This window comes from Marivivens donghaensis (assembly GCF_011806565.1).
GTDB classification, from domain to species: Bacteria; Pseudomonadota; Alphaproteobacteria; order Rhodobacterales; family Rhodobacteraceae; genus Marivivens; species Marivivens donghaensis_A.
On sequence record NZ_JAATOP010000001.1, the window covers coordinates 500,938 to 558,608 of the forward strand.

Annotated in this window: 45 protein-coding genes, 2 tRNA genes and 1 pseudogene (1 of these 48 running past the window's edge); 29 read left to right on the top strand and 19 right to left on the bottom strand. The window is 60.4% G+C overall.

The window, feature by feature from the left end:
• The first annotated feature begins 149 nt into the window (after positions 1 to 149).
• From HCZ30_RS02495 to HCZ30_RS02510, 4 genes are all read left to right on the top strand, one after another.
• A complete protein-coding gene (locus HCZ30_RS02495) occupies positions 150 to 1,478 on the top strand; it encodes a hypothetical protein (RefSeq protein WP_167636179.1) in 1,329 nt (442 codons plus the stop codon).
• A gap of 112 nt (positions 1,479 to 1,590) precedes the next feature.
• Positions 1,591 to 3,519, top strand: a complete 1,929-nt coding sequence (locus HCZ30_RS02500) for a DNA methyltransferase (protein ID WP_167636180.1) — start codon at positions 1,591 to 1,593, stop codon at positions 3,517 to 3,519.
• Positions 3,516 to 6,140 carry a DEAD/DEAH box helicase family protein gene (locus tag HCZ30_RS02505; protein WP_167636181.1) on the top strand — a complete coding sequence of 875 codons (2,625 nt, stop codon included), beginning with the start codon at positions 3,516 to 3,518 and terminating at the stop codon, positions 6,138 to 6,140. Before HCZ30_RS02500 ends, HCZ30_RS02505 begins: the two co-directional genes overlap by 4 nt.
• 110 nt (positions 6,141 to 6,250) lie before the next feature.
• A complete protein-coding gene (locus tag HCZ30_RS02510) occupies positions 6,251 to 7,123 on the top strand; it encodes a hypothetical protein (RefSeq protein ID WP_167636182.1) in 873 nt (290 codons plus the stop codon).
• Positions 7,124 to 7,234: 111 nt separating this feature from the next.
• Here the strand turns inward: HCZ30_RS02510 and HCZ30_RS02515 are convergent, their stop codons facing one another.
• Both HCZ30_RS02515 and HCZ30_RS02520 read right to left on the bottom strand, forming a co-directional pair.
• The gene (locus HCZ30_RS02515) at positions 7,235 to 8,638 is read right to left on the bottom strand and encodes a site-specific integrase (RefSeq protein WP_246212537.1); all 1,404 of its coding nucleotides are present in this window, start codon (positions 8,636 to 8,638) and stop codon (positions 7,235 to 7,237) included.
• 256 nt (positions 8,639 to 8,894) lie between these two features.
• Positions 8,895 to 8,968, bottom strand: a tRNA-Cys gene (locus HCZ30_RS02520).
• Between the two features lie 149 nt (positions 8,969 to 9,117).
• Between HCZ30_RS02520 and HCZ30_RS02525 the strand changes: the two genes are divergently transcribed.
• The 3 genes from HCZ30_RS02525 (at position 9,118) to HCZ30_RS02535 (ending at position 12,287) form a co-directional block, all read left to right on the top strand.
• Positions 9,118 to 9,771, top strand: a complete 654-nt coding sequence (locus HCZ30_RS02525; protein WP_167636184.1) for a methyltransferase domain-containing protein — start codon at positions 9,118 to 9,120, stop codon at positions 9,769 to 9,771.
• Between the two features lie 47 nt (positions 9,772 to 9,818).
• Positions 9,819 to 11,180, top strand: coding sequence for a TolC family outer membrane protein (locus HCZ30_RS02530; RefSeq protein WP_246212539.1), 1,362 nt, complete (start codon positions 9,819 to 9,821; stop codon positions 11,178 to 11,180).
• A 96-nt stretch (positions 11,181 to 11,276) separates the two neighbouring features.
• On the top strand, positions 11,277 to 12,287 hold the full coding sequence (locus HCZ30_RS02535; protein WP_167635707.1) for a hypothetical protein: 1,011 nt from the start codon (positions 11,277 to 11,279) through the stop codon (positions 12,285 to 12,287).
• On the opposite strand, the gene HCZ30_RS02540 is transcribed toward HCZ30_RS02535, so the two are convergent.
• Entirely contained in the window at positions 12,288 to 13,736 is a 1,449-nt protein-coding gene (locus HCZ30_RS02540) for a cobyric acid synthase (protein WP_167636185.1), read from the bottom strand.
• Positions 13,737 to 13,904: 168 nt separating this feature from the next.
• Between HCZ30_RS02540 and modA the strand changes: the two genes are divergently transcribed.
• Genes modA through modC form a run of 3 tightly spaced genes read left to right on the top strand, consistent with a single transcriptional unit; the run spans position 13,905 to position 16,407 of the window.
• The gene (gene modA / locus HCZ30_RS02545) at positions 13,905 to 14,642 is read left to right on the top strand and encodes a molybdate ABC transporter substrate-binding protein (RefSeq protein ID WP_167636186.1); all 738 of its coding nucleotides are present in this window, start codon (positions 13,905 to 13,907) and stop codon (positions 14,640 to 14,642) included.
• On the top strand, positions 14,639 to 15,334 hold the full coding sequence (gene modB / locus HCZ30_RS02550) for a molybdate ABC transporter permease subunit (RefSeq protein ID WP_167636187.1): 696 nt from the start codon (positions 14,639 to 14,641) through the stop codon (positions 15,332 to 15,334). The genes modA and modB overlap by 4 nt, the downstream gene beginning before the upstream one ends.
• A complete protein-coding gene (gene modC, locus HCZ30_RS02555) occupies positions 15,331 to 16,407 on the top strand; it encodes a molybdenum ABC transporter ATP-binding protein (RefSeq protein ID WP_167636188.1) in 1,077 nt (358 codons plus the stop codon). The genes modB and modC overlap by 4 nt, the downstream gene beginning before the upstream one ends.
• A gap of 61 nt (positions 16,408 to 16,468) precedes the next feature.
• Here the strand turns inward: modC and HCZ30_RS02560 are convergent, their stop codons facing one another.
• On the bottom strand, positions 16,469 to 16,789 hold the full coding sequence (locus tag HCZ30_RS02560) for a DUF6280 family protein (protein WP_167636189.1): 321 nt from the start codon (positions 16,787 to 16,789) through the stop codon (positions 16,469 to 16,471).
• Between the two features lie 223 nt (positions 16,790 to 17,012).
• Here HCZ30_RS02560 and efp point away from each other — a divergent pair, with 223 nt between their 5' ends.
• Complete coding sequence (gene efp, locus HCZ30_RS02565; protein ID WP_167636190.1) at positions 17,013 to 17,576, top strand: elongation factor P; 564 nt, start codon at positions 17,013 to 17,015, stop codon at positions 17,574 to 17,576.
• A gap of 132 nt (positions 17,577 to 17,708) precedes the next feature.
• Positions 17,709 to 18,821 carry a pyridoxal phosphate-dependent aminotransferase gene (locus tag HCZ30_RS02570; RefSeq protein ID WP_167636191.1) on the top strand — a complete coding sequence of 371 codons (1,113 nt, stop codon included), beginning with the start codon at positions 17,709 to 17,711 and terminating at the stop codon, positions 18,819 to 18,821.
• Here the strand turns inward: HCZ30_RS02570 and HCZ30_RS02575 are convergent.
• Positions 18,818 to 19,996 carry a pyridoxal-phosphate-dependent aminotransferase family protein gene (locus HCZ30_RS02575; protein WP_167636192.1) on the bottom strand — a complete coding sequence of 393 codons (1,179 nt, stop codon included), beginning with the start codon at positions 19,994 to 19,996 and terminating at the stop codon, positions 18,818 to 18,820. The two genes, HCZ30_RS02570 and HCZ30_RS02575, sit on opposite strands and share 4 nt — an antisense overlap.
• Positions 19,997 to 20,103: 107 nt before the next feature.
• On the opposite strand from HCZ30_RS02575, the gene HCZ30_RS02580 reads away from it, so the two are divergent.
• The gene (locus HCZ30_RS02580; RefSeq protein ID WP_167636193.1) at positions 20,104 to 21,867 is read left to right on the top strand and encodes an ABC transporter ATP-binding protein; all 1,764 of its coding nucleotides are present in this window, start codon (positions 20,104 to 20,106) and stop codon (positions 21,865 to 21,867) included.
• Positions 21,868 to 21,901: 34 nt separating this feature from the next.
• Entirely contained in the window at positions 21,902 to 22,627 is a 726-nt protein-coding gene (locus tag HCZ30_RS02585; protein ID WP_167636194.1) for a YgfZ/GcvT domain-containing protein, read from the top strand.
• A 108-nt stretch (positions 22,628 to 22,735) separates the two neighbouring features.
• Here HCZ30_RS02585 and HCZ30_RS02590 read toward each other — a convergent pair whose 3' ends face one another.
• Complete coding sequence (locus HCZ30_RS02590; RefSeq protein ID WP_167636195.1) at positions 22,736 to 25,837, bottom strand: valine--tRNA ligase; 3,102 nt, start codon at positions 25,835 to 25,837, stop codon at positions 22,736 to 22,738.
• 62 nt (positions 25,838 to 25,899) lie between these two features.
• Positions 25,900 to 26,340: an Lrp/AsnC family transcriptional regulator gene (locus HCZ30_RS02595; RefSeq protein WP_167636196.1), complete on the bottom strand. Its 441-nt coding sequence runs from the start codon at positions 26,338 to 26,340 to the stop codon at positions 25,900 to 25,902.
• A gap of 110 nt (positions 26,341 to 26,450) precedes the next feature.
• Here HCZ30_RS02595 and HCZ30_RS02600 point away from each other — a divergent pair, with 110 nt between their 5' ends.
• The 3 genes from HCZ30_RS02600 (at position 26,451) to HCZ30_RS02610 (ending at position 30,962) form a co-directional block, all read left to right on the top strand.
• Positions 26,451 to 27,578, top strand: a complete 1,128-nt coding sequence (locus tag HCZ30_RS02600) for a type III PLP-dependent enzyme (RefSeq protein ID WP_167636197.1) — start codon at positions 26,451 to 26,453, stop codon at positions 27,576 to 27,578.
• Positions 27,579 to 27,640: 62 nt separating this feature from the next.
• On the top strand, positions 27,641 to 29,911 hold the full coding sequence (locus tag HCZ30_RS02605; RefSeq protein ID WP_167636198.1) for a xanthine dehydrogenase family protein molybdopterin-binding subunit: 2,271 nt from the start codon (positions 27,641 to 27,643) through the stop codon (positions 29,909 to 29,911).
• Entirely contained in the window at positions 29,898 to 30,962 is a 1,065-nt protein-coding gene (locus HCZ30_RS02610) for a DUF2235 domain-containing protein (protein ID WP_167636199.1), read from the top strand. Before HCZ30_RS02605 ends, HCZ30_RS02610 begins: the two co-directional genes overlap by 14 nt.
• On the opposite strand, the gene metF is transcribed toward HCZ30_RS02610, so the two are convergent.
• A complete protein-coding gene (gene metF, locus HCZ30_RS02615; RefSeq protein WP_167636200.1) occupies positions 30,959 to 31,825 on the bottom strand; it encodes a methylenetetrahydrofolate reductase [NAD(P)H] in 867 nt (288 codons plus the stop codon). The genes HCZ30_RS02610 and metF overlap by 4 nt on opposite strands.
• Positions 31,826 to 31,919: 94 nt before the next feature.
• On the opposite strand from metF, the gene HCZ30_RS02620 reads away from it, so the two are divergent.
• Complete coding sequence (locus tag HCZ30_RS02620) at positions 31,920 to 32,825, top strand: LysR family transcriptional regulator (RefSeq protein WP_167636201.1); 906 nt, start codon at positions 31,920 to 31,922, stop codon at positions 32,823 to 32,825.
• Here the strand turns inward: HCZ30_RS02620 and HCZ30_RS02625 are convergent.
• Positions 32,779 to 34,758 (bottom strand): putative bifunctional diguanylate cyclase/phosphodiesterase, encoded by a 1,980-nt coding sequence (locus HCZ30_RS02625; RefSeq protein ID WP_167636202.1) that lies wholly within the window; start codon positions 34,756 to 34,758, stop codon positions 32,779 to 32,781. The genes HCZ30_RS02620 and HCZ30_RS02625 overlap by 47 nt on opposite strands.
• Positions 34,759 to 34,908: 150 nt before the next feature.
• On the opposite strand from HCZ30_RS02625, the gene HCZ30_RS02630 reads away from it, so the two are divergent.
• The 6 genes from HCZ30_RS02630 (at position 34,909) to HCZ30_RS02655 (ending at position 39,058) form a co-directional block, all read left to right on the top strand.
• Positions 34,909 to 35,706 (top strand): inositol monophosphatase family protein, encoded by a 798-nt coding sequence (locus HCZ30_RS02630; RefSeq protein ID WP_167636203.1) that lies wholly within the window; start codon positions 34,909 to 34,911, stop codon positions 35,704 to 35,706.
• A gap of 224 nt (positions 35,707 to 35,930) precedes the next feature.
• A complete protein-coding gene (locus tag HCZ30_RS02635; RefSeq protein WP_167636204.1) occupies positions 35,931 to 36,422 on the top strand; it encodes an Lrp/AsnC ligand binding domain-containing protein in 492 nt (163 codons plus the stop codon).
• A gap of 65 nt (positions 36,423 to 36,487) precedes the next feature.
• Positions 36,488 to 36,571 (top strand) — tRNA-Leu (locus HCZ30_RS02640).
• Positions 36,572 to 36,639: 68 nt separating this feature from the next.
• Positions 36,640 to 37,338, top strand: a complete 699-nt coding sequence (locus HCZ30_RS02645; protein ID WP_167636205.1) for a 5-oxoprolinase subunit B family protein — start codon at positions 36,640 to 36,642, stop codon at positions 37,336 to 37,338.
• A complete protein-coding gene (locus HCZ30_RS02650; protein WP_167636206.1) occupies positions 37,335 to 38,321 on the top strand; it encodes a biotin-dependent carboxyltransferase family protein in 987 nt (328 codons plus the stop codon). Before HCZ30_RS02645 ends, HCZ30_RS02650 begins: the two co-directional genes overlap by 4 nt.
• Positions 38,312 to 39,058: a LamB/YcsF family protein gene (locus HCZ30_RS02655; protein ID WP_167636207.1), complete on the top strand. Its 747-nt coding sequence runs from the start codon at positions 38,312 to 38,314 to the stop codon at positions 39,056 to 39,058. The genes HCZ30_RS02650 and HCZ30_RS02655 overlap by 10 nt, the downstream gene beginning before the upstream one ends.
• Positions 39,059 to 39,060: 2 nt before the next feature.
• Here HCZ30_RS02655 and HCZ30_RS02660 read toward each other — a convergent pair whose 3' ends face one another.
• From HCZ30_RS02660 to HCZ30_RS02675, 4 genes and pseudogenes are all read right to left on the bottom strand, one after another.
• A complete protein-coding gene (locus tag HCZ30_RS02660) occupies positions 39,061 to 39,399 on the bottom strand; it encodes a hypothetical protein (RefSeq protein WP_167636208.1) in 339 nt (112 codons plus the stop codon).
• A gap of 111 nt (positions 39,400 to 39,510) precedes the next feature.
• Positions 39,511 to 40,269, bottom strand: a pseudogene (locus tag HCZ30_RS16585) (SDR family NAD(P)-dependent oxidoreductase).
• 42 nt (positions 40,270 to 40,311) lie between these two features.
• Positions 40,312 to 41,862, bottom strand: coding sequence for an FGGY-family carbohydrate kinase (locus HCZ30_RS02670; protein ID WP_167636209.1), 1,551 nt, complete (start codon positions 41,860 to 41,862; stop codon positions 40,312 to 40,314).
• A 202-nt stretch (positions 41,863 to 42,064) separates the two neighbouring features.
• Positions 42,065 to 43,438 (bottom strand): M20/M25/M40 family metallo-hydrolase, encoded by a 1,374-nt coding sequence (locus tag HCZ30_RS02675; RefSeq protein WP_167636210.1) that lies wholly within the window; start codon positions 43,436 to 43,438, stop codon positions 42,065 to 42,067.
• Positions 43,439 to 43,623: 185 nt separating this feature from the next.
• Here HCZ30_RS02675 and hemA point away from each other — a divergent pair, with 185 nt between their 5' ends.
• The 3 genes from hemA to ispG all read left to right on the top strand — a co-directional run bounded on the left by hemA (position 43,624) and on the right by ispG (position 47,371).
• Entirely contained in the window at positions 43,624 to 44,847 is a 1,224-nt protein-coding gene (gene hemA, locus HCZ30_RS02680) for a 5-aminolevulinate synthase (protein ID WP_167636211.1), read from the top strand.
• Between the two features lie 120 nt (positions 44,848 to 44,967).
• Positions 44,968 to 46,179: a helix-turn-helix domain-containing protein gene (locus HCZ30_RS02685; protein ID WP_167636212.1), complete on the top strand. Its 1,212-nt coding sequence runs from the start codon at positions 44,968 to 44,970 to the stop codon at positions 46,177 to 46,179.
• A 73-nt stretch (positions 46,180 to 46,252) separates the two neighbouring features.
• A complete protein-coding gene (gene ispG / locus HCZ30_RS02690; protein WP_167636213.1) occupies positions 46,253 to 47,371 on the top strand; it encodes a flavodoxin-dependent (E)-4-hydroxy-3-methylbut-2-enyl-diphosphate synthase in 1,119 nt (372 codons plus the stop codon).
• Positions 47,372 to 47,420: 49 nt separating this feature from the next.
• Here the strand turns inward: ispG and HCZ30_RS02695 are convergent, their stop codons facing one another.
• The 3 genes from HCZ30_RS02695 to HCZ30_RS02705 all read right to left on the bottom strand — a co-directional run bounded on the left by HCZ30_RS02695 (position 47,421) and on the right by HCZ30_RS02705 (position 51,870).
• Positions 47,421 to 49,169: a SulP family inorganic anion transporter gene (locus tag HCZ30_RS02695; RefSeq protein ID WP_167636214.1), complete on the bottom strand. Its 1,749-nt coding sequence runs from the start codon at positions 49,167 to 49,169 to the stop codon at positions 47,421 to 47,423.
• Positions 49,170 to 49,263: 94 nt separating this feature from the next.
• Positions 49,264 to 50,940, bottom strand: coding sequence for a bifunctional protein tyrosine phosphatase family protein/NAD(P)/FAD-dependent oxidoreductase (locus HCZ30_RS02700; protein ID WP_167636215.1), 1,677 nt, complete (start codon positions 50,938 to 50,940; stop codon positions 49,264 to 49,266).
• 45 nt (positions 50,941 to 50,985) lie between these two features.
• Positions 50,986 to 51,870: an MBL fold metallo-hydrolase gene (locus HCZ30_RS02705; protein WP_167636216.1), complete on the bottom strand. Its 885-nt coding sequence runs from the start codon at positions 51,868 to 51,870 to the stop codon at positions 50,986 to 50,988.
• Positions 51,871 to 52,255: 385 nt separating this feature from the next.
• Between HCZ30_RS02705 and HCZ30_RS02710 the strand changes: the two genes are divergently transcribed.
• Both HCZ30_RS02710 and HCZ30_RS02715 read left to right on the top strand, forming a co-directional pair.
• Positions 52,256 to 52,468: a hypothetical protein gene (locus HCZ30_RS02710; protein ID WP_167636217.1), complete on the top strand. Its 213-nt coding sequence runs from the start codon at positions 52,256 to 52,258 to the stop codon at positions 52,466 to 52,468.
• Between the two features lie 148 nt (positions 52,469 to 52,616).
• Positions 52,617 to 52,910: a hypothetical protein gene (locus HCZ30_RS02715; RefSeq protein WP_167636218.1), complete on the top strand. Its 294-nt coding sequence runs from the start codon at positions 52,617 to 52,619 to the stop codon at positions 52,908 to 52,910.
• Here the strand turns inward: HCZ30_RS02715 and HCZ30_RS02720 are convergent.
• The 3 genes in view from HCZ30_RS02720 to glgA are tightly spaced (at most 13 nt apart) and all read right to left on the bottom strand, a layout consistent with a single transcriptional unit that may run on beyond the window.
• Positions 52,903 to 54,534: an alpha-D-glucose phosphate-specific phosphoglucomutase gene (locus HCZ30_RS02720; RefSeq protein WP_167636219.1), complete on the bottom strand. Its 1,632-nt coding sequence runs from the start codon at positions 54,532 to 54,534 to the stop codon at positions 52,903 to 52,905. The two genes, HCZ30_RS02715 and HCZ30_RS02720, sit on opposite strands and share 8 nt — an antisense overlap.
• A 13-nt stretch (positions 54,535 to 54,547) precedes the next feature.
• Positions 54,548 to 56,632, bottom strand: a complete 2,085-nt coding sequence (gene glgX, locus HCZ30_RS02725) for a glycogen debranching protein GlgX (RefSeq protein WP_167636220.1) — start codon at positions 56,630 to 56,632, stop codon at positions 54,548 to 54,550.
• A protein-coding gene (gene glgA / locus HCZ30_RS02730; RefSeq protein ID WP_167636221.1) for a glycogen synthase GlgA crosses the window boundary here: on the bottom strand, positions 56,629 to 57,671 show its 3' portion. 388 nt of this gene lie beyond the right edge of the window; only the last 1,043 of its 1,431 coding nucleotides appear in the window; the start codon falls outside the window, past its right edge — the gene reads right to left on this strand; its stop codon occupies positions 56,629 to 56,631. The genes glgX and glgA overlap by 4 nt, the downstream gene beginning before the upstream one ends.

Consider the following 57,671-nt stretch of genomic DNA (forward strand, 5'->3'; position numbering starts at 1 on the left):
CGGATGCCGACACCCGGCAGTTATCTTGCCTATGCGAAGGCCGACTTACGAGGCGGGGCGTATCCCTACCATCGCGGGTGGGGTATGGGGGAAGTCCGCGCGGCTCAGTATATGGATAGGGCCGCGAAAAAATGTTTTGAGATTTTATGATGACCGATGAACCCAAGTCCGTACTTGCTTTAAAGGCAGCGGCTTTAGCGGCTGAGTTGCCCAACCAACTCGCAGATCATTCATGGGCCTTTGAACCATATCTTGCGCTATCAAATCCCGATGCACAAAACCTTATCGACTTGCTTATGGATGACGTGTGCGCAGCGTGGACCGCATCATTTGCGCGAAAACCAAGCATCGACAGGCAACAGGCGTTTATCGACTGTGGCGGTGTCATTCTCGTAAACCTGATGCGGGCGAAGTGCAACAAGCGGCCGACTACAATCGGAATGCGACGTGGCAAGGGCGCTCTAGATCGTGAAAAGCGATACCGCCCAGACCACATGAAAGCCAAGCTATTCATCACTGTGCAAGACCGGCTTATCAACGCGGGCTATGTCGAAAAGGCGAAAAGTGGTTTCAATCTTCCCGGCTACAGTCAGACAAGCCGGTTTGCCTTGACGGAAAAGGGCGCGTTGGAACTCGAAACACATGAATGGGACGTCAACGACTTCAAAGTGCACCGGGGCAGAGAAACCATCCGCTTGAAGGACGCCGATGATCGACTTTGCGGATACGATGACACGCCTGAGATAATGGCTATCCGGGCGCATATTGACGAGATCAACGCAAAGCTGGAAGCAACCGACATAGACACTGCGCGACCGCTCAGCATCCATGACAAAGGGCCGGACTATGAAGGTCGCAAGGCGAGCTTGCACCGGGTATTCAACCGGGGCAACTTCGACCATGGGGGGCGGTTCTATGGCGGGTGGTGGCAGGTCATCAAGAAACACGCGCGGCCCAAAATCACCATAGACGGGCGGCACACCATCGAAGCAGACTTCCGGGGCTTCAACCCGGCGGTGCTGTTGGCAGAGGCGGGCCAGCCCATACCGGATGATCCTTATTCTCCAATAGTGGGGTCGAATGCGGACAAGGAGTTGCGGGACCACGGCAAGTCCACACTTGCCGCGTTGCTCAACTCCAAAACAGGCACCACCGAAGAACCTCGCGACTTCGACAGCGCCCGTTGGGGTATAACGGCAGAGGACTTCCGGCAGAAGGTGCTGGACGCCTTCCCAATGGTTCGCGCCATGCTGGGCACCGACAAGGGCCTAACCCTGCAACGGTTGGAAAGCGACATTGCCGAGGCGATCATTCTGCACTTTGTCAGGCAGGGCCATACGATCCTGCCCATCCATGATGCCTTCATCGTGCAGGCCCATCTGGAAGGGGAACTTGTACGAGTGATGCAGGACACCTTTAAAGCGAGGCTGGGGCAGGTTCCTCCTGTCAAAGTCACCCGGTCCTACGCCCTACGCTGACCTATCCCTACAAATCCAATGTTCCCTTTACCGGGGCAAATAAGGGACCGCTGGATTTTCCCTGTTCCGTCAGGCACAAAGGGCGAAAAGACGAACACGGGGGCGACCATCCATGCAAAACCTTCTCGATGACCTGACGGACCTTCTTCAAGCCGAACAGGCGTTTATCTCGGATGGGGCAATCCTCAAGAATGCGGTAATCGAGGCGGCGCTGAACATGGATGCGCGGCTTTTAGAACTCCTGATGCAGTTAGACACGATCAAGGCGCACTTCTTCACCGAAGTTGCGGGGGTGCTGGTGTTCGACAAAGTAAAGTTTCAGGACTTTGTGTCCAATAAAGCCTTCCTGCCCGACAGTTACACCGCTTTCAAGAACCGGATCGGCCTGACCGATGGGCGAGGTGACTACCTGAGCCAGTCGCGCGACGTAGTGCTGGCGTGGCCCTACAAGGATTGTGTGCTGGAAGGCGGCATGACGAAAGAGGACCGAGGCCGCAACGAGGTGTTCTGGAACACGACGCTGGCCCCGGACGACATCACGCGACTGTTTGAACCCAAGGTGCTGACCGGCTGGGAACGCTGGGATGCAGAGGCCGTGGCGGAGGGCAAGGCCAAGCCCGTGGCGGAGGTGTCAGAGGACGACAACCTGCTCATCAAGGGCAACAACCTGCTGGCACTGCATTCGCTGAAAGCACGCTATGCGGACAAGGTGAAGCTGATCTATATTGACCCGCCCTATAACACGGGCAATGACGGGTTTCGGTATAACGACCGCTTCAACCATTCCGCGTGGCTGACTTTCATGAGGAACCGTTTGGAGGTAGCGAAAGCGTTGTTACAAAAAGACGGGCTTTTGTTCGTGCATTGCGATGGGAACGAGTTTGCATACCTTAAGGTGCTCTTAGATGAAGTGATGAGTGACGGGATTTTTATCGAGTGCATTACCGTTGTGAACAATCCCCGTGGTCGCGATTATGGCGGCATTGCCAATATGCACGAATACATCCTTTGCTACGCCAAGCGACCTGATTATGAACTTCATCGCCTTGACGATCCTCAGAAGCAGTTTCCATATTCCGACACAACCGGAGGCTTTGAGCTTCGTGAACTTAGGAACCGAAATACTGCCTTCAACGAGGGCAATCGTCCCAATCTTGTATATCCTTTCTATGCCGATCCAGAGGACACTGATGAAAATGGCCTTCACACGATAAGCCTTGAACCTAAGGACGGTTGGCGGGAGGTCATGCCAGCCAAATCGCAAGGTATTCAGACTGTTTGGCGCTGGGGTAAACCTCGATCACAACAGAACCTCAACACTGAAATCAAGGCCAAGCAAATGAAAGATGGCCGATATCAAATCGTTGAAAAGTATCGCGACACTAAGCAGATGGCGCGTTCGGTTTGGTGGGATAAGGAAGTAAACTCTGAGCGCGGTACATTGCATGTGAAGTCACTCGTAGGGAAACAGGCCTTCACTTATCCAAAACCAGAAGAAACGCTCAGCCGCATCATCGAGATGACAACCGACGAAGGCGATCTTGTACTCGACTTCTTCGCAGGCTCCGGCACCACAGCTTCAGTCGCAAGTAAAATGGGGCGGCGTTGGCTGGCAGTGGAGCAGATGGACTATATCGAGGATTTAACCAAAACTCGCCTCAAGAAAGTCATTGAGGGTGAACAGGGTGGCATATCCAAATCCGTCGAGTGGCAAGGCGGTGGATCGTTTGTCTATGCCGAACTCGCAGCATCCAACTCGGTCTTTGCGGACCGGATCGAAGCGGCCCCTGACATGGTCACGCTGCAAACCATTCATGCCGACATCCAAGCCACGGGCTATCTGCGCTATGACGTGGACCTGAGCGCCTTTGACACTGATGACTTCGCTGCACTTCCACTGGACGATGCCAAGCGCGTCTTGATGGACTGCCTTGATGCCAACCACCTCTACGTCAATCTCGGCTCCCTTGGAGATGCGGATTTCGACATCTCGGACGAAGACGCCCGCGCGACCCGCTCTTTCTATGGGCTGGACGCATGAGCCAGACCCTAAACGAACAGATTGATGCGGTTGCCAAGTTTGGGATGCTTAAGGCCGACATTCCCGACGACATCACCGGCAACCTCGCGCCGAAGATCGAGTTACGCCCGTATCAGCGCACGGCACTAGAACGCTGGCTGTTCTACATCGACAAATACGAGGCGCGGCCCAAGGCCCCGCACTTGCTGTTCCACATGGCCACAGGCAGCGGCAAGACTGTGCTGATGGCGGCGCTGATCCTTGATCTTTACCGGCGCGGCTATCGGAACTTTCTGTTCTTCGTGAACTCCGCCCAGATCATCGAGAAGACCAAGGAAAACTTCCTCAACCCTGCATCGGCCAAGCACCTGTTTGCGCCAACGGTACGCATTGACGACAAGCCCGTGGAAATCCGCGCGGTGGACACCTTCGACGCGGTGTCAGGCGATGCGATCAACATCCACTTCACTACCATTCAGGGACTGCACACAAGGATGCAGGCCCCCAAGGAAAACGCCGTCACCATCGAAGACTTCCGCGACTACAAGGTGGTGATGATCTCGGACGAAGCGCACCACTTGAACGCCGAGACCAAGAAGACGCTAACGGCAGGGGAAAAGGCGGACAAGGCCAGTTGGGAAGGCACGGTATCCGAGATTTTCCGCCAGCACCCCGAGAACATGTTGTTGGAGTTTACCGCGACTGTGGACCTGAGCCATGAGGCGATCCGCGCGAAGTATGCCGACAAGATACTGTACGACTATTCCCTGCGACAGTTTCGGGAGGGCGGCTATTCCAAGGACATCGAGTTGCGGCAGGCCGATTTGCCGCCCGAGGCCCGGATGATGCAGGCGATGGTTCTGAGCCAGTATCGCCGCAAGGTGGCCGAGGCGCACGGGCTGCATTGCAAGCCGGTGATCCTGATGAAGTCCAAGACGATCAAGGAAAGCGCCGACAACGAAGCGACCTTCACTGCGATGGCTGCCGGGCTGACGGGCGAGGCGCTGGACGCGCTCAGGGTGGCCTCTGAGGGCGATGAGACGCTTTCGCGGGCCTTTGCCTTCATCATGGATGAAAGGGCCATGAGCGGCGCGGATTTCGCCCGCGAGCTACAGGGCGATTTTGCCCCCGAGAAGGTGGTGAACGTCAACAACCCCAAGGATTTGGAAAACAGACAGATAGAACTCAACGCCTTGGAGGACCGCGACAACGAGATGCGGGTGATCTTTGCCGTCGATAAGCTGAACGAAGGCTGGGACGTGCTGAACCTGTTCGACATTGTGCGGCTTTACGATACTCGCGACGGCAAGGCCAACAAGGTCGGCAAAACCACTATGGCCGAAGCTCAGTTGATTGGACGCGGGGCGAGGTACTTTCCGTTCATGGCCCCGGACCAGCCTGACGCGGCTCGGGAAAAACGCAAGTACGACAGCGCCGTGGACACGCCTCTGCGCATCTTGGAGGAACTGCACTACCACTGTTCGCACAATCCTAAGTACATCCAAGATATCCGCAACGCCCTGCGTGAAACCGGGATGCTGGATGATACCGCACGGACGGTGCGACTGCGCCTCAAGGACAGCTTCAAGCAAACTGACCTGTATGAACGTGAGTTTGTTTGGGTCAATGATCGGGTGCGCAATCCCCGCGATGGTGTTGCTGGCCTTGACGCCTACAAGATCGAAAGCACTGTCACCTATCCTAACCTGATGACAGGCCGGGTGATAGAAGCCTCTGCCTTTGGCGGCGGGCAGTTGACTTTGAAGCCGTCCAGCAAAGAACCTGTGTCCCGCGACTTCAAACTGGCCGACTTTGGCAGGGCCATTCTTGGCTTTGCGATGGACGCCAATGACTTCTTCCACTTCGCCAACCTGCGGACCTATTTCCCGCAACTCGCCAGTGCATCGCAGTTCGTCACCTCTGACACCTATCTGGGCGGCGTGACAGTGAGTCTGCGCGGATTGCTAGATGACTTGGACAACCTGACCGCACGGCAAAAGCTGGACATCGCGCAATACGTCCTGCACGAGATCGAAAGCGGTGTGAAACGCGAAAGTGTCGAATATGTCGGCACCAAGGACTTCAAGCCCTATCCCATCAAGGACCGTTTCACCGACAAGGTGCTGAAACTGCGGGTTGAAGGCGAGACTGGGCTAAGCTGGACCGAAAGCAACGTGCCAGGGCTGGACCAGATCGACCTGTCGGGCAAGGGCTGGCACGCCTATGACGACAGCTATGGCACGGATCAGGAAAAGCACTTCATCAAATACATGCACGATCAGGAAGCCCGGTTGCGCGGTATCTATGACGACTTCTACCTGCTGCGGAACGAGAAGGCGGTGAAGCTATACGACTTCGACACCGGACGCGCCTTTGAACCCGACTTTGTTCTATTTCTGAGGAAGAAGGGCGAGGATGCAAGCACGATCTTTCAGCTATTCATCGAACCCAAAGGCGACCAGTTGCGCCCGCAAGACGACTGGAAGCAAGACTTCCTTGCTCAAGTGAAAGCCAAGGCCCGACTTGAAACGGTATTCCAAGGGCGGGACTATACCGTGCTGGGGCTGCCCTTCTTCAATGAGACTGGGCAGACCAATACTGACTTCAAAGCCGCATTCGAGACTGAGGTGCTGGACGCATAGCACGGTGCCGCTTGTCTAAGTCTGCGGGATTGGCGGGCCTATAAATGGTATCTCCCCATTACTGGGGCAAATAGTGGGAAGAAATCCCACATTCAGAAAAAAGTAATGATATGAGTACCTTCACGCCACCAAAGCGCATTTCGCTCAAGAACCATCCTGTCTATTCCGAGAACTGGGTGCAGGACATTATTGCAGCCGATCCGGCGATCCTTGGGCTTGGTGACTTGGTTCTGCGTGATCGTGAACGCATTCAGACACGGGCGGGCAGGTTGGACCTGCTTTTGCAAGACCGGGATAGCTACAAGCGTTATGAGGTTGAATTACAACTCGGGCCAACTGACGAAGCACATATCATCCGCACTATTGAATATTGGGACATCGAGCGGAAACGCTATCCGCAATACGAGCACTGCGCGGTTCTGGTCGCTGAGGACATCACCAGTCGCTTTTTGAACGTGGTGTCATTGTTCAATGGATCACTGCCGATCATTGCAGTACAGATGCAGGCTTTTGAAGTCGGGGATCACATCACGCTTGTCTTCACCAAAGTGTTGGATGAAATGCAGCGTGGCTTGGTAGACGAAGACGAAGACGCAATCAGCGCCCCGACTGACCGGTCTTACTGGGAAGAAAAGGCCGCTAAGAAGACCATAGCCCTTATGGACCGCATGTTTGAAGTGGTACGTGAAGGCGATCCGAACTGCGAACTGAAATACAACAAGTTTTACATAGGCTTGTTGAAGGATGGGCGGGCGAACAACTACGTCGCCTTCCGTCCAAAGAAGTCTTTCGTGGTGTTTGAGCCGAAGTTGCCACGCTCAGACGAAGTTGACGCAATGCTAGACACCGCAGGCGTTGAAACGCTTGAGTATAGCACGCGGTGGGCCAACTACCGTATCCGCGTCATTGACAAGGACTTCAAAGAGCATGAAGACCTTTTCCGGCATTTGATAAACGAAGCGCGCAATCAGCGTGAGGGCTGAGCTGATACGCCAAGCGAAGACCGAGCGAATGGCCAAAGTGCGGGTTGAGACTTGCTGCTTAACCAATGCAATGGAAGGGGCCATCCGAGACAGCCCCAACCACCCAATCGACTATTTGGCTCGTTCGATGGCGAAGCGGTCGATGGCGTCTTTCAATTGTGCTAGCGTGTAGCCTTCCCTCAGATAGACTTCCTGCGTGACACCTGACCGGGCGTGGCCAACAATGCACTGGATGATCGGCTCTGGCACGTTCGCTTGCCCTAGTCGCGTCACCACGGTGTGCCGCAGGCTATGGAAGACAAGGCCCGGTTGCTTGATCCCCAGCTTGGGCAAGAAACTCTCGTTGCACCAGCGGCCCAAGTTGCGACCGTAGCCGCCATTGGCGCTGTAGCTGTAGTCTGGGAACAGGCGTGTGCCGTTCCTGCGACTGTCCACGAAGTCGAGAAAGCCAAGGCGGATCAACTCCGAATGCAGCGGCACCTTGCGCCGTCCTGCCTTAGACTTAACGCTTTTGGTGTCGTCGCCTTCGTCGGTGATGTTTAGGAACCATGTATCGCCGTCCTGCTTCACATCGGCAATGTCGAGTTGGCAAATCTCGTTCAGACGCGCCCCGGTGAACATGCCTAAGAGCATTCCCCACTTATGGCTGTCCTTGCGGACCAGCCCGGACGGGTTTCTCGTCAACTCGGTGTAGATCAGGCGCGCTTGGTCTGGTGTGAAGGGCTTACGCTCGCTCTCGCTGGCCTTGTCCTTCTTCACCTTCATACCTTCAAAGAGCGTATGCGGTGAATGCCCATGCCGTTCGGCCCAGTCGAAGAACATCTTGAACATCTGGATATGGCTGTTGATCGTCTTGGCTGCGATCTTCTTGTGACCGGGTTCCTTGATGACTTGCATCAACGGTACGGCCTTCAACTTGGGCTTCGTGTTCCGGCTTGCCGGTAGCGCCTGTAACACCTTCTTTACTTCGCTGGCATCCTGCTTGGTGATCATTGCAAGCAACCGATCAGGGCCGAAGTATTCTACAAGGATGTTCAGGTAGGCACGGTTCTGGCCAGTGGTTTTTGCGGCCCACTGCCGCGAATGCTCAGCAATGAAATCATCTACCGCCACGCCCAGAGGCGATGAGGCTGGCAGAGCGGGTGCAGGAGCGGCAGGAGCGCTGGCTGGGACATCGTCATAGGAGTAATGCTCAAGACGCTCAGCGGCTTCGAGAACGCGCCTGAGCATGTCCCGGCGGCCTTGGCGTAGCTGGTGGGTGATCCGTGGCTGGCTGGCGTTCCATTGTTCGTCTGACACATCCATGACGCGCTTGAAACGCTCAACGGGCAACCACTGTGGAAAATCCGTCTCCATCTCTAGGAAACTTTCATGGTCCAGTATTTCTTCGCGAATGTCCGTTAGGGCGTTCTTCGACAAACCGCGACGGTCCAGCCAATCAAGGTACTGGTCCAGTTGCGCCTTGAAGTAGGCTTGCACCTTGTCGCGTATCTCGCTTTGTCTCAGTCCTGCCAATGCGTTGTTCTCTCGCAGTATTCTTCCGCAGGATGCAAGATGGCGGGCCAAATCACCAGCCCGATCCGGGCAACGTGTACGCAAGGATATGCGTATTGACGCTCGCTTTCCCTCCCTAGTGTGAGGGATAGACCAGCGAAAGTAGTAAATCCCGTGTCTTGAGGGGCTTAGATAGGATGACAGCATCATAGGGCGTGTGTCCCACTTTGTGTCCCACTCGACCGTTCAGCCGCTAACCCTATGATTTAGAATGAAATGGAGGCGAGTACCGGAATCGAACCGGTGTACACGGATTTGCAATCCGCTGCGTCACCACTCCGCCAACTCGCCGCCGTGGTGTGGTATGGTTCGCGTGATCTATACCGGAACTTCAGAACGTGCAAGCGGGTCAGATAGGATATTCTTTGACTTTCGGACATTGCGGGTTCGGGTTAGATATGGTTAGAACCTAATTGGAACTGAACGAAAGAGTTTAGACCGTGGCTGAATACACCACCCGCCGTACAATGATGGTCGATACGCAGATCCGCCCGTCGGATGTGACCAAGTTTCCGATCATTGAAGCTTTCCTCGCCGTGCCGCGCGAAGCTTATGTGCCGTCGGCACAACGCGAAGCCGCCTACCTCGGCGAGAACGTCGCAATCGGCGAGGGTCGAGTGATGCTCGAACCGCGCACCTTTGCTAAGCTGCTGGATGCGCTCAATATTCAGCCTAACGAAGTCGTTCTGGATCTGGGTTGTGGCCTCGGTTACTCGACCGCTGTCATGGCTCGAATGTCTGAATTTGTCGTAGCCGTCGAAAGCGACGAAGCAATGGCTGCTGATGCGCAGGCGCTTCTGTCCGAGCACGGCGTGGACAACGCCGCAGTGATGACGAACCCGCTGGCCGAAGGCTGTGCCAAGTCCGGTCCGTACGATGTCATCATTCTCGAAGGCGCTGTCGAGGTGGTTTCTGATTCCCTTCTGGCCCAGCTCAAGGAAGGCGGCCGCATTGCGTGCCTCTTTGCCGAAGGCGAGCTTGGTGTGGCCCGTGTTGGCTACAAGCTGGATGGACGGATCAATTGGCGGTTTGCGTTCAACGCTTCCGCTCCGGTTCTCGCCGGTTTCGAGAAAAACAAAGAATTCGCCCTCTGAGCCGGGAACGCAGTGGATGGGCGCCATGGATATAACAAGGGAAAGCCATGTTCACGCGTAACAAACTTCTCACAACCGCGATGGCGGCAGTATTTGGGCTGTCGGCATCGCTGGCTTCCGCTGAAACCTTCGGTCAGGCACTGAGCTCGGCCTACGAAAATAGCGGTCTTCTTGAATATAACCGTGCCGTTCTGCGCGCTGCCGACGAAGATGTGGCGCAGGCTGTTGCCTCGCTCCGTCCGGCTGTTTCGTGGTCTTCCTCGCACTCGCGCGCGTACGACTTCGATGGAAACCTCCTTCAGACTTCGACCGAACTGGCCCGTATTTCGGCGAGCTTCGATATCTGGGACGCCGGTATCGGCGCCATGGGTGTCGAACAGCAGAAGGCCACCGTTCTGGCGACCCGCGAGTCGCTGAAGTCGGTCGAGCTTGATGTGCTCAGCTCGGCTGTGTCGGCGTACCTCAACGTCCAGACCGCAGGGGAATTCGTGAACCTGCGCGAAAGCAACGTCCGCGTTCTGACGCAGGAATTGCGCGCTGCGCGTGACCGTTTCGATGTGGGCGAAGTCACTCGCACCGACGTTTCCATCGCCGAAGCCGCGCTCGCATCGGCCCGCAGCCTTCTGGCCGTGGCGCAGGGTAGCCTCGCCAATGCGCGCGAAGCCTATGTTGTCACCATCGGCCACCTGCCGTCGAACCTTCAGGGCGTTCCGGTGGCTCCGCTGCCGATGAACCTGACGGATGCGCAAGCCTACGCGGTTCGTAATCATCCGACCGTTGTTGCTCTTCAGCACCAGATCGCTGCTGCCGAGATCGGCCTGACCCGCGCGCAAAACGCGACCATGCCGACCGTTTCGGCTACCGCGACTGCGGGCATCGACGAAGATTTCAACGGTGCAGCCCAGTTCGGCATCAACGCTGGCGGTCCGATCTACCTCGGCGGTCAGCTCGACAGCACCGTGCGTCAGGTGCGTGACCGCATCGACGGTCTGCGCGCCCAGCTTCACCGCGCTAGCCTACTGATCGAGCAGGGCGTTGCGAACGCTTACTCGAACTATCAGGTCGCTGTCTCAGCGTCCGAGGCATATTCGCGTCAGGTTTCGGCTGCCCAGCTGGCATTCGACGGTGTCCGCGAAGAAGCCAGCGCGGGTTCGCGCACCACGATCGACGTTCTGAATGCAGAGCAGGACCTGCTCGACGCACGCGCCAACCGCGTGTCGGCTCAGGCCGATGTGGTTCTGGCGAGTTACGGCGTTCTCTACGCGATGGGCCTGCTGAACGCGTCGCACCTGAACCTCGACGTCACGCAGTACGACGTCGAAGCGCACTACAATCTGGTTGCCGACGCACCGCTGGCTCGTTCCGAGCAGGGCGCCGCGCTGGAGCGTGTTCTTGAGGCACTCCGTTAACCGAGAGTTGCAAATGTGAACAACCGGATCAGCGTTAATGTTGTCTGCGGGGTGTCACTGGTCTAAATTGATCGTGAGGCAAAGCAGGATAATAAAATGTCTGATCCGGTCACCAATGTCGAAATCGAGGACGTGCTGACGTCCATCCGTCGACTCGTGTCCGATAACGAGTGGGCACGCCCTAAGGTTTATCGCCCTGACAGTGCAGAGGATGCACGTCAGATGGAGAAGGCCCCGAAATTCGCCGACAAACCGGCGGCGGAACGATTCGTTCTCACCCCTTCATTGCGCATCGCGGAATCGGCAGAACCTGCTGTTTCGGCTGTGGAAAATGTCGAGGTCGAAGAGGACGAAGAAGTCGCCATCACCTACAGCGAACCCTATGCGGAGCCCACGGCCCCCGTGGTGGACGGAGCGCCCGAGCAGGAGCCGCAGTTCCAGACCAAGCGCCTTATGCCAAAGGACGCCGTCGAATTTTCTTCTGATTATACTGAAGACTCCGATACCATGGCCGCAGACGCTCGCATGAACGAGCTCGAGCGCATGATGGAAGAGTTGGAGGCGGCAGTGAACCACGGCAGTGAATGGGACGACGAAGCGCCGTTCGAACACGTCGCGGACTCGTCCGCTGTTCGTCCTATGCGCGAATCCGACACGGTCGAAGATGCTGAAGTGGCTGACGATGCGCCGGAACTCGGCGTTCTCGAAACCGCTATCGAAGATGCGATCTTTGACGCGATCCAGACCGCGCCGCGACAGCCTGAGCCGGAAGTTCAGACGCTGTTCGATGCGGAAGAACCTGTAGTCGATGAGCCCGCCGCTGCGCAGGATCACTACATGCCCCCGCAGCGGGATGAAGATTTCGCGATCCCCGAAGAAGACGCCTACGAGCACAACGACGATCCTGACCTCGATCTGGACGCCGATCCGCTTGAGGACTTCTACGATACCGGCCCGCAGTTCGAAGAAGCCGCGCTGCGCGAAATGGTCCGCGATATCATCCGCGAAGAACTGCAAGGCAAGCTGGGCGAGCGCATCACGCGCAACGTCCGCAAGCTGGTTCGCCGCGAAATCTATCGCGTGATGGCGCAGCAGGATTACGAGTGATCAGCCGTTCTCGGCGATCCGCAGAATAGCATCCAGATCCAGATAGGTTTCCATGTGCTCGGCCAACGCGTCGAGCGCAGCATCCACCGTTGCCGCATAGCCAGGCGTCGCGGTGGCACCGAGCGTTTTGAGGAACGCCGCGCGGAACCCGTCAGCGGCGAACAGCCCGTGGATATAGCAGCCGAGCACCTTGCCATCTGCGCTCGCCGCACCTTCGCCGCGCCCGTCGAGCGTCAGCCAAGCGCGCTCGCGGTCGGGGCCTTCCGTTACGCCGATATGGATTTCGTACCCGCTCACCGCCTCGCCGGAGGCATTGTGCAGCGCGCTCGAAATCGTCAGGCGCTTCATCGGCTTCATCTCGGTCACGACATCCAGCAGGCCAAGGCCCTCGACGCGGGCAGGCGCGCCCTCGATCCCATCGTCGTCGTGTATCGCTTTCCCGAGCATCTGGTAGCCGCCGCAAATTCCGAGAACCCGCCCGCCACGGCGTACATGTGCGTAGAGGTCGATATCCCAGCCTTGCTCGCGGAGATAGGCGAGGTCAGCTATGGTCGATTTGCTGCCGGGGATCAGCACGAGGTCCGCATCGGCAGGTAGGGGGCGTCCGGCTTCGATAATCTCGACAGTCACATCGGGCTCGGCGGATAGCGGATCAAGGTCGTCGAAATTTGCGATACGGTTCAGGCGCGGCACGGCGATTTTCACGTGCCCACCGGGGCGGCCTTTAATGTCCATCACGTCCTCGGCGGGCAGGCGCCACGCATCGGCAAACCACGGAACGATGCCGAGCGGCGTCCATCCGGTGCGATCGGTGATGACGTCCATGCCCTCGGCGAACAGCGTTGTGTCACCGCGAAATTTATTGACGGCAAAGGCTTTGATCCGGTCGCGGTCCTCGTCAGGCAAAACAGCGTGCGTGCCGACGAGCTGAGCGATGACCCCGCCGCGGTCGATATCACCGATCAGGGCAACGGGGACGTTCGCGGCCTCTGCAAAGCCCATGTTCGCAATGTCGCCCGCGCGGAGGTTCACCTCGGCCGGCGATCCCGCACCTTCAACGACGACCAGATCGAACTGGCTCGAGAGCCGTTTGAAACTATCCAACACGGCAGGCAGCAGGGTCGATTTCGTCTTGCCGTAATCCCGCGCTTTCATCGTGGCGACGCGCTTGCCCTGCACGATGACCTGAGCGCCGACATCCGTTTCGGGCTTCAGGAGGACAGGGTTCATGTCGGTGTGCGGCTCAAGCCCCGACGCCAGCGCCTGAAGCGCCTGTGCACGCCCGATTTCCCCGCCATCTATAGTAACGGCAGCATTGTTAGACATGTTCTGAGGCTTGAACGGTGCCACTGACAGCCCGCGTTTGCGGAACGCACGGCACAGGCCCGCAACCAGCATCGACTTGCCGACATTCGAGCCAGCACCCTGAATCATGATCGCTTTGGCCATGCGCGTTCCTCCGTTCCGCTGCTTGTAGCGGGGGAATGTCCGACTGTGAACATACCCTTGGCGCCGCAGGTGCTCTCGCACCCGTCGACGTAAATGTGAGGATTTGCGACATTCGCTTGCTCCCCTGTTGCTGGCGGATATGCTGGAGCGAACGAGGGAGAGGCGAGCATGAAATCAGCGGTCTTGGCAGCGGTGATGGCCCTGTCGGCGGGGCAGGCATCGGCTGACGAAGTCATTGTTTTCGCTGCGGCCTCTCTCAAAACCGCACTGGACGAGATCGCCTCGGATTATAAGGCCGAGACGGGCGAGACCGTTCTGATATCCTACGCAGGAAGCAGCAAGCTCGCGCAGCAGATTATCCAAGGCGCACCGGCGGACGTGTTCATCTCTGCCTCGACGCAATGGATGGACGCGGTAGAGGCGGAGGGGCTGCTGACAAAGGGAAGCCGAACCGACCTCCTTGGCAACTCACTGGTTCTGGTCGGCTTTGAGGATGCAATGTTCGACATCGCGGGTTTGCCCGAACACTTGGGCAACGAACGCCTCGCGATGGCCCTCGTGAACTCCGTTCCGGCAGGGCAGTACGGCAAAGAGGCGCTGACGTCGCTCAGCCTTTGGGGCACGCTCGCGCCCTCCGTGGCGCAGGCGGATAACGTACGAGCCGCGCTCGCGCTGGTGGCGACGGGGGAGGCTCCTTTCGGGATCGTTTACGCCTCCGACGCGGTGGCCGAGCCTTCGGTCCACGTCATCGCGACTTTTGCCGAGGACACCCACGCGCCGATCATCTATCCCGCCGCATTGACGACCGAAGCCAGTGATACGGCCTTCCTTGATTACCTCTCCACTCCGCAAGCCGCCGATGTGTTCGAGGCGCAGGGGTTCACCGTGATGCAGGGCAAAGAGTGACGGACTGGCTCAGCCCCGAAGAGTGGCAGGCGGTTCTGCTGTCGCTCAAGGTGGCGCTCTGGGCTACGGTCTGGAGCCTTCCGCTCGGCATTTTCACAGCCTATGCGCTGGCCCGTTGGCGGTTTCCCGGACGGCAGTTACTAAACGGGCTGGTGCATTTGCCGCTGGTCCTGCCGCCTGTCGTGACGGGCTACCTGCTGCTTATTGTCTTCGGTCGGCGCGGTGTGATCGGCAGTGCCTTGGCGGATATCGGGATAGTCTTCGCGTTCCGCTGGACGGGCGCGGTGCTGGCCTGCGCGATCATGGCCTTTCCGTTGCTGGTGCGCGCCATCCGCCTATCCATTGAGGCCGTCGATCCGAAGCTTGAACAGGCTGCCGGAACGCTGGGCGCGTCAAAGCCGTGGGTGTTCATCACCGTGACCCTGCCGCTGATCCTGCCGGGCGTGCTTGCGGGAGCAGTCCTCGCTTTCGCCAAGGCGATGGGAGAATTCGGCGCGACGATCACCTTTGTCTCCAACATTCCTCGGCAGACGCAAACTCTTCCGTCGGCGATCTACGCTTTCCTCCAAGTGCCCGGCGGCGAGGCATCGGCGATGAGGCTCGTCATCATCGCAGTCGTCATCGCGATGGGCGCGGTGGTGCTGTCCGAGTACTTCTCGCGCCGCATTGCGCGCAGGGTGAGCGGGCAATGACGGTCTCGGTCGATATCCGCCACCGCTTCGGTGATTTTGCCTTGGACGTGCAGTTCGAGGCGCCGCAGGGGCTGACGGTGCTATTCGGGCGTTCGGGGTCGGGCAAGACCACCGTGATCAATGCGGTCGCGGGCCTCATCACGCCCGACAGCGGACACATCGCCGTCGATGGCCGCGTGCTGATGGGCGACGGGGTGGACCTGCCGCCACACAAACGCCGTGTCGGCTATGTGTTTCAGGATGCGCGGCTGTTCCCGCACCTGACGGTCCAGCAAAACCTGCACTACGGACGCTGGTTCGCGCCGAAGTCCGCGCGGCCCCAGAACGCGGGCCGCATTATAGAGATGCTCGGGCTTGGTCAGTTGCTGACCCGCAGACCAGCGCAACTGTCTGGCGGCGAAAAGCAGCGCGTCGCCATCGGACGGGCGCTGATGTCCGGCCCTGATGTGCTGCTGGCCGACGAGCCGCTGGCCGCGCTGGACGAGCAGCGCAAGGAAGCGATCCTGCCGTATTTCGAAAAGCTTCGCGACGAAGCGGGTGTGCCGATCCTCTACGTCAGCCACTCACCCAGCGAGGTTGCGCGCCTCGCCACGACGGTCGTAGCGTTGCAAAACGGCAAGGTCTTGCGGGCAGGGGAGGCGCACGACGTGCTGTCGGACCCTGCCGTCACTCCGGTCGGTGCGATGGCCGCCGGTGCGATGCTGACGACGACCGTCGGCATGCAGCACGAGGATGGCCTGACCGAGCTTCGCTTCGGGGCGGAGAGCCTTTTGGTCCCGCACGTCGACAAACCGGCCGGCGCGGGCGTGAGGGTGCATGTCGAGGCGCAGGATGTGATGCTGTCGCTTGAGCGCCCCACGGGTATTTCGGCCCTGAACGTTATTCCGGCCAAGGTCAGGTCGATCCGTATGGGCGACGGACCAGGTGCGCTTGTGCAGCTGGAAACGGGTGGAGAGCGTCTTCTGGCCCGCGTCACGCGGCGCAGTGTGGCAGCCTTGGGCCTCACCGAAGGGCTGGAGCTCTATGCGGTTCTGAAGGCCGTATCGGTATCCCGAAGCAATCTCGGGTCCTGAAAACAGAAACGCGGCCCGAGCAGAGGACCGCGTTTCAGTAACATTAAACTTTGGACAAGCCTTACGCGGCTTCGTCCTGTGCAGCAGCATGACGGCGTTCGCTTTCTTCGCGCGACAGTGCAACCGAAGTACGGATGCCCTTGGCGACGAATTCCATCAGACCGTTTACAACGCGCTCGTTCGGGTCGATCCCGGCGCAGGTGAGAACTTCACGGCCGTCACGCGAACGCGCCCAGCGGGCGATCTGTTCGGGACCGTTGCCGTACTTTTTATCATCGGCAATCGCATCATCAAGAGCAGCGAGGACGACAGCGGCGAAGAGCTTGCGCGCGCGGTTGCCTTGCTCGTTATTGAATGCGGTGCCATCTACGAAATCGTTCATTTCGCGTCCTTTGTTGTTTTTGCTCTTGTGGTTCAGGCGTAGGGGGCAATATCCCTATTTCGTCTTGATTCGGGGGCCCTCTTTTGGAATGGCAGCTATGCACTCACTGCATGGCCTGACCGGCGAATTTCAAGTATTGCGCGTGCGGCTTGCCGAACGCATTGGCCCGATGTAATGCGCTATCAGACTCCGGCAACCTATAGTCACGGAAAAGAGACCACTCATGCCCAAGATCAACGGCAACGAAATCAAAATCGGCAATATCCTCGAGCATGACGGCGGCCTCTGGGCTGCGGTGAAAGTTTCGCACGTCAAGCCCGGCAAAGGCGGCGCCTTCGCTCAGGTCGAAATGAAGAACCTGCGCACCGGCTCCAAGCTCAACGAGCGCTTCCGTTCGGAAGACAAGGTGGAGAAAGTCCGCCTCGAGCAGAAAGACCAGCAGTTCCTTTATGAAACCGACGGCCGTCTGGTGTTCATGGACACCGAGACCTTCGAGCAGGTCGAGATCGACGCGGAACTCCTTGGCGAACGTCGCCCGTTCCTTCAGGACGGCATGACCGCTACCGTCGAATACTACGACGAAGAAGCGCTGGGCGTTTCGATCCCGCAGAAGGTCGTTTGCAAGGTCGTCGAGACCGAGCCGGTCGTCAAAGGCCAGACCGCTGCGAACTCCTACAAGCCGGCGATCCTCGACAATGGCGTCCGCATCATGGTTCCGCCGTTCATCGGCACCGACGAGGACATCATCGTCAACACCGACGTGATCGAATACTCCGAACGCGCCTGATTTGGCCCGCTGATGCGGACCAAGCCTCCGGCGGAGGTATTTTTATCAAAGTGAAAAGGGCGCGGGATTTCCGCGCTCTTTTGCTTTCTTCGGCTTGCTCGCGGGCTGGGTAGGCGTTTAACTCGGGCGGCTATGACCAATGATCCTCGCCTGACACCGCTTGCTGCGTCGCTTCCCGCGACTGTTCCCTTCGTAGGTCCGGAGGCCCGTGAGCGGCAGACGGGACGGCCATTCGTGGCGCGGCTTGGTGCAAACGAGAACGCGTTCGGGCCGTCGCCGTGGGCAATTGCCGCCATGCGACGGGCTGCGATGGACAGCTGGAAATACGGGGATTCCGAGAGCCACGATCTGCGCCGCGCGATAGCCGAGCGAGAGGGAGTGTCGCCCGAGAACGTGATGGTTGGCGAAGGTATCGACGGGTTGCTCGGGCTGTTGGTTAGGCTTTTCGTGGCGCAGGGCGACAATGTGGTGACGTCTGATGGCGCCTATCCTACTTTCAACTATCATGTCGCGGGCTTCGGCGGCACGTTGCACCCGATCCCGTATACCGGTGATTTCGAGGATCCCTCCCGCCTGATTGCCAAGGCCAAGGAAGTCAGCGCAAAGCTGATCTATTTCGCCAATCCCGATAATCCGATGGGCACGATGCACGACGCCTGCACAGTCGTGCGCATGGTGCAGGCGGTTCCAGAGAGCGCGCTGCTGGTGCTCGACGAGGCGTATCTGGAGTTCGCGGACGAGAGCGTCGTGCCTGATATCCCGATCGAAGACGCGCGTGTCATCCGGATGCGGACGTTCTCCAAGGCTTACGGGTTGGCTGGCGCGCGTGTGGGATACGCATTGGGGCCGAAGGCGGTGATTTCTGCTTTTGATCGCGTGCGGAACCACTTCGGTATGAGCCGGATGAGCCAAGCGGGGGCGTTCGCGGCTTACCGTGACGAGGAATGGCTCGCCCATGTGCGGGCCGAGGTCATCATGGCGCGTCGCCGGATCGGAGAGATTGCCGCTGAATGCGGGCTTACGGTCATTCCTTCATCGACCAATTTCGTTTGTATCGACTGCGGGCGCGACGGGGCTTTTGCCAAGTGCGTGCTGGATGCCCTCGACGCGCGAGGCATCTTTGTCAGGATGCCCTTCGTCGCGCCCCAAAACCGCTGCATCCGCGTGAGCTGCGGCACGCCCGAGGAGCTCGACGCCTTTGCGGAGGCGCTGCCTCTGGCACTTGCAGAGGCAGCAGCAGGTTAAGCGGACAACAGGCGCGTGGCGGCTTCGACAGCGCCGTCGCCATGCGGGATTTGCAGGGCTTTGAGGCCTGCGTCGATTGTCGCGATGACGCCCAGCACCATATGCGCGTTGATGTGGCCCATGTGGCCGATGCGGAACCATGCGCTGTCGGGCGTGCGTCCGAGGCCGATGCCGAGCGTGACGCCTGCTTCGTGTTCGCACCAGTGACGCAGACGGTCCGCATCGTTGTGACCGAGGTGGACGGACGTCACAGCGTGGCTGCGGTGCGCGGCATCGGCCATGTTCAGGCGCATTTCGCCCTTCTGGCCCCATGTCTCGATGGCCGTCCAGATCATCTTGGCCAGTTGCGAATGGCGTGCCCAGATGTGGTCCAGACCTTCGGCGCGGATCAGGTCCAGCGCGGCGCGGAGGGCATAGAGGTGATGCGTCGGCGCGGTGCCGCCCCAGTACTGGTGGAAGAAATCGGGCGTCGCGCGCGGGCGCCAGTCCCAATAGCGGCTCGCCAGATCGGCGGTGTTGCGGGCTGCGTCGGCCTTGTCGTTGAACCAGACGAAACCAAGGCCGGGAGGAGTCATCAGACCCTTCTGGCTCGCAGCGACGATCACGTCGACGCCCCATTCGTCCATCTTCATCTCGTCACAGCCGAGCGAGGCGATGCAGTCGACCATAAGCAGGGCAGGGTGACCGCTCGCGTCCATCGCGCGGCGGATCGCGGGGACGTCGTTGCGGATGCCGGTCGAGGTATCGACGTGGCAAAGCGTGACAGCGCGGATTTTGTGTTCGGTATCGGCGCGAAGGGCGGCTTCGATACGGGCGGGGTCAACGGCGGCTTCCATGCCGTGTTCCAGCATCTCGACATCGAGGTGCAGGCCCTGTGCCATGTCGGCCCAACCATGACCGAAGCGGCCATTCACAGGCACCAGTACCTTGTCGCCGCGCGAGGCAACATTACACAGCGCCGCTTCCCAGACGGCGTGGCCGTTACCGATGTAGATCGCCACGAAATGTTCGGTGCCCGCGACGTACTTCAGGTCGGGAACCAGCCCATTGGCGAGGTTATGCAGTTCACCCTCATAGATATTCGGGGCCGGCCGCATCATCGCGCGCAGAACGGAGTCAGGCATGACCGAAGGGCCCGGAATGGCCAGATAGGGGCGGCCGTTGGAAAGTGTCATCGAATTCTTCCTTGGAATAGTGCGGCGAGACTACTCCAAGCCGAAGCGGGGTCAATCGGGCTGGCGCTTTCATCCTGCGCTTATTATCGCTATTGGCATGTGCAGTTATGAAAGGAAGCGGTGTGACTGAACCCGAGACCAATGCACGCGCTCTGTTCGGCTGGCTCTGGCGCCGGTACCTGAAGAAACAGACGGGCGGCCTGATGGCTGCCGTGTTCTTCATGGTGCTCGAAGGCTCGATGCTCGGCGTGCTGAGCTGGGTCATGAAGCCGATGTTCGACAACGTGTTCGTCGAAGGACAGTCCGGCTCGCTTTGGTTCGTCGCTGTTGCCGTTCTGGTCATTTTTACCACCCGCGCGATCAGTTCTGTCGCCCAGCGAGTGCTGATGAAGCGCGTGAGCGAGAAGGCCGCCGCGGTCATTCGCCTTGACCTGCTGCGCCACCTCATGCGCCTCGATACCTCGTTCCATCAGGTCAACCCGCCGGGCAATCTGATCGAACGTGTGCAGGGTGACGTTCAAGCGATCGGCACGGTCTGGACTGGGATCGTCACCGGCATCGCGCGTGATGGTGTCGCGGTCATCTGGCTGTTCGGTGTCGCGATGTACACCGACTGGCGCTGGACCGTTGCCGCGCTGATCGGCATCCCCGTGCTCGTGCTGCCCTCGACGCTCGCGCAGCGCTACGTGCGCCGCAAATCCAAAGAAGCCCGCGATGTCGCCGCCAAGATGTCGACCCGCCTCGACGAGGTGTTCCACGGCATCAACCAGATCAAACTGAACTCGCTCGAGGACTATCAGGCCGACCGCTACAACGCGCTCGTCGATGCCCGCGTACGGACCGAAGTGAAATCCGCGCTCGGACAGGCAGCAATCCCCGGTCTGATCGACGTGATGACGGGCGTCGGTTTCATGGCCGTGCTGCTCTATGGCGGCGCCCAGATCATCGAAGGCGACAAGACCGTCGGCGAGTTCATGTCGTTCTTTACCGCGATGGCGCTGGCCTTCGAACCGCTCCGCCGCCTCGGCAATATCTCGGGTCTGCTGCAACAGGCTGCGGCCAGTATCGAGCGTGTCGTGACCGTCTTCGATACCCAGCCGACCCTCGTTTCGCCCGCCCAGCCCAGGCCTGTTCCGCAAGAGGCTCCGCCGATCGTGTTCGATGACGTGAGCCTAGCTTACGGTGAATTCCCCGTTCTGCGCGGCGCCACCTTCACCGCCGAGGCGGGTAAAACCACCGCGCTTGTTGGAGCGTCCGGCGCTGGTAAATCCACCGTCTTCAATGTGCTCACCCGCCTTGTCGAACCGCAAAGCGGCCTCGTCACCATCGGAGGGATCCGCTCACAGGACTTCGCGCTCGAGGACCTGCGCGGCCTCTATTCGGTCGTGACGCAGGACGCGGCGCTCTTCGACGAAACGCTCCGCGAAAACGTGCTGCTCGGCCGCGATGTGCCCGAAGACCGCCTGCGGGACGTGCTGCAAGCCGCCCATGTCGCCGATTTCGTGCCGCGTCTGGCAAACGGCCTCGACAGTCCCGCCGGTCCGCGCGGCTCGAACCTGTCGGGCGGCCAGCGCCAGCGCGTAGCCATCGCCCGCGCCCTACTGCGCGATACACCCGTGCTGCTGCTCGACGAGGCGACCTCCGCCCTCGACACCCGCAGCGAGGTGATCGTCCAGCAGGCGCTCGAAAACCTCTCCAAAGGCCGCACCACGCTCGTTATCGCCCACCGCCTCTCGACCGTGCGCAACGCCGACAAGATCGTGGTGATGGACAAAGGCACCGTGGCCGATCAGGGCACCCACGACGAATTGCTCGAACGCGGCGGCATCTACGCCGATCTTTACCGCCTGCAGTTCAACTCCGAGAACTGATACCTATATCCGTCTGACGGATAAGAGGAACGCTATGAGCACACGCACCATTCTGGCCGTCACCGGCAGCGACCGCGAAAAATTCCTGCAAGGTCTCGTCACCAACGATGTCTCGAAAGCGCGCGGCGGGATCGCCTACGCCGCGCTTCTGACGCCGCAGGGCAAATACCTCGCCGATTTCTTCATGGTGGGGCAGGAGGATCGCATCCTGATCGACGTCGATACCTCACTCGCGCCGATGCTGCTCCAGCGTTTGTCGATGTACAAACTCCGGTCCGATGTCCAACTCGAGGCCACGGACATTCCTGTTGCGCGCGGAACCACGGACGCCCCCGAAGGCGCACTGACCGACCCCCGCGACCCTGCGATGGGATGGAGGCTCTACGGCAGCGAAGGCGACGACGGCACCGACTGGGATGCGCTCCGCATCGACCACCTGATCCCTGAAACGGGCAAGGAACTCGGCCCCGACAGCTATATCCTCGAAATGGGTTTCGAGCGTCTGAATGGCGTCGATTTCAGAAAAGGTTGCTATGTCGGTCAGGAAGTCACCGCGCGCATGAAGCATAAAACGGAACTGAAAAAGGGCCTCGCCCGCGTCACCTTGGACGACCCCGTCGACGCCGGCACAAGCCTCACATCGAACGATCGCCCTGCTGGCACCGTCCACACCGTGGCCGGAAACAAGGCGCTCGCCTATCTCCGCTTCGACCGCGCCGAAAACCTCACCGCAGGCACGACACCGGCCAAGGTCGACTGACCCCTCTGCCTTGGTGCCTCAAATATCCTGGGGTGAATTGGCGAAGCCAAGAGGGGCAAAGCCCCTGAAACGAAAAAGGGCGACCACTCGGGCCGCCCTTTTGTTTTATCAACCGATCTCTGCCAGTCGGGCCAGCGCGGCTTTCAGCTGCGCTTCTTCTTCCTCGCGCAGCGCGAGGTTGCCTTTGGCTTCTTCGACAACCTCGTCCGGCGCGGAGGCGACGAACTTCGGGTTGTTCAGACGGCCACGCAGACCGCCCAGCTCTTTCTGCAACTTGCCGAGCACCTTTTCGATGCGGGCCTTCTCGGCATCCACGTCGATGATGTCGGCCAGCGGCAGTGCGAAGGTCGCGCCATTGGTCGGGATCGTGATCGAGCCTTTGGGCGCTTCGGCAGCTTCGGTAATATCACCAATGCGGGCCAGACGCTTGATCAACGTCTCGTTGCTGGTCAGCGCAGCCTTCGCGGCGTCCGCGGCTTCCTGCATGACGACCGGCACATAGAGGCCAGCCGGCACGTTCATCTGCGCGCGGGCCGAACGGATGCCTTCGATCAGCGAGATCGCCCAGTTCATTTCCGCGTCGGCCTTCTCGTCGACAAGTTCGGCCATCGTGTAGGTCGGCCAGTCGGCGTGGACGAGCATCTTGGAACGGTCCTCGGCAAGGGTGCCCCACAGCTCTTCGGTGATGAACGGCATGATCGGGTGCAGCAGGATCAGACACTGGTCGATGACCCAGCCCATGACCTTCTGCGTTTCCGCCTTGGTCGCTTCATCACCGTCGAGGATCAGCGGCTTCGAGAATTCGACGTACCAGTCACAAACCTTGCCCCAGACGAACGCATAGAGCGCCAGCGCAGCGTCGTTAAAACGGTAAGCAGCCAGCGCTTCGTCCACGGTTTCGCGAACGCGGGCGGTTTCGCCGATGATCCACTTGTTGACGGTCGCGGTCGCCGTCGGAATTTCGGTCTGGCCGCAGACAGCGCCGTTCATCTCTGCAAAGCGCGACGCGTTCCAGAGCTTAGTGCCGAAGTTGCGGTAGCCTTTGATGCGGTCCTCGGACAGCTTCAGAACGCCGCCGATGGAGGCCATCGCGGTGTTGGTGAAGCGCAGCGCGTCCGCACCGTATTCGTCGATGATGACGAGCGGGTCGATCACGTTGCCCGTGGTCTTGGACATCTTCTTGCCCTTCTCGTCGCGGACGAGGTCGTGCAGGTAGACGGTGTGGAACGGGATGTCGTCGACGACAGCAAGCTGCATCATCATCATACGGGCGACCCAGAAGAACAGGATGTCCTGACCGGTGACGAGCACGTCGGTCGGGAAGTACTTCGAGGTGCTTTCGTCCCAGTTCGGCCAGCCCAGCGTGCCGATCGGCCAAAGACCCGACGAGAACCAGGTGTCCAGAACGTCGGGATCGCGTCTAAGCTCTACGAAAAGCGAGCCAAGCTTACCTGCCTCTATTTCCGCACTCCAACCGCTTTCAGCGATCGTAATGGCTTCCTCACGTCGTCCGGCGGAGTCGGGGCTCGATTTCTGCTCGCCAGCGTTGCCTACTTCTACGACAATTTCACGCCCCGGATACTTTTCTTTGTATAGATCGTGAGCTTGGCGAACGGCTTCGGCTTCGGTCGGGGCACAATAGGCTTTGCCTTCGAGGTCGTACCACACTGGGATCTGGTGGCCCCACCACAGCTGACGCGAGATGCACCACGGTTCGATGTTTTCGAGCCAGTGGTAGTAAGTCTTCTCGCCCGACTCCGGCATGATCTTGGTTTTGCCGGTGCGCACGGCCTCGAGCGCAGGCTCAACGATCTTCGAAGTTTCAACGAACCACTGGTCGGTCAGCATCGGCTCGATCACGACCTTGGAGCGGTCGCCGAACGGCTGCATGATCTTCTTGGCTTCGATCAGCGGAACGAGCTGCTCTTCCTCGGTGCGCATCTCGCCGCCCTCGGCGGGCTCGACAGGCGCTTTGACGGCGGCCTTGCCCAGACGCGGGTCGGTCGCTTCGGTCATGACGGCGAGGCCCTCGGCGACAATCGCTTCGACGACCTTCTTGCGTGCCTCGAAACGGTCGAGGCCACGGTACTCGTCAGGCACGAGATTGATCGCGTCGATTTCCTGAACGGTGAAGTCCTTGCCGCCCGCGTACTCGGCAGCCTTCGCGGCTTCGTCGCTGTAGGGCGCACCATCGGCACGCATCGCGCCGCGGGTATCCATCAGGCGGTACTGCGGAATGTTGTTGCGCTTGGCGACTTCGTGGTCGTTGAAATCGTGAGCACCGGTGATCTTTACCGCGCCCGAACCGAAGGTCATGTCGGGGTATTCGTCGGTGATGATCGGGATCAGGCGGCGGTGCTCTTTCGGACCGACCGGAATTTCGCAGAGCTTGCCGACGATGGGCGCATAGCGTTCGTCATCGTGGTGAACGGCAACAGCGCCGTCGCCGAGCATCGTCTCGGGGCGCGTGGTCGCGATAGAGATATAGTCGCGCTCTTCGGTGAACACGACGTTACCGTCCTCGTCCTTCTCGACGTAGGTGTAGGTCTCGCCGCCAGCCAGCGGGTACTTGAAGTGCCACATTTGGCCGTCGACTTCGGTGTTCTCGACTTCGAGGTCCGAGATCGCGGTTTCGAAATGCGGGTCCCAGTTCACCAGTCGCTTGCCGCGATAGATGAGGCCCTTGTTATACATCTCGACGAAGACCTTGATGACCGCGTCGTGGAAGTTGCCGTCCTCGCCGTCGGGCGCATTTGGCGCGCCAGACATGGTGAAGGCATTGCGCGACCAGTCAGCGGACGAGCCCAGACGCTTCAGCTGGCTGATGATGGTATCGCCGTACTGCTGCTTCCATTCCCAGACCTTGCCGAGGAACGCCTCGCGGCCCAGATCGCGGCGACCCGGTTGGCCGCTGGCGGCGAGCATCTTTTCGACCTGAAGCTGGGTTGCGATACCCGCATGGTCCTGACCTGGCTGCCAGAGCGTGTCGAAGCCGCGCATACGGTGCCAACGGATCAGGATGTCCTGAAGCGTGTTGTTGAAGGCGTGGCCGACGTGCAGAGCGCCCGTCACGTTCGGCGGCGGGATCATGATGCTGAAGGTTTCGTCACGGCTCGCGTTGGCGCCAGCCTTGAATGCGCCGGACTCTTCCCACTTCTTGTAGATGCGGGCTTCGGCCTCGGCGGCGTTGAAGCTTTTTTCCATCGGCATAATGCGGATCCCTAATTCTGGTTGGGGATCAGATAACCCGTGGCTGGTCCGAGGGAAAGGGGTCAGACCGTCCGGTCGATGCGCGTAGACAGATGAATAAGGCTTTCGAGCAGGATCACACCGTCGATTTCACCGATCTGGTCGAGCGCGGAGTCCAGCTCGAGCGTGTTGTTCGTCCGCAAGAGGCAGCACAGATCGAAACGGCCGGAGGTCGTATGGACAGCCTCCACCGCAGGCATCCGCTTGAGGTGGGTCAGCACACCGGGCAGTGCGGCGGGGCGGATCTGCACAAGGACGGTCGCCTTGATCGACTGCCGCTGGGCCTGATCCGATAGCCGCACCGTATAACCGGCGATGACGCCGGACCGTTCCAGCCGTTCGAGCCGTGCCTGAACCGTCGTGCGGGCAAGGCCCAGCCGCGCGGCCAGTTTCGCCACCGGAAGGCGGGCATTTTGCGAAAGCTCGGCAATCAAAAGCCGATCGGTGTCATCAGTTTCGGTCATATTGACGATGATGTCGTCAAACTGCCGATCATCCAAGACAAATTAAACAATTCGCCCCCACATTTTGACACAAACGGGCCTTACTCTTATCGTACGAGACAGGAGTTCCCATGCTGCACCAGCCAGTTCGTCAGACCTCTATCGCAGAGTTCTTGCAATCCTATCAGGGTGGCGGCTCGGTTCATTTCTTCAGTCCAAGCCTGCTCGCGGCCAAACTGGCGGAGTTCCAGCGCGGCTTCGGTGGCCTCGTGACCTTTGCGGTCAAGGCCAACCCGACAGAGGATGTCCTGTCGACCCTTTGCCACGGCGGTCTTCACGGGTTCGATGTTGCGTCCCCTGAAGAAATCGCTTTGGCGCGCAAGATATGCCCCACCGCCGCGCTTCACTACAACAATCCCGTCCGCACCCGCGCCGAGGTCGAATTCGGCGTGGCGAATGGCGTGGCGTCCTGGTCGGTCGACGACTGGGACGAACTGGAAAAACTGCTCGCCCGCGTGCCCGAGGACGCAGAGATCGCTGTGCGGTTCAAGTTGCCGGTGGAGGGCGCGGCCTATAACTTCGGTGCGAAATTTGGCGCGACCCCGCCGCTCGCAGCCATGATGCTCGCGCGCGTGGCAGAGGCGGGGCGCAAGCCGTCGCTCACCTTCCACGTCGGCACGCAATGCGTCGATCCCGCCGCGTGGGGGCAGTACGTCGGAGAGGCTGCCGCAATCGCTGCCGAAGCGGGCGTGACCATCGAGCGGCTCAATATTGGCGGTGGTTTCCCCGCCTCGCGCAATTACCGCGTCGAGATGATGCCTTTCTTCACCGCGATCAAGGAAGCGCTGGGCGCGTTTCCCGTGCAGCCGACCTTGATCTGCGAACCGGGCAGGGGCCTCGTCGCCGATGCCTTCGCACTCGCCGTGCAGATCAAATCGGTGCGCAACGACTGCATCTACCTCACGGACGGCGTGTATGGCGGGCTGTCGGAGCTCCTGTCCATGCCCGCGCCATCCTTCGCCGTTCTCTCCGAAAAGGGCTGGCGTAAGGGCCCGCACCGTCCGCGCAAAGCGTTCGGGCCGACCTGCGACTCCATCGATGTGCTGCGCGACCCGCTCGAACTGCCGATTTACCTCGATGAAGGCGACTGGATCGTTTTCCGTTCGATGGGGGCCTATGTCACGGGCGTGACGACCCGTTTCAACGGCTATGGCAGTATCGAAATGGTGACGCTCGACACACTCGATGCGCCGTTCTGAGAGATTGGCCTTGCCCCCGCACTGAACTACCTTTTCTCATGCGAGGGAAGGGCGGAGGTTTCATGGAAAAGTTCGGGAAAAGCCAGTCGGTCAAACGCGTCGAGGACGTGCGTTTCATCACGGGCGAAGGTCGCTATGTCGCGGACATTGTGCCTGAAAATGCGCTGCGTGCCTATTTCGTCCGTTCCCCCATCGCTCATGGCCGCTTGGTGTCTGTTAATCTGGACGACGTGCGCGAAATGGACGGTGTGCGAATGGCGATGAGCGCCGCCGATCTGGAAGCCGCAGGCGTGCGGCTCGATATGAAAGCGATCCTCGTCAAGAACAAGGACGGCAAGCGTGCGACCAAAACGCTGCGCCCGCTGATGGCGACTGACCGCGTGCGTCACGTCGGCGAAGCTATCGCTGTCATCGTTGCCGACACCTTCGAACAGGCCCGCGACGCAGGCGAGATGGCGGACTTCGATATCGAGGAACTACCGCCCCACATCGACCTGCGCGTAGGCGGCTCCGCCATCTACGAGGAAGTGCCCGACAACATCGCCTACGATTGGGCGATGGGCGACGCCGATGCGGTCGAACAGGCCATCGCGCAAGCCGCACATGTCATCCATACCTCGGTCCCCGATAACCGCATCATCGTTAATTCGATGGAGCCGCGCGGCGCCTATGCCGAGCCCGACGGCAACCGTATCCACCTTTGCGTCAACGGTCAGGGCGTGTGGTCGGCTCGTGATGACGTCGCCCGACACCTCAAGCTCGCCAAAGAAGACGTGCGCGTGACGACCCCCGACGTCGGTGGCGGTTTCGGGATGAAAGCGATGGTTTATTGCGAGCCGATCATCGCCGCCTTCGCTGCGCGGACGCTGGGACAGGCGGTCGCGTGGATTCCCGACCGCAGCGAGTCGATGCTGTCTGACAACGCTGGCCGCGATCTGGTGACCGAAAGCACGCTGGCTTTCGACGAAAATTACAAGATCACGGCCTATAAAACGCGCACGCTGTCGAACCTCGGCGCCTATAACTCGCAGAACGGGCAGGTGATCCAGTCCGAGCTGTTCTCCAAGGTCGCGCCCGGCACCTACGATTTCAGCGCGATCCACCTAGAGGCCAAGGGCATTTACACCAACACCACCCCCGTCGACGCCTATCGCGGTGCGGGTCGTCCGGAGGCGATCTTTGTCCTCGAACGGTCGATGGATGCTGCCGCGCGCGAACTGGGCATAGACCCTTGGGAGCTGCGCCGCCGCAATTTCATCAAGCCGAGCCAGTTTCCCTACACCTCTGCGACGGGAATGCCCTACGATGTTGGAGATTTCGACAAACTGCTGACCGAGGCCGAAAAGCAGACCGAAGGCTACGACCAGCGCCGCCGCGCGAGCGAGGCGAAGGGTTGCCTGCGCGGGATGGGGCTGGCGTATTACATTGAAAGCATCCTCGGCGAGCCGAGCGAAACCGCGAAGGTCGAATTCCTTTGGGACGGTTCGGTCAACATTTATGTCGGGACGCAGTCGAACGGGCAGGGGCACGAGACTGTCTATGCGCAGTTCCTGTCTGATCAGACCGGCATTCCCGCCGAGGACATCACCGTCATGCAAGGTGACAGCGACCGCATCGCAACCGGCGGCGGCACCGGCGGGTCGCGCTCTGTAACCGTGCAGAACACCGCGACGCTGGCGACGGGCGAAACGATGATCACCCCGTTCTCTGCCTCCCTTCTGGAAAAAGAGGGCGGTGAGGTCACGTTCGACGACGAGCGTTTCCGGATTGAGAACTCGAACCTTTCCCCGTCGATGCAGGACGTGGCCCGCATGGCACGGGAGGATGGCCGCGAGGATCTGCTGTCCCATTCGGCGACGATCACCCTCGAAAACCGCAGCTTCCCGAACGGCTGTCACGTGGCCGAAGTCGAGGTCGATCCCGACACGGGCCAGCTACGTGTCGACCGCTACGTGGTGGTCGACGACTTCGGCAATCTCATCAACCCGATGCTGGCCGAAGGGCAGGTCCACGGCGGTGTCGCGCAGGGCCTTGGTCAAGCGGTGATGGAACAGACGGTTTTCGACAAGGACGGCCAGCTCCTTTCCGGCAGCTTTATGGACTACGCCATGCCCCGCGCCTCGGATATGCCGTGGGTCAAATTTACCTCCGTCCCCGTGCCGTCGAAATACAATCCGATGGGCATGAAGGGCTGCGGTGAGGCCGGAACCGTGGGCGCGCTGGCGGCTGTGACCAATGCCGTGATCGACGCGATTGGAACGGAAATTGCTATGCCATTAACGCCATATCGCGTGTGGCGGGCACTTCAGGAGAAAGGCGTTGAAGCTCGGTAACTGGATACTCCGGTTCTTTAACAAAGAGCCGCGCGTCGAAGAAAAAATCGTCCGGAAACGGGGTGCCGCGACGCATGTCATCATCCTCGATGGCACCAATTCGTCGCTGCGTCCGGAGGAAGAAACCAACGCGGGCCTCATCTACAAGCTGCTGCGCGAAAACGGCTATTCGGCCAATATGACGCTCTACTACGAGGCCGGTATCCAGTGGAAAGACTGGACCGAGACCTTCAGCGTCGTCGCTGGTCGCGGGATCAATCGGCAGATCAAACGGGCCTACGGTGCGCTCTGTTCCCGCTGGCGCGAAGGCGACGACATCGTGCTCATCGGGTTTTCGCGTGGAGCCTTCGCTGTCCGGTCCTTAGCCGGTGTCATCGACCGCGTCGGGCTTGTCCGAAGTCACCACGCCAATGAACGCAACATCCGGCAGGCGTATCGCTATTATTCTCAAGGTGCGGGCTCGCCCTATGCCAAGAAATTCAGCGAGCTGCACTGCACCCGCGACGTGACGATCAGCGCGCTGGGCTGCTTTGATACCGTCAAGTCACTTGGGCTGCGTGTTCCTCTGCTTTGGAAGCTTGAGGAGGAGCGCCACAGCTTCCACTCCGACGGCCTCGTTCCTGCGGTGAAGTCCGCTTTTCACGCGCTTGCCCTGCATGAAAACCGCGATGTCTTCGCGCCGGAAATCTGGAAAACGCCCGAAAACTGGACCGGCGTGATTGAACAGGCTTGGTTCCGGGGATCGCACGGTGATGTTGGCGGTCACATCACGCCGTTCACGAGCGCCCGTCCGTTATCGAACATTCCGCTCGTCTGGATGCTGGAAAAACTGGGAAACCACGGCCTGCCTCTGCCTGCCGGTTGGCGTCAGCAGTTTCCTTGTGATCCCGATGCGCCGGAAGTTGGCCTCTGGGTCGGGTGGGGGAAGCTATTCCTGCTCCGCCACAAGCGCATCGCCTGCACCGACCCGTCCGAGTTCATACACGAAACGGCGGAGTTGCCCCCGCCGCCACGTCATTGGTTCTTCGGTTTTCGAACGCGCAAGAGTTAGGCGACGTTCTCCAGCTGGACCTTCGGCGTGATGCCGAGCGCATGGCATACATCGCGGGTCAGTTCCGGCTTATTCAGCGTGTAGAAGTGCAGGTCTTCCACGCCGCCCTGAAGCAGATCATCACAAAGCTCGGTCGCAAGCGCAGTTGCCAGCAGGTCGGTGCCGCCGTGCTTCGTCGCGGTCTCGAACGCATCGGCGACGATGGTCGGGATGCTGGTTCCGCACATTGCCGCGAACTTGCGGGCGCCGTTCCAGTTTTCAATCGGCAGAATGCCCGGAATGATAGGGGCGTCGATGCCGGCCTTTTCGCAGGCGTCACGGAAGCGGAAGAATGTTTCGGCCTCAAAGAAGAACTGGGTGATCGCACTCGTCGCACCGGCATCAATCTTGCGCTTCAGCCATTCGACGTCTGCGGTCGCGCTCGGCGACTCGGGATGCTGCTCGGGGTAGGCTCCGACGCGGATGTTGAACTTGCCGGTGTCGGCCAGCGCGCCGATCAGCTCGATCGACGACTGGAAACCGTCTTCGTTCGGCTGGAAACCGTTCGAGCCCTTGGGCGGATCGCCACGCAGCGCCACGATGTCGGTCACGCCAACGTCGGCATAACCCTGCGCGATCTGCATGGTCTCTTCGCGCGATGCGTCAACGCAGGTCAGGTGCGCCGCGACCCGCAGGCCAGAGGTTTTGTGGATTGTGCCCACCGCATCGTGGGTCAGTTGGCGCGTCGTGCCGCCGGCACCGTAGGTCACCGACACGAAGGTCGGGTCCAGCGGCGACAGGACATTGACGCAATCCCACAGACGGAAGGACGCTTCGAGCGTCTTCGGCGGGAAAAATTCAAACGAAACATTCGGACGTGTCATCGGGTCACCTGCAAATTCTGTTATCCTCTTGTCGTCGAAAAAAACGTGTGAGACAAATTCATAACTCTCACGACGATCATGAGGTTCCCTCAACATGCATATTGAAGTGCGGCACCTGCGAACCATCAAGGCGATCCACGACACCGGCGGTCTCGCTCGGGCGGCGGACGTGCTGAACATCACGCAGTCGGCTTTGAGCCATCAGATCAAGGGGATCGAGGATCAGGCGGGCGTGGAATTGTTCGTGCGGCGTTCGAAGCCGTTGAAACTGTCGGCGGCTGGGAAACGGATGCTCAAGGCGGCGGAGAGTATTCTGCCAATCCTATCCGATCTTGAGGCCGAGTTTGACGGGCTCAAAGACGGCAGCACGGGCCGTCTACACATTGCGCTCGAATGCCACGCGTGTTTTGAATGGCTACTGCCGGTGCTCGAACAGTTCCGCAAGGTCTGGCCCGATGTGGATGTCGATATCCGCTCTAGCCTTGCATTCGATGCGATGAGCGCTCTGCGCCGCGAGGAGGTGGACCTCGTCATCACGTCCGACCCGAATGCCGACGATGTGGCGGTTTTCAATCCGCTGTTCGACTATTCGCCGGTGTTCGTTTGTTCGTCGCAGAATCCGCTGGCAGAAAAGAGCTTTGTCACAGCGGATGATTTCGTCGACCAGACATTGTTCACCTATCCTGTCGACCGTCCGAAGCTCGACATCTTCAAAATGCTGCTGACCCCGAACCGGGTAGAGCCGGAAGCGGTGCGTCAGGTCGAACTGACTGCGGTCATTCTGATGCTGGTCGCGTCAAATCGCGGTGTCGCTGTGCTGCCCGATTGGGTCGTGCGGCAGGTCGGCAAAGCGGCCGAGCATGTGGTGCTTCCGATTACCAAGGGTGGACTGACCCGGCGGATGTATGCGGCAACGCGGGATACCGAAAATACGCTTCCCTATATGGCGCACTTCATTCGGCTGGCTCGGCAAGAGGCTGTGAAGCTGCAGCGAGCATAGCTTTCTGGCGGGCAGCTTCGCGGGTTTCACTGAAAAGCCGGATGCGAATGTCCTCCAGCGGACGCGCTTTGCCGAAAAGATAGCCCTGCACGTAACGGCAGCCGAGTTCTTCGAGGTGGTCGGCCTGTTTGCGCGTCTCGACACCCTCGGCGATCACATCGACGCCAAGCCCTTCGGCAATATCGAGGAACCCGCGCACCAACACCTCGGCGGTCGGGTCGGTCACGAGGTCGGACACGAAACTGGTGTCGATCTTCAGCTCGTCGAATTCAAGTTGGCGCAGGTGCTGGAAGGACGCGAAGCCGGTGCCGAAATCATCCAGCGACACGCGCAGGCCAGCGTTGCGGAAGTGGGCGATGCTCTCGCGGATCATGTCGGCGGAGCGCGCGATAAAGACGTCCTCTGTAATTTCCAAAGTAATGTGCTGCCGCGCCCTTGCATAGCGCCCGAGCAGCATATCGAGTTCCGAACGTCCTGACATGGTCGCCAGCGCGACCTCGGGAATGTTGATGGAGACTTGGCCTGGGTCAATGCCTTCAGAAAGTAGCCTTTCGACATCACTGAGGATTGCGGTCGTCATGTGGATCATGAAATCGCCGTGGAGGCCCATTTCATTGATCTCCGGAATAAAGAGGGCAGGGGCGAGCACGCCTTTCTCGGGATGAATCCAGCGGGCTAGCGCCTCGAAACCGATGCTGCGTCCTGTGCTGAGGTCGACCTTCGGCTGGTAGAACGGCACGATCTGGCCCTGCGCCATTGCGCGAACGATGGAGGCGCGGTCTTCCAAAGTAGTGCGACGCTCGAACACCGATTTGTCGTAGAGGACCGCCCGCGATCCGGCGGCGTTTTTGGCGCGATACATCGCCTGGTCGGCAGCAGCACAGATCGCCTCGACCGTTTCGCCGGCGTAGGATGTCAGACCGACGCCGACGCTGGCGGTGACGTGGAGGTCTTTCTCTTCATAGTGAACCGGCTCGCTAACGGCGCGGCAGACGTATTGAGCCAAGCGCATCGCCGCCTGCTCGGATGCCACCGAGCGGAATGCCATTGCGAACTCGTCCCCACCCAGACGGGCCGCGATGCCAGTCGCACCGACCAGACCGCGGAGGCGTTCGGCAATGGCTTGGAGCACCTGATCGCCAGCTTCGTGGCTGTAGGTGTCGTTGATCGGCTTGAACCCGTCGAGGTCAATCAGAAAGACGCATACATCGGTCCCGATGCGCCTCGCGGTCAGCATGCGCGAAAGCTCCTCGTCGAATGCTCGGCGGTTCAGAAGACCGGTCAGCGGGTCGTGACGCGAAAGATGCTCGAGCGCGCGGAGGCGGGAGTTTGCTTCCTCCCGCGCGGCATTCAGCGCGCGCTGGGTGTCTTTCTGCTTATGGAGGGTCTCGTAGGTGTTGAAGATATAGACCACCATCATGCCGGTGGTGATCATCCATTCGGTATCAGTCGACGGCAGAAACGCATTCCCAGCAGCCAGCCAGAAGACAAGGAAGGCAGCGCCGAAGGAGGGCGCCATCAGGCTCCAGTTATAGAACGGCAGGGCCGCGAAGGTGTTGGTGATATGGACGAACACGCCGAAGAGCCACAGGAAACCTGCTAGCAACATGGCGGACGACGGCTCCGACGCTAGCAGATAGGCGGGGGCGAGGTAGAACAGCACCGATGTGCAATTCATGGCCCAGACGGCGACCACAAAGCTGACGGACATTTCATCGTCGCGGTCGGGGAGTTGCCGCGCCACTGCCTGCGCACAGAATTCGTAGCCTACGATGGAAATCGACATGATGATGGGCGTCGACACATAGCCAAGCCACAGCAATATCAGCATCATCATCGCGGCCGAGGCGAGGCGCTTGGCTATGTCCCGCGTCGCGATGTGAACCGCAAAGCGGGTCTGGTATCTGATTTTGTCCAAACTCGTCGAAATCATCTGCACCCACCGACCCTTTCGGAAGTTCTAGGTGACAAAAGCGAATAAAAGGTTAATGCAGAGAAAATATGCTACAGCCCCTCCGCACGGCCTTGCCCGCGCGGAGATATTTTTCTATAGGCGCTGTCTTGACCGTGAACGGAGGCCCCGATGGCTCAAAGTGCGAACATGAACGTGATGATCAAGACTGCCCGCAAGGTCGGTCGTGGATTGCTCAAGGACTTCACCGAAGTCGAGCAGCTTCAGGTCAGTTCCAAAGGTCCGGCGGACTTCGTGACCCGCGCCGACCGCCGCGCCGAAGAGACCATCCGCGATGAGCTGATGGCGGCCCGTCCGTCCTACGGTTTCCTCGGTGAAGAGGGCGGCGAGATCGAGGGCGAAGACCCGACCCGCCGCTGGATCGTCGACCCGCTCGACGGCACCACCAACTTCCTCCACGGTCTGCCGCAATGGGCTGTTTCGATCGCGCTCGAACACAAGGGCCAGATCATCGCGGGCGTCGTCTACGATCCCGTAAAGGACGAACTGTTCCACGCTGAAAAGGGCGGCGGTGCATGGATGAACGAAAGCCGTCTGCGCGTTTCGGCCCGCCACCGCATGATCGATTGCATCTTCGCAACTGGCCTGCCGTTCGCCGGTAGCACCGACCTGCCGCAAACCCTCAAGGACCTGTCGCAGCTTCTGCCCGCGACCGCTGGTGTTCGCCGTTTTGGCGCCGCGTCGCTCGACCTGTGCTATGTCGCTGCCGGCCGCTTCGACGGCTTCTGGGAACGTCGTCTGAACGCATGGGACATCGCCGCCGGTCTGGTCATCGCGCGCGAAGCCGGCGCCTTCATCGAGCCGATCCGCACCGAGGCGAAGGACGTGTTCGAAGATCGCTCGCTCATCGTCGCAAACGAGGGCGTTTTCCCCGCTCTGGCAAAGGTCATCCGCAACGCGGCTGCCTGATCACCCTCGGCAACGATTTTCAAAAGCGCGTCCGTTCGGGCGCGCTTTTTGCTTTGTAGGGCATGATCATCCTAATCAAAGATGAGAGAATGCCTAATTTGTGTGCGCGATGCGCAAGGTTCGGCACTTTTTCCGGTGATCACGGTAAGAACATTTGACATAACGGCCATTCTGCAATTTCAGTCCCCGAAATCCAGAAAACCCCCAATCTCTCGGAGAATGTCGTGAACGATCGCGTGGCCGAACTTGATGCGTTTGACCGGAAAATTCTTGATATCGTTGCAGTCGAAGGGCGCATCAGTGTCACCGAACTTTCCCGCCGGATCGGCCTGTCGAAGTCACCGACGCAGGCGCGCCTGAAGCGCCTCGAAGATACGGGGATGATCCGCGGCTACCGCGCGCTGTTCGACCCGATCCGTTTGGGCCGCGATCACGTTGCCTTTGTCGAGGTCAAACTCACCGACACCCGCGAGGCCGCATTGGCGTCCTTCAACGAAGCGATTATGAAGATCCCCGAAATCGAACAATGCCACCTCATCGCGGGCCAGTTCGACTATCTTCTGAAGGTGCGCACGTCGAGCATGACCGCCTATCGCCTCGTTCTGGCAGAGAAAATCTCGACCCTGCCGTTCCTTGCCAACACTTCGACCTACGTGGCGATGCAGGCGGTCAAGGAAGAAGGTGTGTCCGCCGCCGTCACCGAAGCAACCATCTAAAAGCAGTAGAATTTTCGCGGTCTCCTCTTGGCGAATGCCGCCGAAGTTGATAGCCAATCCTCGGCGCCCGCGTGGTGGAATGGTAGACATCGGAGACTTAAAATCTCTTGGCTTAGGCCGTGCCGGTTCGAGTCCGGCCGCGGGTACCAGCGCCTCTGTTTCGAGTTGAGCCTGCCTCGGATATCGGGATATTCCTGTAGTCAAACGAGGTCCGCGATTGAATACTCCCCGCATATTTCCACAAGGCGTTGACGGGCTTCTGGTCCGTTTCGGCGATGTGTTGGACGACGAGACCAACGCGCGTGCGTTGCAGTTTGCCGAAGTCGCGGCGGGCCTTGGTGGAGTGCTTGAGGCGGCAGGCGGCCTGACATCTGTCTATGTGCGTTTCGACCCGGTTGTTGGGCGCGCGTCGGTGGAGCAGACGGTGTCGGCTGCTTTGGCAAACGAAGGGCAGGCTGAAGCGCAGCCCTCGCGTCTGTGGAAAGTACCGTGCTGTTTTGCGGGCGACTATGCGCCCCAGTTGGCGGAAGCGGCTGAGCTTGCGGGCGTGACGCCCGGTGTCGCGGTGACCGAACTCTGCGCCGAACCTGTGCGTGTGATGGCGATCGGATTTGCACCCGGGCAGCCTTATCTGGGGCTGTTGCCGGATCACTGGAACATTCCGCGCCAAACCAACCTCACCGCCGAAGTACCCCAAGGCGCGTTGACCGTCGCCGTGCGGCAGTTAGTGCTTTTCGCCAATCCATCACCGACCGGTTGGCGGCAGGTGGGGCGGACAGGGTTCCGATGTTTCGACATGGATCGGCCCGAAGCCTTCGCGTTGAAACCCGGCGATCTGATGCAGTTCGATGCGGTCTCGGCGGTCGAATTCCAAAGCCTGCTGAATGCACCGATGGGCGGGGCAGTTCTGTCATGATCGTCGAAGTGCTCAGAGCCGGTCGCGGCGTGACCATTCAGGACCAAGGCCGTGCGGGCCTGATCGCGCAAGGCTTGTCTCGTGGTGGCGCGGTGGACCGACTGGCGTTGCTGGAAGTTGAGGCATTACTGAAACGCCGCGTTTCGGTGATTGAGCTGGCGGGGGCGGGTGCCTCTTTCCGCATTGGTCAGGGGTGCCAGATCGCACTGACCGGAGCGCCGCGAAAAGCCAATGCCGACGGGAACCCGCTACGTTGGAACGCCAGCCATAATCTGGCCGCTGGATCGGTGCTTACCATTACTGCGGGGCAGGGATACGCCTATGTTGCGTTCGACGCGGCGCTGGGCAGGCCCGAAGTGATCGGCAGCCAATCCGCCCATTTGAAGGGCGGGATCGGCGGCCATCTCGAACAGTGCGAACTGCATTTTATCGACGCCCGCACCGGGACGTCCGATCTGCTTGACGTTGTCGACCGCACGGCTGGCGGCAACGTCCGCTTCATGGCGGGGCCGCAGACCGACGCCTTTGGCGAGGAGGCACTTGCGGCCTTCACCAGCCAAACGTTCACCAAATCCGCGCGGAGCAATCGGCAGGGGGCTGGCCTCGATGGAACGGTGGCTTTGGATGCCAGTCAACTCAGCCGCGTCTCCGATTTCATCACCGAGGGCGATATCCAGATCACGGGCAACGGCGCGCCTTTCGTCTTGCTGGCAGAGTGTCAGACGATCGGCGGCTACCCCCGTATCGGAACGGTGCTACCCTGCGATATTCCCATTGTTGCGCAAGCAAAACCGGGTGCCGAGTTGCGGTTCGAACTGGTTTCGACCGATGAGGCCGAGGCGCTTTGGCAATCCGACGTGCAACAGGTCGCCGCGCTTCGCAGTAAAATCAGCCCGCTTTTGCGCGATCCTGCGACGATGAATGACCTGTTGTCTTATCAGTTGGTGAGCGGGTTTATCCGAGGGGACGAAGAATGGCTCTGACAGTCGATCTAAACGCAGACATGGGCGAGGGCATCGGGCAGGACGCACTGCTGCTGGACGTGGTGACCTCGGCCAATATCTGTTGCGGCCTTCACGCAGGTTCACCGCAAGTCATGGCAGACACGATGGAAGCCGCGATGAAGCGCGGCGTCGGTATCGGCGCCCACCCCGGGTTTGACGATCGCGCCAATTTCGGCCGTACCCGCATGACGCTCGGGACCGTAGATCTGGCCTCGCTCATCCGTTATCAAGTCGGTGCGGCAAAAGCGGTTGCCGATGGGCTCGGCACGCGGCTCGATCATCTGAAACTACACGGGGCGATGGCGAATATGGCGACCGAAGACGTCGCATTTGCCGAAACCGCTTTCCGCGCCGCCTTGCAGGTCGCGCCGGAAATGAAGCTGATGGTCATCGCCGCAACGGCCCAGCAGACGGCGGCAGAGAAGCTCGGCGTGTCGTTCATCGGAGAGATTTTCGCGGACCGCGCCTATAACGACGACGCAACGCTCGTGGACCGTAGGCTCGAAGGCGCAGTGATCCACGATGCCGAATTTGCCTCCAGCCGCGTGCTTGCGATGTTGGAGGCGGGGGCGATCATCTCTGCGTCCGGCACCCATATCCCGACCCGTATTGACACCGTCTGCCTGCATGGCGACACCGCCGAAGCGCTGGAGATGGCGCGCACGCTGCTCACCCGCCTCACCGAGGCAGGCGTCGTCATCCAGCGCGCAAAGTAACGTCAGCCTGCCAGTTTGGCCGCATGCCTGAGGACCGCGCCCCAGAATAATGTCAGGAGAGCCACGGCGAGCGGCGGGCCGAGTGTCGCCAGATCGCCGTCCCACTGCGCGATCAGCACGATCAAGCCTAGCACGAAGCCGATGTATCCGCCGCGAAGGCAACCGTCACCGAACGCTGCAATCCGTGTCTGGTCCGGTTTCGGCGCTAGTGCAGCAGACACGCCGATCAGGACCACGACGGTCAGCGCTGGCACGTCCGAAAACGGTCCGAAGCCGCCGCTGAATTGCATGGCTGCGATGAGGCAGCCGGCGAATATGACCAGTCCGAGCAGGCGTTGCATTGCGGTCTCCTCTCCTCACGTCGAAGCGAAGACTACCAGTGATCAGCCGTTCCAAGCAGACGATTGACAGCGGCCCATCAGTATAGCGGCGGGGCCTGCGCGGTCTCTCAATCACCAGATGGTGTAACCGGCGTCGACCTTTAGCACGGTGCCGGTAATGCCGGAGGCGGCGCGGGAAGCGAGGAAGGTGATCGCCGCGGCGACTTCCTCCGGCTCGACCATGCGGCGCATCGGCGTGCCTTCCATCCAGACGTCGTAGAGCTCGGGGTTCTTGGCCGAGATGTTGGACATCGGCGTGTTCACATAGGTCGGCGCGACAGCGTTGACCCTGATCCCATGCTCGGCCCATTCGCCCGCGAGCGATTGCGTGAGGTGGTGGAGGCCCGCTTTGGCCGCGTTGTAATGCACCTGCCGCTGGGGCTTGTTGGAGATCAGGCCCGACATGGACCCCACCGTGACGATGGCTCAGCCGCGACCGATCATCCGCTTGCCGAAGCTCTGGCATGTCCAGAACGCACCGTCGAGATCGATGGCCATCAGACGGCGCCACGCTTCGGGCGAAAGGTCCTCGGCCGCCGTATCCGGCCAAGCGATGCCAGCGTTGGCAATCAGCACGTCGAAGGTGTCAAGCCTGTCGGCCAGCGCTTCGGTCGCGGGTTGGTCGGCCACGTCGAGCGCATAGCCATAGACCTCGAAACCCAGCCCGCGCAGGAACGACAGCCCCTCTTGCAGTAGGTCTTCGTTGTGGTCGCTGATCGTGACGTTCGCGCCTGCTTCGGCCAGCGCCCGCGCAGAGCAAAGCCCGATGCCGCGCCCGCCGCCCGTGATAAACGACCCTTTGCCGGTAAAATCCGGCAATTCTTTGAACATTAAATCCCCACTTATTCGCGCAGCAAAACCGCTGGCGAACCGTCAAATTTCCCGAAGTTTTCGCATGGTGCCTTGCAGCACAGGATCAGCGACCAGCGCGCGGTAGCTCTGGAAAAGCTGGTCGTAGGTCGCGTGAGCGGTCATGTCAGGCGTCACTTTGCGGCTACTGCGCGCCCCGAAACGGGCGGCCCCGTCCGCGTAGTCGCTGACGATCGCCGATGCGACCGCCCCGTGGATGGCCGCGCCGACGGCGGTCGCGTTGGCAATCTCGGGCACGATGATCTCGCGGCCTAGCACATCGGCCATCGTCTGGATGAGCAAAGCATTTCGGGACGCAAGACCGCTGGTCATGATGACTTGCCCTATTTCGAAGCCGCCGTCGGCAAAGAGGTCGTGCATGAGGCGCATCCCGTAGCAAAGCGCCTCGATTAGCGCGCGATAAACGTCGACGGAGGTCGTCTGCATATTCAGCCCGAGGATCATGCCGCTTAGGTCCGAGCGGGCGTGCGGGACGCGGTTGCCGTTCCACCAGTCGAGCGCCAAAAGGCGGTTCGCGCCCGCAGGGATTTGGCGCGCCTCTGCCTCGTAATTAGCGAAGCTCTCGGCTGGCGTGCTGCCGTTCGGAAACGCTTCGACGAACCATGCTAGCGTATCGCCGAAACTCGCCTGACCGGCCTCGTAGCACCACAGGTCGCGCAACGCGCCGTTGAATGCCACGCCCTCGATGCCTTTGGGCAGGCGCGGAGGCTGGTCGTCAATCATCATTGCGCCGGCAGAAGTGCCAAGCGCGGCGACAAAGGTGCCTGCGCTCGCCGCGCCGACTGCTGGCAGTACGACATGGGAGTCGATGACCGCGACCGCAACGGTGCATGGGCCGATGATGCCGGCGTCAGCCAGCCATTCGTCCGTGAGGTCTCCGGCGGGTGAGCCGACTGGTAGCGGATCGGTCAGGCGCGCGGCCATGCCTGGGATGCCAACATCGGGATAGCCGCGCCCGTCCTGGAATTGCGCTTTGTAGGCGGCAAAGCCGAGGCCCCGCGCTTGGACGCCGGTCAGTTGCCAGACCAGCCAGTCGCCTCCTTCGATGAACCTGTCGGTTTGAGCCCATATATCGGGCGCTTCCTCGGCGATCTGCGCGGCCTTTGCCATGAGCCACTCGCCCGAGACCTTGCCGTTGAAATTATCAAGCCACGGCCCGCCCATCGCGCTGATCCGTTCGGCCTGCGGCTGTGCGGCGCCATGTTTCCAGAGCTTGACGTAGGCGTGCGGCGCATGGGGCGCGATGCGATCAAGCGGCGTGCCGTCGGCGCGGCAGGGCAGGGGAGAGCTTGCCGTGAACCCCAAACCGATGCTGCGCACACGCTTGCCGTTGCCGATACGTCCGAGGATATCGCGGGCCGCCGCCAGATAATCGTCGGCGACTTGAAGCGCCCAGCTACGCGGCAGGGGTGTGCCATCGGGGAGGCTCTTGGTCAGCGTGCCGTGGCGATAGTCATGGACGTGGGACGCGACCTCTTGGCCCGTCGCGATGTCCAGCAGCACGCCGCGCGCGGAGGCGGAGCCGTAGTCGAGGCCGATAATATACTCGTTCATATTGGTGCCTGCGGAGCCCGTGAATACTCTTGGCCGACTTGATAACGCCGATTTCGCTAAATTAGTCGACCGTATTTGGAGCAGACAAAATAAGTCTGACTAAATTTGCAACTATTTATAGAAAGTTAGCCAGATATTTCGCCAAAATGGCTCGCGGCGAGAGATGACCGGCGAACCCGCCGGTCATCGTTCTTGGTTGCCGCTACGCGCTGAGTTCCGACAGGATGCGGGCCCAGCTGCGGATGCCCTTGTGGAAGCTGCGCACGTCGTACTTTTCGTTCGGTGAGTGGATGGAGTCGTCCTCCAGCGCGAAGCCGATCAGCATGGCGTCCATATCAAGGATGGTCTTGAAGTAGCCAGCCACAGGGATCGACCCGCCCGAGCCGGTGAAGGCCGCAGCGTTCGGCCATTCGTCGGTGAGCGCGAGGCGCGCCTTTTCGAACGCGGGGTTGCTGGTTGCCATGACGGACGCCGGACCTGCGCCATGATCCTTGAACGTGACCGAGCAATCCGGCGGCAGCTGCTCTTTGACCCAGTTCTGGAAATTCTCGCGGATTTTTAGCGGGTCCTGCGTTCCGACGAGGCGGAAGCTGATCTTGGCCGAAGCTTGCGAGGGCAGCACGGTTTTAAATCCGTCGCCTGTGTAGCCGCCAGTGATGCCGTTGAACTCTGCGGTCGGACGGGCCCAGATCTGCTCCAGTACCGACTTGTCCGTCTCGCCCGCGGGCGTGTCGAGGCCGACCTCTTTCAGAAAGCTCTTGGCGTCGAAGCCGAGCGCGTCCCACTGGCCAAGCAGCTCGTCAGACAGCTCCGGCACGCCGTCATAGAAATCGGGCACCGTGATGCGGCCGTTTTCGTCGTGCATGTTGGCGCAGATCTTCGTCAGCACACGGATCGGGTTGATCGCGGGGCCGCCGTACATGCCCGAATGAAGGTCCTTGGACGGCCCGGTGATCGTGACTTCCTGACCGAGCAGGCCGCGCAGCATCGTGGTGATCGCGGGCGTGTCATAGTCGAACAGGTCGGTATCGCAGATCAGCGCAACGTCGGCTTTCAGCTCGTCCGCGTGTTCCTTGAGGAACGGGATCAGCGACGGCGAGCCGGACTCTTCCTCACCTTCGAAGAAAATGGTGATCTTGCACGGAAGCTTGCCATGCTCTGCAACCCACGCGCGGCAAGCTTCGACGAAGGTCATCAGCTGGCCTTTGTCGTCGGACGAACCACGAGCGCGGATGACTTTGCCGTTCGCGGTGTCTTCGATGGCGGGGTCGAACGGGTCGCGGTTCCACAGTTCCAGCGGGTCGGCGGGCTGCACGTCGTAGTGGCCGTAAAACAGCACGTGCGTGCCGCCTTCGCCGCCTTGTGCGACCACCATCGGATGACCGGGGGTAGGGCGGGAGGATGCTTCAAAGCCGATGGATTTGAGATCCTCGACCAGCCAGTCGGCCGCTTTTGCACATTCCTGCTTGTAGGCAGGGTCGGTGCTGATCGATGGAATACGGAGCAATTCCATCAGGCGGTCCAACGCACCGTCGAGGTCCGTGTCGATACGGGTGAGAACTGGAGTAAGGGACATTTGCTCTCCTTTGAGTTTCCGATCGGACACTAATCCTGTAAAATCGGGTGTCTAGAGGCGGTTCTGTGCGAAAATGTGACTGGGGGAGCCAAAGGTAGCGTATTGTTCCGCATTACGAGAGTCTATAAAGACCCCCCAACCTGCCGTTAGCGCGTTAGCGCTGCCCTGACGTGAAGGATGCTCTCTTGAACTACGAAGCCCAACTCGATTCCGCCATTGGTAAACTCCATGAGGAAGGCCGGTATCGTACATTCATCGATATCGAGCGCCAGAAGGGCCAGTTCCCGCACGCCGTATGGCGCAAGGAAGACGGAAGCGAGCAGCCGATCACCGTATGGTGCGGGAACGACTATCTGGGCATGGGCCAACATCCCGTCGTTCTGGCGGCAATGCACGAAGCGCTGGACGCCACTGGCGCAGGATCGGGCGGTACGCGCAACATCTCGGGCACGACCGTTTACCACAAGCGCCTCGAAGCAGAGCTGGCCGACCTTCACCAGAAAGAAGCGGCACTTCTGTTCACCAGCGCCTACATCGCCAACGACGCGACCCTCTCGACGCTGCCGAAACTGTTCCCCGGTCTCATCATCTATTCGGACGAGCTGAACCACGCGTCGATGATCGAGGGCATTCGCCGCAACGGTGGTGCCAAGCGCGTCTTCAAGCACAATGACCTTGCCGATCTGCGCGCCAAGCTCGAAGCGGACGATCCCGCCGCGCCGAAGCTGATCGCGTTCGAGTCTGTCTACTCGATGGACGGCGACTTCGGTCCGATCAAGGAACTGTGCGACCTCGCCGAGGAATTCGGTGCGCTGACCTACCTCGATGAAGTCCACGCTGTCGGCATGTACGGCCCCCGCGGTGGCGGCGTTGCCGAGCGTGACGGCCTGCTGGACCGCATCGACATCATCAACGGCACTCTGGGCAAGGCTTTCGGTGTCCATGGTGGCTATATCGCCGCCTCGGCCAAGATGTGCGACGCCGTGCGCTCCTATGCCCCCGGTTTCATCTTCACCACCTCGATCCCGCCGGCTGTTGCTGCGGGTGCAGCGGCGTCGGTCGCGCATCTCAAGCAGGATCAGGCCCTACGTGACCTCCATCAGGAGCGTGCAAAAGTCCTGAAACTGCGCCTCAAGGGCCTTGGTCTGCCGATCATCGACCACGGCTCGCACATCGTTCCGGTCATTGTCGGCGACCCCGTCCACACCAAGAAGTTGTCGGACATGTTGCTGAAGGAGTTCGGAATCTACGTCCAGCCGATCAACTTTCCGACAGTTCCCCGTGGGACGGAGCGTCTTCGTTTCACTCCGTCGCCGGTGCATGGACCACAAGAAATTGACCACCTCGTAGGCGCTATGGACAATCTGTGGTCCCATTGTGCGCTAAATCGTGCCGAAATGGCGGGGTAAAATTTTTCTGCGGGTGCGTGAAGATGTCGTGTATGTTACTTGGCATCAAGGCGTCTAGTTGAACTCGAATCGGGATACTCGGGATGGGCGCCATGTGTTTTGAGGCGGTGGGACGGCCTAATGATCGGGAAGAGCTTCAGGCGGAAGCCGGCAGTCGAAGAGACTGAAGTCAAAGGGTTCGATGGTTTCGAACTGCGCTTGGGTGACCTCATGCGCGGTGAGCGTGCGACCATGGGCAAGAGCCTTTTGGACGTCCAGCGCGAACTCAAGATCAAAGCTGCCTACATTGCCGCAATCGAAAACGCCGATCCGTCGGCATTCGATACCCCCGGTTTCATCGCAGGTTATGTGCGTTCCTATGCGCGCTACCTCAACATGGACCCCGAGCAAGCCTTCGATAAATTCTGCGCCGAAAGCGGTTTCACCACCGCGCACGGCATGTCGCCCGCTGCATCGGCTAAAAAGCCGGAGCGCGAAGAGCGAAGCTTCAAGTCCAGCAACGATATGTTCGACTCGCCGTCGACCCCGTTCATTCCGGCGGGCGAGGGTATGCTGTCGCGTATCGAACCGGGTGCTATCGGTTCGGTTCTGGTGCTGGCTGCGCTGATCTGCGGTCTGGGCTATGGCGGTTGGACGGTCCTGCAAGAAGTGCAGAAGGTCCAGTTCGCACCGGTCGAGAATACCCCCATCGTCGTCGCAGACCTCGATCCGCTCGCCGGTGTCGCTGCCGAACGCGCGGGCACCTCGCTCGATGCCGGCACCTCGATGGCCGCGTTCGAGACCCCGAACAACGATACCCTTGACCGTATGTACCGTCCGCAGGCGCTTGATATGCCCGTGCTGATCGCGCGCGACGGTCCGATTTCCTCGCTCAATCCGGCCACCATGGGCACCCTTGCGCCCGAGGTCGAGGCCGCACCCGTCATTGCCGACGCGACCGAAGCGGCTACCGAAACCCTCGCGCCGAGCGGCGTTCAGGTCACAGAGCCGCCCGCACCGCAGCTCGCGATGGTTGCTGTGCGTCCGGCTTGGGTCCGCGTGACTGCCGCTAACGGCACCGTAATTTTCGAAGGCATTATGAATGCTGGCGACACCTATGAGGTGCCGCAGACCGAAGATCCCGCAACGCTGCGCGTCGGCGAATCCGGTGCGATGTATTTTGCGATCAACGGCACGCACTACGGTCCGGTCGGCGAAAGCGGTAAGGTGACATCGAATCTCCCGCTGGCAACCGATCAGCTTGCCCAATCGCTTCAGGTCGCTGATCTGAATGCCGATGCCGACCTCGCGGACTTTGTTCGTGTGGCCGAGGCAGAGACGACGTCACAATAACTTTGCCTCGCGGCCCGTTGCCTGTTGGCAGCTTGCGCTTTAGTTAGGACGCAAGCTGCAATCGAGGTTTCGCATGTCGCACAATCCCATCCGTCCCTGGCGTAATATCGACCGCCGCAAGTCCCGCCAGATCATGGTTGGCAACGTGCCGGTGGGTGGCGACGCGCCGATCTCCGTGCAGACGATGACCAACACGCTGACCCACGACGTCAAAGCGACGCTGGATCAGGTGATGCGCGCTGCCGAAGCTGGCGCGGACATCGTGCGTGTCTCGGCGCCCGATGTTGAATCGAGCATGGCGCTGAAAGAGATTTGCCGCGAAAGCCCCGTGCCGATCGTGGCGGACATCCACTTCCACTATAAGCGCGCTATCGAGGCTGCCGAGAATGGCGCGGCCTGTCTGCGCATCAATCCCGGCAACATCGGTGACGAAAAGCGCGTCAAAGAGGTCATCAAGGCCGCGAAGGACCACGGCTGTTCGATCCGTATCGGCGTGAATGCTGGCTCGCTCGAACGTCACCTGCTGGACAAATACGGCGAGCCGACCCCCGACGCGATGGTGGAAAGCGGCCTCGACCACATCAAGATCCTTCAGGACAATGACTTCCACGAATTTAAGATCAGCTGCAAAGCCTCGGACGTTTTCATGGCGGCTGCGGCCTACCAGATGCTAGCGGACGCGACTGACGCGCCGATCCACCTTGGGATCACCGAAGCGGGCGGTCTGATGTCGGGCACGATCAAGTCGGCTATCGGCATGGGCAACCTGCTGTGGATGGGGATCGGGGACACGCTGCGCGTCAGCCTTTCGGCCGATCCTGTCGAAGAGGTGAAGGTCGGTTACGAAATCCTCAAGTCGCTCGGCCTGCGCCACCGCGGCGTGAACATCATCTCCTGCCCGAGCTGCGCGCGTCAGGGCTTTGACGTGATCAAGACTGTCGAGATCCTCGAAGACCGTCTCCAACACATCAAGACGCCGATGAGTCTTTCGATCATCGGCTGCGTGGTGAACGGTCCGGGTGAGGCGCTGATGACCGATGTCGGCTTTACCGGCGGCGGTGCAGGGTCGGGCATGGTCTATCTGGCGGGCAAGCAGAGCCACAAGCTCGGCAACGATGGCATGATCGAACACATCGTCGAGCAGGTCGAAAAGAAGGCCGCCGAGATCGAAGCGGCGAACGCGACCGAATAAGACCTGAACACTGAAACGAAAACGGGGGCCAGTCGGCCCCCGTTTTTTGTTATTCAGCTGCTTCTGCCGCTGGCGGCGTCGATTTCGGCGCCAGTTTCTCCATCGCATCGAACTGCGACAGGAAGATCTCGCCCGTCAGTTCGTGCAGGAAGTGCGAGGTTTGCAGCTTGTCCATAACGGGGCCTTTGACCTCGGACATGTGCAGCTTGATGTTGTTCGCCTTGAGTCGCTCGTTGATCGCTTCGAGGCTTTCCAGCGCCGAGAAGTCGATGGCGTTCACTGCCGACATCATCAGAACGAGGTTCTTCACGCCGCAATCCGGCTGGATACGGTCATAGATGAAGTCTTCGAGGAAACGCGCATTGGCGAAGTAGAGGCTTTCGTCGACGCGGATCGTGACCAGCGAAGGATCGGTGATGACCGTGTGGCGGCGGATGTTGCGGAAGTGCTCGGTGCCTGCAACGAGTCCGACTTCTGCAATGTGCGGACGTGAGGTCTTGAGCAGGAACAGGATGACCGAGAGGCCGACACCTGCCGAAACACCGACCTCGACACCGAACAGCAGGGTCAGGGCAATCGTGGTCGCGACGGCAAAGAAGTCCTGACGCGAGTAGCCCCACGAGCGCTTGAGGATCGAGAAATCGACGAGGCTCAGAACCGCAACGATGATGGTCGCCGCCAGCGTTGCCTTCGGGAGGAAATACAGCAGCGGGGTGAGCGCGACAGCGGCAATGGCCAGACCGACAGCGGTAAAGGCACCGGCAGCGGGCGTTTCGGCACCTGCGTCGAAGTTCACGACCGAGCGGGCAAAGCCGCCGGTGACCGGATAGCCGCCGGTGAAGGCAGCGCCGATGTTGGCAGCGCCAAGGCCGATGAGTTCCTGATCCGGCACGATGCGCTGACGCTTCTTCGCGGCGAGCGTCTGGGCAACCGAGATCGATTCAACGAAGCCGATGATCGAGATCAGAAGGGCAGGAACGAACAGCTGGCCAATCACGGTGGGCGACAGGTCTGGCATGGTGAAGGGCGGCAGGCTCTGCGGAACGGAACCGACGATCTTGACGCCCCAGTCATTCAGACCAAGCGCCCAAGTGACAACGGTGGTCGCGACGACGGCAGCGACCGGACCGGCTTTGGTCAGGATGTCGGCCATGCGCGGCTTGAGGCCCTTCGACAGCAGCAGCGGCTTCAGACCCTTGCGAACCCAGAACAGGAACACGGTCGCAGCAACACCTAGGATCAGCGTGATGAAATTGAGGCCGGAAATGTTGTGGAACAGGCTCTCAATCATGTGGGGCAGGGTGTGGCCCGACAGGTTGATGCCGAGGATGTGGCCGATCTGGCTGCCTGCGATCAGGATGCCGGAAGCGGTGATGAAACCTGCGATCACAGGGTGCGACAGGAAGTTGGCGATAAAGCCGAGCTTCAGCAGGCCGAGGGCCAACAGCATGACGCCCGACAGGAACGCGAGCGACAGGGCCGCTGTGGCGTAACCCATCGTGCCGCTTTCGGCGATGTTGCCGATAGCAGCAGCGGTCATGAGCGAGACGACGGCCACGGGGCCGACAGCCAGCGAACGCGAGGTGCCGAAGACCGCATAGAGCATAATCGGCACGATGGAGGCGTAGATACCGGCTTCGGGCGGCAGACCGGCGAGCAGCGCGTAGGCCAGCGACTGCGGCACGAGCATGATCGTCACGATCACGGCGGCGATCAGGTCGTTCGACAGCGCATCGCGGTTATAGGTGCGACCCCATTGGAGGATCGGCAGATAGCGGGAGAGAGAGGAGAAGTTCATTGGTGCCTCGAACCGAGGAAAAAGAAAAAGGTGGCGGAGCTATGTGGGAACCCCGCCAAGGTGCTGCCCGGCATGGACACCGGGCAGATATGGGTCACGAATTGGCCGAAATCGCTTCGGGTTTGACCATCCATTCGCGACCGCGAAGCATGGCTTTCCAGTAGACCGGCGGCAGCGCGGTCTCTTTGAGCCACCATGCCGCGCGGGTCGGCTTGGTCCCGTCGAGCAGGAACTTGGGGAAGCTCGGGAGGAGCTTGCCGCCGTAGCCGAACTCGGCGAGGACGATCTTGCCGCGCTCGACGGTGAGCGGGCAGGAGCCGTAACCGTTGTACTGCACAGCGGCGGACTTGCCGTCGATATCGGCGCAGACGTTCTCGGCCACGACAGGCGCCTGAACACGGGCCGCAGCGGCGGTCTTTGCGTTCGGCGCGTTCATCACGTCACCCAGCGACCAGATGTTTTCATAGGTCTTGTGACGCAGGGTGGACTGGTCGACGTCGACCCAGCCGGCAGCATCGGCCAGCGGAGAGACGCGGATGAAGTCAGGGGCGACCTGCGGCGGCACGACGTGGATCATGTCGAAGTCGACGGTGACTTCGGTCTTTTCGGTGTCCGGCTTGGCCACGGTAAAGGTCGCCTTCTTCGCCTCGCCGTCGATCGACTTGAGGTTATGGAAGAAGTTGAGGGTCGCGTCGTACTTCTCGATGTATTTCTCGAGGGCGGGCACGTATTCCTTCACGCCGAACAGCACACCGCCAGCGTTCATGAACTGGATGTCGATGTCCTTGAGGGTGCCGTTGCGGTACCAATGGTCGCCGGACAGATACATCGCCTTCTGCGGCGCGCCAGCGCACTTGATCGGCATCGGCGGCTGGGTGAAGATCGCCTTGCCCTCTTTCATTTCGCTGACCAGCTTCCACGTGTAGGGCGCAAGGTCATAGCGGTAGTTCGAGGTCACACCGTTTCTTCCGAGCGTTTCGACAAGACCTTCGATGCCGTTCCAGTTCAGCTTAAGACCCGGCGCAACGATCAGGCGCTTGTAGCCCACGGTGCGGCAGCCATCGAGGATGACGACGTTGTCTTTCGGTTCGAACGCGGCGACGGCGGCTTTGATCCACGTAATATCACGGGGGATCAGGCTGCCCATCGTCTTGGAGGTTTCTTCGGGGTGGAACACACCGCCACCGACGAGCGTCCAGCCCGGCTGGTAGTAGTGGATATCCGCCGGATCGATGATCGCGATCTGGAGGTTCGGTTTGCGGGCCTTCAGCGAGGCCGCGACCGAGATACCGCCTGCACCGGCACCGACGATGACGACTTCATACGAGGCGTCGGTGGTGTTGGTCGGGGTCTTGCCGCCGTTGACGATGCGGCGGACAACGCCGCCCATGTTGTAGCCAGCCGCCTTGGTGGTGGCGAGGATATCCGAGGTCGACAGCTTGTTCGCTTGGCTCAGCGACCACAGCGTCGCGGAGCGGGTGCCGGTGCGGCAGTAGGCCAGCACCGGACCAGGGAGGGTATCAAGGGCATCGCCGAACTTCTCAGCGTCGTCATCGCCAACCTTGCCCGAGACGATGGGCAGGTAGAGGGTCTCGAGACCGGCCGCTTTAGCTGCGGTTTCGATCTCTTCAAACGTCGGCTGGTCCGCGCCTTCACCGTCGGGACGGTTGCAGATGATCGCGCGGAAGCCCGCTTCGGCGATTGCCGGAACGTCGGCGGCAGTGATCTGCGGCGTTACGCTCAGGCGTTTGCTGATGGTCTTGATGTCCATGATATCTCCTCTCCTTGTTTATTTTTTTGCGAGGTCGGTCCGGCCTTAGAGGCCGTTGACCGGAACCTTCAGCATCGGGTTGCCGTCCTTGTCGGTCGGCACTTCACCCGCGCGCATGTTCACTTGGAGCGAGGGGATAATTAGACGCGGCATGGCGAGCTGCGCATCACGCTCGGTGCGGAACTTGACGAACTCTTCTTTCGTCTTGCCTTCACCAACGTGGATGTTGTGGGTCTTCTCGTCGCCGACGGTGGTTTCCCACTGGATGTCACGACCGTTCGGGCCGTAGTCGTGACACATGAAGAGGCGCATATCGACCGGCAGTTCCAGCACTTTCTGGATCGAGTCGAACAGGATGCCTGCGTCGCCACCCGGGAAGTCGGCGCGGGCCGAGCCACCGTCCGGCATGAACAGGGTGTCGCCGACGAACGAGGCGTTGCCCATCGTGTGGACCATGCAAGCAGGCGTGTGACCCGGCGTGTGCATGGCGAAACACTTCATGTTGCCGACCATGTATTCGTCGCCGTCCTGGAACAGCTTGTCGAACTGCGAGCCGTCACGCTGGAATTCGGTGCCTTCGTTGAAGACTTTGCCGAAAACGTCCTGAACGGTCTTGATGTGCTCGCCGATACCGATCTTGCCGCCCAGTTTTTTCTGGATGTACGGCGCAGCCGAGAGGTGGTCGGCGTGGACGTGGGTTTCGATCAGCCACTCCAGCTCCAGACCTTCGTCTTCGATGTACTTGATGATCTCGTCAGCCGAATCGTACGTGATACGGCCTGCGGCGTAATCAATGTCCATGACCGAGTCGACGACGGCACACTTCTTGGTTTCCGGATCCTTGACCACATACGAGATGGTCCATGTCGCTTCGTCGAAGAAAGCTTTGACGTCCGGGGTGATATCCATGTTGACGGGGTAATTTGTCATTTTCGGTACTCCTCGTGCGAGCTTGCGCTCTAAGAAAGACTTCGCAGCCTATCAGGTCTATACCTGAAAACATTGCGATGTTGAAATGTATATGCTCCCATACTTTGATTGTGTCAACGGAAGCATTGCAAAAGCCAGATAAAATCTTCAAAAAAATGAATATGTATTGGTGTGTGAGATCACTCAAACGTCCCAAAGGGCAGTTTTTCCAAGGGGTTACGGTCTGCACTACCCGATCGAGTAGGGCGATCTGACACGGGGTAAGCGCAACCTCTGGGCGCGTCATTCGAGCGTTCGGCGCTTGGAATTCCTTTGACCGAGTCGCGCATTGCGCCTCACTCAAAGACGGCTATTCTGCACGTCTATCGATAGAGGAAGACGCCCCGTGATTAAGCTGATCGACGTTCACCACCCGTGGTTCAAGCCGCTCTGGCGCCGTATCCTCGTTGTCATCCTGCCGCTCGGCTGGGCCTTGTTTGAGCTGTCGCGGGATGACGAAATGTGGGCGCTGCTCTTCGGTGCGATCGGCATTTACGCGGCATACATGCTGTTCTGGGTCTTCCGCACGGAACACGCGAACTCCGAAAGTGAGGGTTGAGCGGGCCGCGCCAAGCGCTCATCCATACGTGGAAAACTGTTGTTCTGTTGGACACACATGGACAAAACGCATGTATACGAAGGGTTAGTGACTACCCAATAGTGCATTTCGATATATCCTTGGGCCTAAGAAATCCGAGGAGGGTGCCATGCGTAAAAAAGGCCTCAAAGTTTCGATGGGCAAAACCGGCTTCCATTTCTGGCAAGTCAAAATCGGTCGCACCCCTGCGCCGTCGATCCGCGTGATGAACTACGATTTCCGCCCGAATACGGGAAAGCGCCCGTTCTCACAGGCGCTCCTCAACGTGTCCGCTATCGGTGATGCGCAAAAACGCCCGACGATCTCTGCCGAAGAAGCCGCGCTGGTTGTCGAGGTGGAGGCCGAGATGATCCAGCCTCCGGTTCAGGAACAACGCCGCCCTTCGCTGAGCCTCGTTACGTAATCACATTCGGAGCCTCGCGGCCCGTATTCTTCACGATACCTGCAATCTCGTCTGCTGCCGCAATGATCGGCGCGAGCGCCTCTTGTGCATCGCGGTGCAGCTTCGACTGATCGGTCTCGTACTCTTCCAGATAAACGCGGATCGTCGCGCCGACGGTGCCAGTGCCCGACAGGCGGAACACAACGCGGCCGCCCGAGGTAAAGCCGATGCGAATGCCCTGCTTGGTCGCGCGGCTGCCGTCGACCGGATCGTCATAAGCAAATTCGTCCGCCGTCGCGATGGTGAGCGGGCCGTAGGTCTGGCCGGGTAGCTCTTCGAAGCGGGCACGCAGGCCGTCCATCAGCGCATTGGCCTTCTCGGCTTCCACGTCCTCGTAGTCGTGGCGACTGTAGTAATTGCGACCGTATTCAGCCCAGTGATCGGCCATGATCTCTTTGACCGACTTGCCCGTCGCCGCGAGGATGTTGAGCCACAGCAGTACAGCCCAGAGGCCATCCTTTTCGCGCACGTGGTTTGAGCCGGTGCCTGCGCTTTCCTCACCGCAGAGCGTCGCACGACCCGCGTCGAGCAGGTTGCCGAAGAACTTCCAGCCGGTCGGGGTCTCGAAACACTCGATGCCCTTCTTTTCGGCCACGCGGTCGACCGCGCCGGAGGTCGGCATAGAACGCGCCACACCTGCGAGGCCATCCGCATAAGCCGGAGCGACGGTCGCCTGAGCGGCCAGCACGGCGAGGCTGTCGGACGGGGTCACATACTGGCCTTTGCCGACGATCATGTTGCGGTCGCCGTCACCGTCGGAAGCTGCGCCAAAGTCGGGCGCATCATCGCCCATCATCAGGTCCATCAGTCCCTTGGCCCAGATCGGGTTCGGGTCGGGGTGACCGCCGCCGAAGTCGGGCAGGGGCGTCGCATTGACCACGGTGCCCTCAGCCGCGCCGAGGCGACCTTCGAGGATCGCTTTGGCATAGGGGCCGGTCACGGCGTGCATCGCGTCGAACCGCATGGTGAAGCCGCCCGCGAACAGTTTTGCGATGGCGTCGAAGTCAAAGAGCTTCTCCATCAGTTCGGCATAGTCGGCCACGGGGTCAATGATCTCGACGGTCATGTCGCCGACCTTCGTGGTGCCGATCGCACCAAGGTCGATGTCCGCAGTGTCGAGCGTCTTGTATTGGACGATCTCTTTGGTGCGGTCGAAGATCTTGTCCGTAACATGCTCGGCCGCCGGACCACCGTTCGGGCCGTTGTATTTCAAACCGAAGTCCTCATCCGGACCGCCGGGGTTATGCGAGGCCGACAGGATCAGGCCGCCGTCGGTGCCGTTCTTGCGGATCAGGTTCGACGCGGCAGGGGTCGAACAGATGCCGCCCTGACCGACGATGCACTTCGACGCGCCATTGGCCGCGGCCATGCGCAGGATCGTCTGGATCGCGCTGTCGTTGAAGTAACGACCATCGCCGCCGACCACGAGCGTTTTGCCCTGCACGCCGCCGATCCCGTCGAAAATCGACTGGACGTAATTCTCAAGGTAGTGCGGCTGCATGAAGACCTTCGTCTTTTTGCGCAGGCCGCTGGTGCCGGGTTTCTGACCGTCAATCGGTTGGGTGTCGACCAAAATGGGTTCCATAATACTTCCTTGGTTAATCAATACGTTCGAGAGCAAACGCAGAAACAGACTGCGCACAAATGGTTTCGACCGCCATCGCATAGCGGGACGGCATCTCGGGATGGCCGGTGTCGAGCGCGGCGCGCCAGCGCATATTTTGCGGCGCTTCGGGCAGGGCGACTTCGGTCTCCGCACCCATGTTGAAGACGGCGAAAACAGCGCCTTCGCGCACCACATATTCCGGCGTGCCGGAGGCCATGCGCATCTCTACAGCGATGAGCTTCAGCTCGGGGTCGGCCCAGTCGGCATCCTCCATCAGCGTGCCGTCGGATTTGCGCCAGAAGATATCCGGCACCCCGTCAACCAGTCGGGTGCGGGAATGGAGGAAACGGGACTGGCCCAAGATGGGCTCCGACCGGCGGAAGGCGATGGCCTTTTTGACGAAGGCATAGAACTCGCGATCGGGCTCGTTCCAATCGACCCAGCCGATGGGGTTATCCTGACAATAGGCGTTGTTGTTACCCTGCTGCGAGTTGCCGATTTCGTCACCCGCGAGGATCATCGGGGTGCCTTGGCTCAGCAGCAGCGTCGCCATCATCGCGCGGCGGCGGGCGGCGCGGGTTGCAATGATCGCCTTGTCGTCGGTGTGACCTTCGACGCCGCAATTGTCCGAACAGTTGTGCGAGTGACCGTCGTTGTTGTTCTCGCCGTTCTGCTCGTTGTGCTTTTCATTGTAGCTGACGGTGTCCATCAGCGTGAAACCGTCATGCGCCGTCAAGAAGTTGACCGAGGACGTGGCAGGGCGCCCGTCGTGGTCGAAACGGATGGCGCTGCCCGACACGCGGCTGGCCAGTTTGTTGATCATGCCGCCATCGCCGCGCCACACGCTGCGGATCTGGTCGCGATATTTGTCATTCCATTCATGGAACGGCGCCGGATAGCTGCCAAGCTGATAGCCGCCCGGACCGATGTCCCACGGTTCTGCGATGAGCTTGACCTGATTGAGTAAAGGGTCCTGACGGATCGCGCGGAAGATCGGTCCGTCGCGGTCAAACTCGCCGCGCGTGCGGCCCAGCGTGGTGCAAAGGTCAAAGCGGAAACCGTCGACGTGCATCACCTCGACCCAATACCGCAGCGAGTCCATCACCAGACGCAGCGCGAACGGGTGGTCCATGTTGATGCTGTTGCCGGTGCCCGTATCGTCGATGTAATAGCGCGGGCTTTCGGCGAGGCGGTAGTAGCTGGCGTTGTCCAGACCGCGGAACGACAGCGTCGGGCCCATCTGGTTGCCCTCGGCGGTGTGGTTGTAAACCACGTCGAGGATCACCTCGATCCCGGCGGAGTGGAAACGGGCCACCATCTGCTGGAACTCTGCTATATCGCCGTAAGACATGAAGCGCGGATCGGGGGCGAAGAACCCGTAGGTCATGTAGCCCCAGTAATTTGTCAGGCCCTTTTTGATCAGGAACCGTTCGTTGAGCGACGTATGGACCGGCAGCAATTCGACCGCAGTAATGCCAAGGTCGGTGAGGTGATCGAGCATCTCGTCCGACGCCATCGCGAGGAACTTGCCTGCGTGCGGAATGTCGCGGCGACCGGCGGTGAGGCCTTTGACGTGCGCCTCGTAGATCACCGTTTCGGACATGCGCGTTTTCGGCGGCGCATCGCGGCCCCAGCTGAACGCGGGATCGACCACAACGCACTTGGGCATATACGGCGCGCTGTCCCGTTCGTCCTTGGACAGGTCAAGCGCATTCGAATTCACGTCGTAGCCAAAAAGCGCATCGTTCCAGATCGGATGCCCGCTCAGCTTCTTGGCGTAGGGATCGAGCAGCAGCTTGTGGTGGTTGAAGCGGTGGCCTTCGTCGGGGCGGTAGGGGCCATGCGCGCGGAAGCCATACTTCTGTCCCGGACGCATGCCGGGGAAGTAGCCGTGCCAGACGTGGCCGTCGCGTTCGGGAAGATCGACCAGAAGGACTTCGTGCCCTTCATCATCGAACAGGCAAAGCGTCATGCGGGTCGCATACTGCGAAAAGACCGCAAAGTTGACGCCGTCCCCGTCGAATGTAGCGCCGAGCGGGAAGGGGTGACCCGCGCGGATAGCGATATTGCTGCTCATTTCAGTGCCAGCACGTCCTTATATAGTGCCGCGTATTTCGCGGCGGATGGGCCCCAGCCAACGGGTTGGGCCATCGCGTTCTTCTGCATTTTTTCCCATGTCGCCGCGTCCTGATAAAGATCGCAGAGACGGTTGATCGCGTTCCGGAGCGCTTCGGTCGTGATCGGGCTGAACTGCACGCCAGTCGCCACCTTGGCCGCCAGCGCCGCCGGAGATGCGTTGATCACCGTATCCGCAAGCCCGCCGGTGAGCGCCACGCAGGGGATTGTACCATATCGCAGACCATAAAGCTGCGTGAGACCGCACGGTTCGAAACGGGAGGGCACGAGGATCGCGTCACCGCCCGCGATCAAGCGGTGGGATAGCGTTTCGTCATAACCGATGCGCACGCCGACGTTCTCGTGGTTGGCAAGCTCGCGGTAGGCCTGTTCAAGGCCCGCATCGCCCGACCCCAGCAGCGCAAGCTGGCCGCCGCGCGCGGTCAGGGTCGGCATGGCTTCAAGCAGCAGGTCGAGGCCCTTCTGCTCGGTCAGGCGCGAGACAACGACGCAGAGCGGGCCATTGCTTTCCGGCAGCCCGAATTCTTTCTGAAGCGCGGCCTTCGCGCGCTTTTTCCCGCGCGGGGTTTTGTAGGGCGGGATGTTGATGTCGGTCTTCGGATCCCACGCCTTATCGTCGATCCCGTTGAGGATACCCACTAGGTCATCGCGGCGATACCGCATCACACCATCAAGGCCGAAGCCGAAGTGTTCGGTCATCAGTTCTTCGGCGTAGGTCGGAGACACGGTGGTGAGCTTGTCCGCGTTAATGAGGCCCGCCTTCAGCGCGGCGATCTGGCCCCAGAATTCATAGCCTTCGGACGTGAACCGCTCGGAATCGAGGCCCAGCGTGCCGATCTTCTCGGCAGGGGCGAGGCCGTGGAATGCCATGTTGTGAATGGTCATCACCGTGCCGACTTTATCGCTCAGGCCCATCTGGTACAGGTATTCGGTCATCAGACCCGCCTGCCAGTCGTGGCCGTGCAGAACGTCGGGCCGCC

Excerpts from the sequence above, each read along its gene's own strand:
- HCZ30_RS02495 (WP_167636179.1), top strand. The coding sequence starts at position 150 with ATGACCGATGAACCCAAGTCCGTACTTGCTTTAAAGGCAGCGGCTTTA.
- HCZ30_RS02500 (WP_167636180.1), top strand. The coding sequence starts at position 1,591 with ATGCAAAACCTTCTCGATGACCTGACGGACCTTCTTCAAGCCGAACAG.
- HCZ30_RS02505 (WP_167636181.1), top strand. The coding sequence starts at position 3,516 with ATGAGCCAGACCCTAAACGAACAGATTGATGCGGTTGCCAAGTTTGGG.
- HCZ30_RS02510 (WP_167636182.1), top strand. The coding sequence starts at position 6,251 with ATGAGTACCTTCACGCCACCAAAGCGCATTTCGCTCAAGAACCATCCT.
- HCZ30_RS02530 (WP_246212539.1), top strand. The coding sequence starts at position 9,819 with ATGTTCACGCGTAACAAACTTCTCACAACCGCGATGGCGGCAGTATTT.
- HCZ30_RS02535 (WP_167635707.1), top strand. The coding sequence starts at position 11,277 with ATGTCTGATCCGGTCACCAATGTCGAAATCGAGGACGTGCTGACGTCC.
- HCZ30_RS02540 (WP_167636185.1), bottom strand. The coding sequence starts at position 13,736 with ATGGCCAAAGCGATCATGATTCAGGGTGCTGGCTCGAATGTCGGCAAG.
- modA (WP_167636186.1), top strand. The coding sequence starts at position 13,905 with ATGAAATCAGCGGTCTTGGCAGCGGTGATGGCCCTGTCGGCGGGGCAG.
- modC (WP_167636188.1), top strand. The coding sequence starts at position 15,331 with ATGACGGTCTCGGTCGATATCCGCCACCGCTTCGGTGATTTTGCCTTG.
- HCZ30_RS02560 (WP_167636189.1), bottom strand. The coding sequence starts at position 16,789 with ATGAACGATTTCGTAGATGGCACCGCATTCAATAACGAGCAAGGCAAC.
- efp (WP_167636190.1), top strand. The coding sequence starts at position 17,013 with ATGCCCAAGATCAACGGCAACGAAATCAAAATCGGCAATATCCTCGAG.
- HCZ30_RS02570 (WP_167636191.1), top strand. The coding sequence starts at position 17,709 with ATGACCAATGATCCTCGCCTGACACCGCTTGCTGCGTCGCTTCCCGCG.
- HCZ30_RS02575 (WP_167636192.1), bottom strand. The coding sequence starts at position 19,996 with ATGACACTTTCCAACGGCCGCCCCTATCTGGCCATTCCGGGCCCTTCG.
- HCZ30_RS02580 (WP_167636193.1), top strand. The coding sequence starts at position 20,104 with ATGAAAGGAAGCGGTGTGACTGAACCCGAGACCAATGCACGCGCTCTG.
- HCZ30_RS02585 (WP_167636194.1), top strand. The coding sequence starts at position 21,902 with ATGAGCACACGCACCATTCTGGCCGTCACCGGCAGCGACCGCGAAAAA.
- HCZ30_RS02590 (WP_167636195.1), bottom strand. The coding sequence starts at position 25,837 with ATGCCGATGGAAAAAAGCTTCAACGCCGCCGAGGCCGAAGCCCGCATC.
- HCZ30_RS02595 (WP_167636196.1), bottom strand. The coding sequence starts at position 26,340 with ATGACCGAAACTGATGACACCGATCGGCTTTTGATTGCCGAGCTTTCG.
- HCZ30_RS02600 (WP_167636197.1), top strand. The coding sequence starts at position 26,451 with ATGCTGCACCAGCCAGTTCGTCAGACCTCTATCGCAGAGTTCTTGCAA.
- HCZ30_RS02605 (WP_167636198.1), top strand. The coding sequence starts at position 27,641 with ATGGAAAAGTTCGGGAAAAGCCAGTCGGTCAAACGCGTCGAGGACGTG.
- metF (WP_167636200.1), bottom strand. The coding sequence starts at position 31,825 with ATGACACGTCCGAATGTTTCGTTTGAATTTTTCCCGCCGAAGACGCTC.
- HCZ30_RS02620 (WP_167636201.1), top strand. The coding sequence starts at position 31,920 with ATGCATATTGAAGTGCGGCACCTGCGAACCATCAAGGCGATCCACGAC.
- HCZ30_RS02625 (WP_167636202.1), bottom strand. The coding sequence starts at position 34,758 with ATGATTTCGACGAGTTTGGACAAAATCAGATACCAGACCCGCTTTGCG.
- HCZ30_RS02630 (WP_167636203.1), top strand. The coding sequence starts at position 34,909 with ATGGCTCAAAGTGCGAACATGAACGTGATGATCAAGACTGCCCGCAAG.
- HCZ30_RS02650 (WP_167636206.1), top strand. The coding sequence starts at position 37,335 with ATGATCGTCGAAGTGCTCAGAGCCGGTCGCGGCGTGACCATTCAGGAC.
- HCZ30_RS02655 (WP_167636207.1), top strand. The coding sequence starts at position 38,312 with ATGGCTCTGACAGTCGATCTAAACGCAGACATGGGCGAGGGCATCGGG.
- HCZ30_RS02660 (WP_167636208.1), bottom strand. The coding sequence starts at position 39,399 with ATGCAACGCCTGCTCGGACTGGTCATATTCGCCGGCTGCCTCATCGCA.
- HCZ30_RS02670 (WP_167636209.1), bottom strand. The coding sequence starts at position 41,862 with ATGAACGAGTATATTATCGGCCTCGACTACGGCTCCGCCTCCGCGCGC.
- HCZ30_RS02675 (WP_167636210.1), bottom strand. The coding sequence starts at position 43,438 with ATGTCCCTTACTCCAGTTCTCACCCGTATCGACACGGACCTCGACGGT.
- HCZ30_RS02685 (WP_167636212.1), top strand. The coding sequence starts at position 44,968 with ATGATCGGGAAGAGCTTCAGGCGGAAGCCGGCAGTCGAAGAGACTGAA.
- ispG (WP_167636213.1), top strand. The coding sequence starts at position 46,253 with ATGTCGCACAATCCCATCCGTCCCTGGCGTAATATCGACCGCCGCAAG.
- HCZ30_RS02695 (WP_167636214.1), bottom strand. The coding sequence starts at position 49,169 with ATGAACTTCTCCTCTCTCTCCCGCTATCTGCCGATCCTCCAATGGGGT.
- HCZ30_RS02700 (WP_167636215.1), bottom strand. The coding sequence starts at position 50,940 with ATGGACATCAAGACCATCAGCAAACGCCTGAGCGTAACGCCGCAGATC.
- HCZ30_RS02705 (WP_167636216.1), bottom strand. The coding sequence starts at position 51,870 with ATGACAAATTACCCCGTCAACATGGATATCACCCCGGACGTCAAAGCT.
- HCZ30_RS02715 (WP_167636218.1), top strand. The coding sequence starts at position 52,617 with ATGCGTAAAAAAGGCCTCAAAGTTTCGATGGGCAAAACCGGCTTCCAT.
- HCZ30_RS02720 (WP_167636219.1), bottom strand. The coding sequence starts at position 54,534 with ATGGAACCCATTTTGGTCGACACCCAACCGATTGACGGTCAGAAACCC.
- glgX (WP_167636220.1), bottom strand. The coding sequence starts at position 56,632 with ATGAGCAGCAATATCGCTATCCGCGCGGGTCACCCCTTCCCGCTCGGC.